The sequence below is a fragment of the Massilia sp. BAP21 genome (assembly GCF_057801335.1).
In genome coordinates, this window is record NZ_CM173596.1 from 114,677 (window position 1) to 172,067 (window position 57,391).

A 57,391-nucleotide genomic window follows, 5' to 3' on the forward strand; every position below is an offset into this window, starting at 1 on the left:
TCCCGACGCCGATGGCCAGGGTTACTACAGCGCCAAGTTCAGCTGCTTCGGGCCGCAGGTCGACGTCTGCGCACCAGGGGTGGCGATCGTCTCGTCGGTGCCGCCGAATAACTTCGCGGCCTGGGACGGCACCTCGATGGCGGCGCCGTACATCACCGGGCTGGCGGCCCTGATCCTGGCGCACCGGCCCGAGTTCCAGGGCCTGGGCGGTGCGCGCTCGCCGGACCGGGTCGACCGGCTGTTCCAGATCATCCGCCTCAGCGCACGCCGGGTCAGCCTGGCCGACCAGTCGCGCATCGGCCACGGCATGCCCGACGCGCTGGTGGCGCTGGGCCTGCCCTTGCACCCGGGGCAGCAGCCGGGCATGTGGCCTGGACTGCTCGGCAATGTCGCGCTCGCTAACATCCCTGGGCTGGCCGGCATCGGTGCGCCTGGAGCGAACGCCGCACTTGGTGGCGTTGGCGGACTGGGCGGAAACGGGAATGGTGGCTTGGTGGGCGGCTTCGCGCCCGGACAGCAGTTCTTCGGCCAGTCGCCGCTGGCCTTGCAGATGCTGCAGTATGGATATTCGCTGAACGGCTTGCCGCCGCGCTGGTGAAGAGAACCAGGCGGATTTCCGCGCCTGGAAAAGCAAAAAGCCGCTCAAGGCGGCTTTTTGCACTATTTGGCGTCCCCACGGGGATTCGAACCCCGGTACTCACCGTGAAAGGGTGATGTCCTAGGCCTCTAGACGATGGGGACCTAAAACTGTTCCGATACTACTTTACTGCCTTGCAGCTTGACTGCTGCCAAATTCTTGGCGTCCCCACGGGGATTCGAACCCCGGTACTCACCGTGAAAGGGTGATGTCCTAGGCCTCTAGACGATGGGGACCCTGGACTGCTATAACGTGTTTTCCGACGTGGTGGAGGTAAGCGGGATCGAACCGCTGACCTCTTGCATGCCATGCAAGCGCTCTCCCAGCTGAGCTATACCCCCTACGGGAAAACAACACTATAACATACTGCTTTTACTTCTACTACTGCTGCCGCTGGCGCAGCTTCTTTACTACCAGTTGCCAATCGCTTGGCGTCCCCACGGGGATTCGAACCCCGGTACTCACCGTGAAAGGGTGATGTCCTAGGCCTCTAGACGATGGGGACCCTGGAACTACACACTACAAACTACACTTCAGAGTGGTGGAGGTAAGCGGGATCGAACCGCTGACCTCTTGCATGCCATGCAAGCGCTCTCCCAGCTGAGCTATACCCCCGTTTTCACTGTCTCACCTTGCTGCTGTGTTACCGTGTGCTGCTGAAGTGCGAGCATTATAGCGGGGGTTCTTGCATTTCGCAAATGCCGATTTGCGTGCGGACAAACCTTGTTCGAAAGCCTGTCCGCGACGCGCATGCGCCCCCGCCTTTCAAGACCGATTACAGGCCTTTGTTCACGCGCGCCAGCACGGTCTCGCGGCCGAACAATTCCAGCACCGCGTCGATGGCCGGCGTCTGCAACTGGCCGGTCACGAGCAGGCGCAGCGGCATGGCGATCTGCGGCATCTTCAGGCCATGCGCAGCCAGCACTTCCTTCAGCATCGCGGCCAGGGCCGCCTTGTTCCACTCCACCGTCGCGCAACGCTCGGCAAACGTCGCCAGCGCCGGACGCACGGCATCGGTCAGGTGCTGGGTCAGCAGGGCCGCATCCGGCTGCGGCTGGCGGTAGAACAGCATCGCCGCGTCCGCCAGCTCATTGATCGTGTTGGTGCGTTCCTTCAGCAGGGCCAGCACGGTCGGCAGCGCCGGGGCGCCGTCGAATTGCGCGCCCTGCGCTTCCATCTTCGGACGGACCAGGCCTGCCAGGCGTTCGTTGTCGGCCAGCTTGATGTAGTGGTTGTTCAGCCAGGCCAGCTTTTCCGCGTTGAACTGGGCCGCCGAGGCGGTCAGGTGTTCCAGGTTGAACCACTCGGTGAACTGTTCCATCGAGAAGATCTCGTCGTCGCCGTGGCTCCAGCCCAGGCGCGCCAGGTAGTTCAGCATCGCTTCCGGCAGGAAGCCCTGCTCCGGGTATTGCATCACGCTCACCGCGCCATGGCGCTTCGACAGCTTCTGGCCGTCCGGACCCAGGATCATCGGCAGGTGGCCGTACTCCGGCAGCTCGGCGCCGAGTGCGCGCAGGATATTGATCTGGCGCGGGGTGTTGTTCACGTGGTCGTCGCCGCGCAGCACGTGGGTGATCTTCATGTCCCAGTCGTCGACCGAGACGCAGAAGTTATAGGTCGGGGTGCCGTCCGGACGCGCGATGATCAGGTCGTCGAGTTCCTTGTTGGCGATGGTGATCGGGCCCTTGACCACGTCGTTCCAGGTGACTTCGCCGTCGAGCGGATTCTTGAAGCGCACCACCGGCTTCACGCCTTCCGGTACGGCAGGCAGGGTCTTGCCCGGTTCCGGACGCCAGGTGCCGTCGTAGCGCGGCTTTTCCCCTAGAGCGCGCATGCGCTCGCGCATCGCTTCGACTTCGTCCGGCGAGCAATAGCACAGGTAGGCGGTGCCGGCTTCCAGCATGCCCTTCACCACCTCGCGGTAGCGGTCCATGCGCTGCATCTGGTAGAACGGGCCCTCGTCGTGCGACAGGCCCAGCCATTGCATGCCGTCCAGGATGGCCTGCACCGCTTCCGGCGTCGAGCGTTCGAGGTCGGTGTCCTCGATGCGCAGGATGAAGGTGCCGCCGAAGTGGCGGGCGTAGGCCCAGGAATACAGCGCGGTGCGCGCGCCGCCGAGGTGGAGATAGCCGGTCGGGCTGGGTGCGAAGCGTGTACGAACAGGGGTGCGGACGGTCATGGCAAAAAGCGAAATGGTAAAGCAGCTATTTTACCCCGCCACCGGCGGCGCGCGGCACCGGCCGTCGCGGGCGCGCCACCTTTGCCGCATGCGCCCGGCCCCGGCCCGCGGCGGCCCGCCTCCTTTGCCCTACCCGCGCGTCATGCCTCGCGCCGTTCGCCCCGCTGCTCATCGATGTACGCCGCCAGCGCGCGTACCGTCGGGTAATCGTAGAGCAGCTCGGCGCCCACCCTCACCCCGCTGGCCGCCTCGATCTCGAGCGCCAGCGGCACCGAGGCCAGCGAATCGATGCCGAGGTCGCCGAACGCGGCGTCGATGCCGACCTCGATCTGCGGCTGGCGCGGCGTGCCGGTCGACAGCTGCACCGCGCTACCATCGAACGGTTCGGCAGCGCTCTCGCGCAGCCATTTCAGCAGGCATGCGCGCACCAGTTCGACCGAGGACGCCGATCCGGGCTGGATCACCGGCGCAGACGCGGGTGCGGACGCGTGTGGGGGCGCCAATGCGGCTCCCTGCCCAGCAGGATCGACAGCAGCAGCGGTGGCAGCAGCAGCGGGGACAGCGGCAGCGGCAGCGGTCGCCCGCCCCGTCTCGGGCGCCTCGCGGCCCAGCAGCGGATCGAGCGCATATGCTGCGCCGGGCAGCGTCTGCTCGACGTCGCCGATCGCCAGCGCATAAGCCTGCACGCGCGCCAGCAGCGCCGCCGGGGATGGGCAGGCGCCGGCGGCCAGCCGCTCGGCCGCAATCGCGTCGCGCAGGGCGTCGAGCCTGCGCGCCGCCCAGGCCGCCGCCTCGCCGCGGGCGGCCGCGGCCAACAGGGTCCAGGCCGCGAACTCGCCGTTGCGCCAGTCCTGCCACTGGCCCTGCCCGGCCGCCGGCAGGCGCGCCAGGCTGTCGGCCAGGGCCGGCGCGCCGAATAGTCCGGAAATGATGCGCGCCAGCGGATTGCCGGGCGTGCGCACCAGCGCGCCCAGGTGGGCATACAGCGCTTCGCTCGGCCCTTCGAGAATGCGCAGCACGCGCGCATCGCGCAGCAGGCGCGCGGCGATGTTGTTTTCCAGGTAGCCGCGTCCGCCCAGCAGCTGCATCAGGCTGTCGGCGGCGCTCCACAGCAGTTCGGACAGGACGCACTTGCAGGCGCTGCAGGCATCCTGGAGCGCCGCATTGCCCCCCGTCGCCCCGCCGTCCGCACCGTCCGCCGCGTCCACCGCGTGCGCCAGCGCCTGCACCAGCGCCCCGGCGGCGCCGATCGCGCAATCGAGTTCGTGCAGGCGCAAGGCGGTGACCGGGTTGTCGAGCAGCCGCCCGCCGGCAACGTCGCGCCGCGCCGCATAGCGCGCCATCAGCTGGGCGCAGCGCTGCATCGCGCCCACGCACAGGGCGCCAATGCCGAGCCGGGCAAAGGCCATCGCGTCCTGCGCCACCTCCATGCCGGCGCCGGGCACGCCCAGCACCTGCTCGTCGGGCACGAACACGTCGTCGAAGCGCAGCGCGTTCTGCACCATGGCGCGCATGCCCATGGTCAGCGCTTCCGGCCCCTGCACCAGCCCCGGCGCGTCTTCCGGCACCAGCAGCGCCACCGTGCCGAGCGCCCTGCCCGCCGGATCGAAGGCGCGTGCGAATACGCTCAGCACGCCGGACCAGGCGGCCAGGCCGATCAGGTGCTTGTCGCCGCTCAGGCGCCAGCCGCCGTCCACGCGCAGGGCGCGGGCGCCGATCGCACGCGGATTCGAGCCGGCCTGCGGCTCGCTCATGGCGAACGCGGCCAGCTGGCGGCCGGCGGCCAGGGCCGGCAGCCAGCGGCTGCGCAGCGGCGCGCCGGCAAAGCGCAGCAGCGGACGCAGGCCCAGGCCATTGTGCACGCCGACCACGGTCGCCAGGGTCAGGTCGATGGCGGCCAGCTGCGCCATCACCCGCACCAGGTCGGCGCTGGCCAGCGCCTGGCCGCCAGCTTCGAGCGGCGCCTGCAGGCCGAACAGGCCGTGGTTGCCGAGGTCGAGCAGCAGGTGCGGCGCCATGGCGCGGCGCTCGTCGTCGATCGCCGAATTGATGCGCCGCGCCGCATACTGGCGCAGCCAGGCGATGATCGTGTCGGCACGCGCCGCGCTGCCCGTGTCCGCCATCATTATCGCCACCCCCTCCTTCCCTGCCCTGTCCTGCGCGCGCGGCTGCACGGGCGCCAGCGCGCCGGCCGCCAATAAAGCCTTGCAGCGCGCGCGCTGGACCTTGCCGCTGGTCGTGCGCGGAAAGGCGCCCGGCGCCACGAATGCCAGCGTATGCAGCCCGATACCCAGCCCGGCCGTCACCGCGCTGCGGATGCGCCGGCCCAGCGCTTCGACGTCGCCGCTGCGCGCCAGCGCACGGCTGGCCTCGACCACCACCGCCAGGCGTTCGCCGGCGCCGTCGTCGATGCCAAAGGCGGCGCAGCAGTTCGGCGCCGCCATCCCGGCCGCGCGCTCGACCAGTTCCTCGACATCCTGGGCATACAGGTTGCGGCCATTCACGATGATGAGGTCCTTGCGCCGTCCGGTGACGAACAGTTCGCCTTCGTGCAGGAAGCCGAGGTCGCCGCTGGGCAGCACGGCGCCGGGCGCCGCCTGCGCTGTCGCCACGCTCACGTGCCCATGGTAGCCGCGCGACACGCCCGGCCCGCCGATCCGGATTTCGCCCACCAGGCCGGCGCCAACCGCGGCCCCGCTGTCAGGATCGGCGATCGCCACCGTGACGCCCGGCGCGAGCGGGCCGCAGCTGACCACGGCCCGCCCCATCGCCTCGCCCGCCGCCGCGTGCACCTGGCCGCGTTCGAGCGCGGCGGCGTCCAGCACCAGGACGCGCGGCCCGCGCCCGAGCGGCCCGCCGGCCACCAGCAGCGTCGCCTCGGCCATGCCATAGCAGGGAAACAGCGCGCCGCGGCGCAGGCCGCAGGGCCCGAACGCGGCCATGAAACGCTCCAGCGTTGCCGCGCGCACCGGTTCGGCGCCGTTGTACAGCACCTCCAGGCACGACAGGTCGAACTGCGCCGCGGCCTCGGGCGCGATGCGGCGCACGCACAGGTCCCAGGCGAAGTTCGGGGCGCCGCTGCAGGTGGCGCGGTAGCGCGTCACCGTTTCCAGCCACAGCGCGGGCCGGCGCAGGAAGGCGCCGGGCGACATCAACACCGAGCGGAAGCCCAGCGCCAGCGGCGCGGCGATGCTGCCGACCAGGCCCATGTCGTGGAAGGGCGGCAGCCAGCTGACCATCACCGTCCGCGGCCCGAAGCCGAAGGCCTGGCCGATGGCGGCGACGTTGGCGGCCAGGTTCGCATGCGTGATCTCCACGCCCTTCGGCTGCGCCGTCGAGCCGGAGGTATATTGGAGAAAGGCGAGCGCGCCGGCGTCCGGCAGCATCGGCTGCGCCGCATCGCCCGCGGCGGCTGCCGCATCCACGACAGAAGCCCCTGCCTCCCCCACGTCCACGCACAGCAGCGGCGCCGTGCAGCCGGCGCCCGCCAGCGCCGCGCGCGTGGCTTCCTCGGCATCGAGGGCGCCGAGCACGATGGCCGGCGCGGCGTCGGCCAGCAGCGCCGCCAGCCGTTCGGCGTCGCGCCGGCGGTGCGCAGGCGCGGCCGGCACCGCCACCACGCCGGCCGCCAGGCAGGCGAAAAACGCGACCACGAAGCCGCAGCCCGGCGGATACAGCAGCAGCGCGCGGGCGCCCGGCGCCACCCGGCGCGCCAGCAGCGCGGCCAGGGTGGCCACGCGCGCGGCCAGCTGGCGGTAGGAGACATCGGCGGCCTCGCCGTTCTCGTGCAGGAAGGTATAGGCGACGCGCTCGGGCGTGCGCGCCGCGTGCTGTGCGAGTCGATGGAGCAGCGTGGCGCCGCCGGGGTCGGCGGCTTCAGCCACGGCTGCGCTCCCGGCGCCAGGGGCCGCGTTCGGGCTCCACGCCGAGCGCGGCGCCGGCGCCGTTGACGGCGGCGCCGACCAGGCGTGCACCGTGGCGCAGCTGTTCGCTCTCGTGCGCGGCCATCACCTGCAGGCGCAGGCGCGCCGCGCCCAGCGGCACGCCCGGGAATTCGACCGCGTTCACGTGCACGTTGGCGCGCGCCAGCGTGCGTCCGGCCAGGCGCGCCACCGGTTCGCTGCCGATCCACACCGGCACGATGGCCGATGGCAGGCCGAGGCAGCGCAGGCCGGTTTCCGCCAGCGCGGCGCGCAGGGCGACGGCATTGCGCAGCAGGCCGGCGCGCAAGCCATCGCCTTCGCTGCCGCCGGCGATGCGCAGCGCTTCCAGCACCGTGGCCGCCTGCACCGGCGAGAGCGCGTTCGAGAACAGGTGCGGCCCGGCGAACAGCTGCAGCTGGCGCTTCACGGCGCGCGAGGCGCAGGCGACGAAGCCGCCGTTCGAGGCAAAGGTCTTGGAAAAGGCGCCCATCACGATGTCGATCTTGCCCAGCATGCCCTGCTCGCCGATGCTGCCGCCCCCGCCCGGCCCCAGCGCGCCCAGGTCGTGGGCCACGTCGACCAGCAGGGTGGCGCCGTATTCGCGGCACAGGTGCTGCATCAGCGGCAGGTCGGGCACGTCGCTGTCCATGCTGAACAGGCCTTCGGTGACGACCAGGATGCCGTTCTCCGGGTCGCGCAAGCGGATCGCCGCCAGCAGTTCGCGCACGTGGCCGGTGTCGAGGTGGCGGTGCAGCGCGACGTTGCGCGTGGCAGCGCTGGCGCCCTGGCGCAGCGAGGCATGGGCCAGGGCGTCGACCACCACGTAGTCGCGCGGCCCGACCAGCGCCGTGACCAGGCCGTAGGCGGCGCCCCAGCCGGTCGGGAACAGGGTCACGTGCTCGCAGCGCAGCAGCGCGCCCAGGGCCTGTTCGAGCGCCAGCGAGGCGCTGCTGTTGCCGAGCAGGACGGCCGAGCCGGCACTGTGCGGGCCGGACTCCAGCAGGGCGCGGCGCGCCGCCTCGCGCACCGCCGGATGCGAGGCCAGCGACAGGTAATCCTGGGAGGCGAAGTTAAGGCCGGGCGCCGCTTCGGCAAAGGCGGCCGCGCCCTCCTCGCGCACCCGCGCCGCGGGACCGGGCGCGCCGTCCACCGCGCGCGCATATTGCCAGAGGCCGTGCGCGGCGCGCAGCGCGCACCAGGCGTCGAGCGCCTCGGTGCGGCGGATCAGGTCGGGGCCGCGCGGCTGCGCGAACTGGGCCACGTTGCCGCGCAGGGCGCCGCAGGCGGTCAGCCCGGCGATGTCGTCGGCCCGCCCGAAGTCAAGCGTTTCTTCATGCACGATGTGCTCCTGGAAGGTGATTGGTAGAGTCGGGGAAGATCAGGCCAGGGCCGGCAGGGCGGCCGGGCTGCCATGCAGGCCCTGCTGCGCCAGCAGCGCCGCCACCTGCTCGGGTGGCAGCGGGCGTGCGAACAGGTAGCCCTGGGCTTCGTCGCAGCCCATGGCGTCGAGGTCGGCCAACTGCTCGTTCGTCTCGACCGCTTCGGCGATCACCTTCAGGTCGAGGCTGTGGGCCATGCCGACGATGGCGTCGGCGATCGCGTACGGACGCGCGCGCGGGTCTTGCCCGAGGCGGCGCACGAACAGGCCATCCATCTTGAGGATGTCCACGGGCAGTTCGGACAGGTAGTTCAGGCTCGAGTAGCCGGTGCCGAAGTCGTCGATCGAGACCAGCACCCCGGCCGCGCGCAGCGCGCTCATGACGCGCCGGTTGCCGTCGAGGTCGTCGATCAGCACGCCCTCGGTGATCTCCAGTTCCAGGCTGCCGCGCGCCAGGCCGCTGGCGGCCACGATCTCGAGCACGCGCGCGGCGATGTCGGGGTGGCGCAGCTGGCGCGCCGATAAGTTCACCGCCGTCTTCACGCCTGGGAGGCCGGCGTCGCGCCAGGCGCGGTTCTGGGCGCAGGCGGTGCGCAGCACCCAGTCGCCGATCGGCACGATCATGCCGGTTTCCTCGGCCAGCGGGATGAAGCGGCCCGGGTCGATGCGCCCGTAGACCGGATGCTGCCAGCGCAGCAGCGCCTCGACGCCGACGATGCGGCGCGTGGCCAGGTCCCATTGCGGCTGGTATTCGAGGACCAGCTGGCCGCGCGTGAGGGCGTCGCGCAGGCCGTTCTTCAGGGCCAGGCGCTCGCTCTGCGGCGCGGTGGCGGCGCTCGAATACAGCTGCACGCTGTTCTCGCCCCAGGCGCGGGCGCTGCGCATGGCGATGTCGGCGCGTTTCAGCAGCGCGTCGAGGTCGCAGTCCTCGGCCGGATACAGGGCCACGCCCACCGACAGCGTGATGAAGCATTCGCGCCCGCTGGCCGCCAGCGGCAGGCCGAAGCGGTCGAGGATCTTCTCGGCCACCTGGCGCGCATCCATCTCGGAACCCAGGTCTTCGAGCAGCGCCACGAACTCGTCGCCGCTCCAGCGCGCCACCGTGTCGCAGTCGCGCAGGCAGCCGCGCAGGATGCCGCCGGCCTGCACCAGCAGGGCGTCGCCGGCCTCGTAGCCGAGGGCGTCGTTAACCTCCTTGAACTTGTTGATGTTCAGGAGCAGCAGCGCCACCAGGCGCCGGTTGCGGTCGGCGCGGTCCATGGCGTGGCGCAGGCGGTCGCGCAGCAGGCGCCGGTTCAGCAGGCCGGTGAGCTGGTCGCAGTGCATGCCGTCGAGCATGCGGCCGATGCTGGCGCCGAGGTCGCGCGCGGGGGAGCCATCGGCGCCGGCGTCCTGGCGCACGCCCTCCTCCGCCAGGCCATCCACACCGTCGAGGTCCTGGCCGTGGCAGACCACCCGGTTGCGCCCGCTCGACTTGGCCAGGTACAGGGCCTCGTCGGCGCGGCCGATGGCCTGGGTGATGGTCTCGCCCATGCGGTATTCGGCCAGGCCGATCGAGACGGTGAGCGCGATCTCGCTCGGGCCGTCGCTGCAGCGCAGCCTGTCGATCGCGGCGCGCACGCGCTCGGCCAGCACCCGGGCGTCGACGGCCGGGGTCTCGGGCAGCATCAGCAGGAATTCCTCGCCGCCGTAGCGCCCGAAGCAATCGCTGCCGCGCACCAGGGCCTGCACGGTCTGGGCAAAGGCGCGCAGCACGGTGTCGCCGGCGCTGTGGCCATAGGTGTCGTTGATGCGCTTGAAAAAATCGATGTCGAGCAGGCACAGGCAGAAGGCGCGGCTGCTCCTGTCGCTCCTCTCCTTTTCGCGCTCGATCAGGCTCATCAGGTAGCGGCGGTTGTGCACGCCGGTCAGTTCGTCGCGGATGGCCAGTTCGTTGATGGTGCGCACGGCCTGCTCCAGCTTCACGAAACCCTGGGTCTTGGTCAGCTCGAACAGCAGGGCAAAGGCCAGCACCACCACGAACAGGCCGAGGTGGCAGACCAGGTAGAGCATGGCCATGTCGCTCACCGCCTGCACCGGCAGCGCGTGGCCGGCGGCGGCCAGCAGGTAGATCAGGGCGGCGGCCGCGCAGCTCATCGCCAGCCAGAACAGCGCGCTCCAGATCCCGCCGAGGAAGGTGGCGACCAGCGGGCCGGTGATCAGCCAGCTGGCGGTGGGGGCGCTGATGCCGCCCAGGTTATAGCTGAGCCAGGTGAAATTGAAGAACAGCGCGCACAGGAACAGTTCGCGCGCGGCGCCGATGCTGCCGGTCACGCGCAGCAGCAGCGGCGAGGCCAGCATGACGGCGCAGCACAGCAGGATCTCGGTGGCGGCGCCGTCGAAGCCCAGCAGGTAATAGGCCAGCGCGTAGAAGGGGCCGGCGGTGGCGGCCAGCAGCGCCGCGCTGATCACGTTCTCGGCGCGCGTGAGGACCGCCGCTTCCTGCTGCAGGGCGGCGGGGATGAACCAGTGGGTAGCGGCCAGGTAGCGGCCGCTCCAACGCGCGCTGGTAGGGTTCATGGAGGTGGGCGGCGCAGGGCCGCTTGGAGAGTGAGTCCAATCGGCAGTTTATGCAGGAAATTTCCTACCGGACTTATTCTGGCGCAAAGCGGCCTCCGTCTGCCCTCACCTGCGGTGCATACGCGACAGGCCTGCCTCCTGCCCCTGGGAGCGGTGCGCCGCGACCGTTCCCGCGGTGCTAGCCGTCGACCTCGCCCAGCTCCAGCACGCGGGCCAGGCTGGTCTTGTTCTTGACGTTCAGCTTGCGGTACACGCTGCTGAGTTGGTTGCGCACGGTGCTCGGCGACACCAGCAGGCGCCCGGCGATCTCCTTGTATTGCAGGCCCTGGGCCGCCAGCACCGCGCAGCGCCGCTCGGCCGCCGTCAGGCCGTGCGCGCTTTCGCTGCGGCGGGTGACCGACAGGGTCAGCACCGCCCCCTCGAGCCTGGCGCGGACATGCAGGCGCTGCCCGGCATACTCCATGCCCGGATGGCTCCTGAGTGCAGCCAACAGGGCCGCCGGCAGGAAGGGCGGCGACCACTGCGGCCATTCTTCCTGCATCAGGGCGATCGCTTCCTCGACGGCGAAATACAGCCGCCCATGCGTAGAGCTGAGCAGCGTCACCGTGGCATGGCGCTGCAGGCGCGCGGCGTTCAGGCGCACATTGATCTGGCGCGCCTGGATCAGATGCGGCAAGACCAGGTTGGCAAGCTGCTCGGCGTTGCCGAGGAAGGCCTGGCGGCGCTGCGCGCGCCAGAAGGAAATCGCCGTGATCCTGTCCTGCACCAGGCGGTCGGAGACCCAGGTCAGCGAATGCGCGGTTTCGTACTTGCGGCAGTAGGCCAGGATGTCCGGATCGACAGTGGTGCGCGCGATATCGGTGGCGATGCTCTTGCCGCGCCGGCGAAACGAGGCAGCCAGCGCCGGATCGCTGGTCTTGATCGTGCCGTTGACGAGGATCAGTTCCTCGCCCATCGTGCTTTGCCGGGCACTGATGCGTTCCGCCGGCATGTTGTGCAAGTGGGCGCCAGTCGGGACCAGGCGATCGCCGAAGACGCCCAGGTCGCCGATCAGCGCCGACTCGAAAGACAGGTCTTGCCGGAAGCGGCGCAGTATCTCGCCGTTGCATGCGGCAGCCGCGCTTCCCTGGGCGATGTCGTAGATATCGAGGATGAGCTTGCTTGAATTGTCCATCGTGGCGGGGCGTGAGAGGCGGAATCCACAGAGCGTTATCCTGAGGTCAACATTGATTGTATTCTAGATAAGTTTCCACGGCAACTTTTGGTTTGTCCATAGGCCAGATGTACTATGGATATTGCATGGATGACATTGAATAATGTTCGGGACGAATCACCAACTCTTCCCACTATCCATGACCTCGATCCGACTTTCGACCTTCGCCCTCGCCGCCCTGCTGCTTACCCTCGCCGCCTGCGGTAAAAAAGACAATGCCGACAACGCGGCGCCTGCCGCGCAGGGCAGCGAACAGACCGACCGCAAACTCACCAGCAATGGCATCGAAATCGAGGAAGGCGGCGGCCTCCTGCTGCCGCGCCAGCCGCTGCTGCCGTTCGAGCGCTATACCGTGCTCGACCAGTCCAGGAACTTCCGCACGAAGGACCAGGCGGAAACGACGCAAGTCGAAAAGCTGTACCGGAACGTATTCTGGGCCGGCGCCGTGCGCGACGACGACCTGCTGGCCTACGACTTCCTGCCCGAGGTCCGCGCCGAAAAGGACGCGTTCAAGCGCGCCGACATCGTCAAGGCAAAACGCGCCGAGCTCGACACCGCCTATGCCGAAGCCAGGAAACAGAAGCACTACGCGCTGTACCTCGACCGCGACTTCCTGATGAGCATCGGCCCCTACGACGCCCAGAAGAAGGGTTTTCCGGTAAGCACCGGTATTCGCGGCGACATGGCCTATGGCTGGTCGAAACCGAAGGAACATGCGCACAACGAACACGCGAGCTGGATGATCGAATTCGCCGGCTCCGACCTGCCCGAGAACCTGGGCTGGTACATCCCCAGGGATGAAGCCGAAGCCCGCCAGCTCGAAGCCAGCCTCAGCAAGCTGCGCAGCAATCCCTCGAGCACGGTCGATTTGCCGGGCTATTACTTCGGACACATCGCCGACCTCGCTTCACGGCCGCAAAAGCAGCAGTACAACGCGCTGCTGGTGGTCGACGGCATCGCCGTCACCGACCCGGCCACCCGCCAGCCCCTGCTGACGATGGACTTCCACGCGCTGCAGCCGAAGGCCGTCGTGCACGAGTCCAGCATCAAGGAGGCCCTGCAGCCTGAGCCGAAGCCGGCGTCCTGAGCCGGAAAGCCAAGGATGCTCAACCTGACTTTCCCTGCCCGCCCTGTGGCGGCGGCGTGCCTGGCCCTGGCCCTGGCCGGCTGCGTGGCGCCCGGCATACCTGGCCAGGCCGGCACGGCCGCCGCGATCGGCGCGCCCGCTGCCGGTTCCTCGGTGCCCGCCGTCTTCACCGTCGGCGGCAACGTCACGCTGCGCCGCGCTGCCGCGGCACGCCACCCGCGCTACCCTGACCTGCCGGCCATCGAGTCGGCCGCCGAGTGGCAAGCCCTGGACAACCTGGTGCGCACCCTGTTTGCCCGTGCGCGCCAGGGCCTGGTCAAGAACGATGCCGATGCCTTCTGGGCCCAGTACGATGCCGGGCAACGCCTGGCTGCCTATGCCGTCGACATCACCCTGGCCTCGAACCAGGTCTTGCAGGGCATGCGCGACAGTGGCAGCGGCAAGATCGTGTCCACCCTGCCGGCCGACAGCATGGCACTGCTGCCGATCAGCCCGGCGGTCGGCGCCCTGCCCCTGGGCCTGCCGCCCGCCAGCCTCGGCGCGCAGGCGGCGCCGGAACCCGTTACCATCAACAGGCTGCTCGGCATCGTACCGCGCCAGCCCGGACAGCAGCCGATCACCCAGACCGTCAACGGCCTGCCTTCGCTGCGCGAACTGCCCGAGGACCAGCCGGTCGCGCTGCCGAACGGCGTGCTCGCCACCCGCAAGGGCGAGCTGCTGGTGCTGGTCAACCCCACGCGCCAGGCGCAGCCGCTGCCGCTGTCGGACATCGGCTATGTCTTGCCAGCCGGCGCCGAGGTCACGGTACAGGACTGGGCCCGCATCGCGCTGGCCATTTCCCAGAACAAGACCAACTATTTCTGGGACAAGGTCGCACGCAGCGGCGGTGCCCAGACCACCTTCCGCTGCGACATGGCCCGCCCCGGCGCCCTGCAATGCACGGACGGCGACCTGAAATGGTTCCGGCCCGACGGCGGCTGGGCCATGACCCAGGCCGACGCCGACGCCACGGCGCACGCCCATGCCCAGCCCGGCAGCGCCTGGCGCCGCGCCCTGGACCAGGTGGTGCGCGGCGGCGCCGGCTACGAACCCTTCCACCAGCGCTGCACCAGCAACCTGGGCGCGGGCCAGGCGTATGCCGACCTCGACGAACTGTCGGGCGCCGGCGCCGACTTCGTCACGTTCAGCTGCTGGCGCGCGGACCGCAGCACGGGCGCGGCGCCGCAGTTCTACCTGCTGCATTCCCAGCAATACCGCCTGGCCGAGAACGGCACCCGCCTGCAAACCGAGGCCAGCCTGCTGAACGATGCGCGCGTACGCGAGCGGCTGTACCGCTGGCAGCGCGAAAAGGAGTTGATGCAATCGATCAGCGCCCTGGTCCCGGTGGCCGGCCAGCTCGACGCCCTGGCGCGTTGCGCTCAGAATCCGGATTTCGCGCCGACCGCCTTCCTGGCCGATTATCTGCAGCGCCGCAAGAAAAGCCTCACCGCACGCGACTTGCAGGCGGCCAGCCTGGTCGGCTACCAAACGCCGACGAACGGTGTCGGCGGCACCATCGCCGATTGCGGCGGCGTGCTGTTGCCGATGCTCTCCGGCGCCATGAAGGGCCGCAATGCCGCAGGGAACGCCAAGTCCATGCTCGAGAACTGGCCCAGGGTGCGCGCCGCCATCGAGGGCGCCAGGCGGCAAACCAGCGCTGCCCTCGCCTCGGACGCCACGGCGCTGCAAGCCATCCAATGGGTTGGCAAGGACGGGCTGTTGCTTAGTTTCAAAACCGGGAAGATGTTCGGCTACCTGGACTGGTATGCCGGGGAGGCGCGTGCCGGGCGGGCGCGTCAAACCGGTCCTTACCAGACCGTGCTGAAGGATCTTGAGCAATGAGCACGCTGCCGTGCCACGGAGCCGCGCCTGCCCTGCCTTTCATCGTGCGACAACCATGATCAAGTTCCTGCTCCAGCTGGCCGTCGCTGCCGGCCTTGGCTACTACGCCGGCACCTATGCCGAGATGCATGCGCTGTACGACGGGCCGCCGCGCGACATCGTCGCGGCCTTCGTTCTTCCCTTCCTGCTTTACCGTGCCGTGGCGCACTTTGCCGGGCCGGTCGTCGGCCGCCTGGCCGTGCTGGCCCTCCTGGTGGTCGCCCTGCGCCTGGCCGGACTGGCCTTCGTCGGCGACGTGCTGTACTTCAGCGACTTCGAATGGCTGGGCCTTGGCATCCTTGCCTTGCTGGCATTTGTGTTGCCCGGTAAATCGAGCTACGGCAAACTGCAGACCGGGGCCAGCAAGACGGCGATCGCCAGTGGTGAGGAATGGGCCTGGGAGGGCAGGCGTTTCGCGCTGCACATCAATTTCAAGGCGGCGACGGTGCGCGTGATTGCGCGCAAGCCGCTGCGCTACTGGCGTAGCGGCGGCGACCCGAAGGCGCCATGGCGAACGGCGCGCCGCTTCGACGACACCTGGCCGCTGCACCAGTTCGAGCTTGGCGAAATTTTCCAGCGCATGAAGTCCAGCTTTACGCCCAACACGGCAAGCACTTGGGTGAATGGCCAATTGATCAGTGTAAGCCTGCCTGGCGGCACATCAAACTCCTACCCGTCCGGTGTGACCGACATCACGCTCAAGCACCGCGGCGCCCACGAAGCACCCTGCGATCGTGCGGGACTGAAGGTCGCGGACGGCGGGCCAGAGAAGGTCACGCTCTGCATCGAGGGTGTCAGGAATCACGAGATCGAGCAGTTCAAGGCGCAGTGGAAGAGCATTGCCGCGCGCGTGGAGGCAGCCCGTTCTGCCTTCAATGGCGAGATCGAGGCGCGTGCCCAGGCCGCGCGCCAACAGGAGCGCGAGCGGAAGGCGGCCCTGGCGGCACAGGCCGAGGCGGCGGAAAAGGAACGCCTGGCCGCGCTGCATAGTCAGGTGGAAGCACACATCACGGCCTTGCTGGACGAAGCGGGCATGCGCGGCGACTTTCGCGCCGGCACCCACAAGGAAGGCCGCCTCAACTGGCTAGTTGCCGCCGACCGCGACGGGCGCGGCCTGGTCATCGGCGACGCCGGCAACTGGCAAGGCAGTTTCGCTGGCGCAGGCGCCAGGATCGTCGCCGGCAAGGAGCGCTGCCTGGAAATCGAACTGCAAGACAGCACCTACGAGCGCGAGCATCTGAAGAAACACCGGCTGCGCGTCATGCAGGGTGCGGGCGAAGACACCCTCCAGGAATGGTGCGACCGCGTCACGATCCTGGGCAAGGGGACAGCGGCAAGCTGACGTCCTCCAGATATGCAAAGGCGCCATGAATGGCGCCTTTATTTATTGCAGGATTTTAATGAATCAGTCGTTCCGCACCACGATGCTCGGGAACTTGCTGCTCATGTCCTTCGCACGTTCGGCCACCTTCACCGCCACCTTGCGCGCGATTTCCTTGTAGACCTTGGCAACCGGACCGTCCGGATCGGCCACCACGGTCGGGCGGCCGGAATCGGTCTGCTCGCGGATCGACATGGTCAATGGCAGTGCGCCCAGGAAGTCGACGCCGAAGTCCTTGCACATCTTTTCGCCGCCGCCATGGCCGAAGATCGCTTCGTTGTGGCCGCAGTTCGAGCAGATGTGGGTGCTCATGTTTTCCACGACACCGATGATCGGGATGCCGACCTTCTCGAACATCTTGAGGCCCTTGCGCGCGTCGAGCAGGGCGATGTCCTGCGGCGTGGTGACGATCACGGCGCCGGTGACCGGCACTTTCTGCGACAGGGTCAGCTGGATGTCGCCAGTGCCTGGCGGCATGTCGACGATCAGGTAATCGAGTTCGCGCCAGTTGGTCTGCTCCAGCAATTGCTGCAGCGCCTGCGTGACCATCGGGCCGCGCCAGACCATCGGCTCGTCGGGGTCGATCATGAAGCCGATCGAGGACACCTGCACGCCGTGGTTTTCCAGCGGTTCCATCGACTTGCCGTCCAGGCTTTCCGGACGGCCGTTGATGCCCAACATCATCGGCTGCGACGGGCCGTAGATGTCGGCGTCCAGCACGCCGACGCTGGCGCCCTCGGCGGCCAGGGCCAGGGCCAGGTTGACGGCGGTGGTCGACTTGCCGACGCCGCCCTTGCCCGATGCCACGGCAATGATGTTCTTCACGTTCGGCATGACCTTCAGCCCGCGCTGCACGGCGTGCGACAGGATCTTGGTCTGTACGCTGACGCTGACGTTGCCGACGCCCGGGATCGCCTTGACGGCGTTCACCACGGCAGCGCGCAGCGAGGCGACCTGGCTCTTCGCCGGATAGCCGAGTTCGAGGTCGAAAGCGACATCGGCGCCCTCGATCTGGATATTCTTGACCGATTTCGAGGACACGAAGTCTTTGCCCGTATTAGGATCGACCAGCTTTGACAAGGCGGTCTTGACGTCGTCTGCAGTGATGCTCATGTATTTCTCCAATGTGATGGGCGCAGTGTAGCAAAAAACGGCCTCGCGCCTCGGGTCCCACCCTCAAATCCTGCCAAAACCGGGCAACACCCCGGAATACCCCCTGAGCGTTTGGGGCCATCCGCTGGTAAAATGCTCTCTTTCATCCATTCCTTAGCGTTTCGACCATGACCCGCAAGCTGTTCGTCACCACTGCCCTGCCCTACGCCAACGCCGCCTTCCATATTGGCCACATGATGGAATACATCCAGGCCGACATCTGGGTCCGTTACCAGCGAATGCAGCGCGATAGCGGCCAGCCGCGCCAGGTGCACTTCGTCTGCGCCGACGACACCCACGGCACCCCGATCATGATCGCCGCCGAAAAGGAAGGCATCACCCCGCAGGAATTCGTGGCGAAGATCGCCGCCGGCCGCCCGCAATACCTGGACGGCTTCCATATCGCCTTCGATAACTGGTATTCCACCGATTCGCCGGAAAACGTCGAACTGTCCCAGGGCATCTACCGCAAGCTGCGCGACGCCGGCCTGATCGTGACGAAAACCGTCGACCGTTTCTACGATCCGGTCAAAGGCATGTTCCTGGCCGACCGCAACATCAAGGGCGAGTGCCCGACCTGCCACGCCAAGGACCAGTATGGCGACAACTGCGAAGTCTGCGGCGCCGCCTACCAGCCGACCGAACTGATCAACCCGTTCTCGGTGTTCACCGGCTCCACGCCTGTCCTGAAGCCGTCGGAACAGTATTTCTTCAAGCTGTCCGATCCGCGCTGCTTCACCTTCCTGAAGGAATGGCTGAACACCCCGGGCCGCCTGCAACCGGAAATGGTGAACAAGGTGTCGGAATGGCTGGGCGAAGCCGGCGAGAAGCTGGCCGACTGGGATATTTCGCGCGATGCGCCCTACTTCGGCATCCCGATTCCCGATGCACCGGGCAAGTTCTTTTACGTATGGCTGGACGCGCCGGTCGGCTACCTGGCCTCCCTGAAGAATTACTTCGACAAGAACGGTCTCGACTTCGACGCCTTCCTGAACGACCCGAATGCCGAGCAGGTGCACTTCATCGGCAAGGACATCGTGTCCTTCCACCTGCTGTTCTGGCCGGCGATGCTGAATTTCTCGGGCCACCCGATCATCGACAAGCTGAAGGTTGCCGTCCACGGCCACCTGACCGTGAACAACGAAAAGATGTCGAAGTCGCGCGGCACCGGCATTTCGCCGCTGCGCTACCTGGAACTGGGCATGAACCCGGAATGGCTGCGCTATTACCTGGCCTTCAAGTTGAACGCGAAAGTCGAAGACCTGGACTTCAACGGCGACGATTTCGTGGCGCGCGTGAACAGCGATTTGATCGGCAAGTACGTGAACATCGCCAGCCGCTGCGCCGGCTTCATCGCCAAGAAATTCGACGGCAAGCTGGCGCCGGAACTGTCGGACAACGCAAAAGGCTGGATCGCCAAGGCCTTGACCGCGGATGGCGCCGAGCGCCAGGTGTCGATCGCCGCCGCCTTCGAAGCCCGCGAATACGGCCGCGCCCTGCGCGAGATCATGGAAATCGCCGACGTCACGAACCAGTTCGTCGACGAGAACAAGCCATGGCTGCTGGCCAAGGACGAGACCAAGGTCACGGAGCTGCACGACGTCTGCACCACCGCCCTGATCCTGTTCCGCCAGCTGACCGTGATGCTGTCGCCGGTGCTGCCGCAGGTGGCCGCGCGCGTGGCCGAGTTCCTGGGCGACGCCGGCTACACCTGGGCTGACACCGAAGGCGACGCCGTCTACAGCAGCATGCTCGGCCGCAGCATCGGCGCCTATAACCACCTGATGCAGCGTGTCGACGCCAAGATGATCGAGAACCTGTTCGAGCGTCCGGGCGTCGCCACGCCGGCACCGAACCCGGCATCGGATGCCATGCCGGAACCGGCGGCCGCCGCCGTTGTCGAGGCAGCCCCGGCAGGCAACGATATCGAGGAACTGGCCCCGGAAATCAGCATCGACGACTTCCTGAAGATCGACCTGCGCGTGGCGAAAATCGTCAACTGCGAACACGTGGAAGGCGCCGGCAAGCTGCTGCGCCTGACCCTGGACGTAGGCGAAGGCCGCCACCGCAACGTGTTCTCGGGCATCAAGTCGGCCTATAAACCGGAAGACCTGGTCGGCAAGCTGACCGTGATGGTGGCAAACCTGGCGCCACGCAAGATGAAGTTCGGCGTATCGGAAGGCATGGTGCTGTGCGCATCCGCCGCCGACGAAAAGGCGAACCCGGGCCTCTACCTGCTCGATCCGATGCCGGGCGCGACGCCAGGCATGCGCATCCGCTAAGGCTCGACACCCGACAACAAGAACCGGCCCGATCCGCGCTATAACAGGGCCGCTCGCACACTCCTCGGCCCCTGGGAAAGCAGTTTCCATGGGCCGAGGCGGCGTTATAATGCCGTGTTTTTATTCAGAAACTTCGCGCCTGAGACGCCCCTACAAACTCTTTTGATAGGCAGATAATAAAATGACCGAATTGAATCCCCTCCGCCATATCCCCGAAGCCAACGTGTTCCGCAAGGGCGACGTCTTCGTTCTGTTCGGCGAACTGTTCGGCCGCGGTTATGTGAACGGCCTGATCGATGAGGCGCGCGCGGCTGGCATGACCATCGTCGGCATTACCGTCGGCCGCCGCGACGACAGCGGCGCCCTGCGCGCCCTCACGGTCGAGGAACACGCCGAAGCCGAGGAAAAACTGGGCGGGCGCATCATCAACGTGCCGCTGATGGCCGGCTTCGACATGGACGCCCCGGCCGGCGAGCAGAACCCGACCGAAATGCTCTCTGGCATCACCCTGAAGAGCTGGCAGGAAGACAAGCTGGACTGGGAAAAGATCGAGCGCTGCCGCGAAGCCGGCGTGCGCCGCTTCACCGAGTCGGCCGCTGAAGTCATGGCCCAGATCGACAAGCTGGTGCCGGAAGGCGCGAACGTCTTCTTCGCCCACACCATGGCTGGCGGCATTCCGCGCATCAAGGCCTTCCTGGCCATTGCCAACCGCATCTACAAGGGCCGCGGCGAGCGCTTCATGTCCTCGCGCGCCCTGCTTGACAGCGACCTGGGCAAGCTGATCCTGATGAACTTCGACGAAGTCAGCGCCAACACGCTCAAGTACCTGATCGATGCCTCGGCCCCGATCCGCGAGCGCGTGACGAAGGCCGGCGGCGAAGTGCGCTACACGGCCTACGGCTACCACGGCACCGAGATCCTGATCGGCGGCGAATACCAGTGGCAGACCTACACCAACTACACCCAGGGCTACGCCAAGATGCGCCTGGAAAGCATCGCCGAAGCTGCCTGGAAGTCGGGCGTGACGGCCACCGTGTTCAACTGCCCGGAAATCCGCACCAACTCGTCGGACATCTTCGTTGGCGTGGAACTGTCGCTGTTCCCGCTGCTCACCGCATTGAAGAAAGAAGGCGGCGGAGCATGGGCCGAGCAGCAATGGCAGATCTGCCAGGACCTGCTGGGCGAAGGCACCTCGCTGCAATCGCTGCTCGACACCATCGAGCAATACAACCAGGACGCCACCAGCGCCCAGTTCCGTAACTTCGAAGCCTGGCCGATGGACAACACCCCGGCCCTGGCCGAGGTCATGATCGGTACGTCGGAAGCCATCACCAACCTGCACAAGGACAAGAAGGCCCTGATCACCGATCACCTGTCCAGCCTGGTGCTGGAAGGCGCCGGCCCGCTGATGTTCCACGGCGCGTCGGAAAAGATTGCACCGGTGCTGTGGCTGAACCACGACATCATCGCCCGCCAGCTCAACGCGCTGCATCCATAAACCTTGACGCCGGGATCGCTGGGCAGAACAATCTGCCTCGCCGTCCCGGCTTTCTTTTTATAGAGCAAGACAATGCCTAAATTCACCGGTTACGTTTCCGATCACACCAAGTTCATCGAAGAACTGAAGTCCAAGACCCCTGGCATGGAACAGCGCCAGCAAGAAGGCCGCAACCTGCTGTGGGACAAGCTGCCGATCTCGCTGGACGAACAGGCGCGCGTCGAAGAATCGCGCCTGCGCCAGCAGGCCTACCCCTACCAGACCAAGTTCTAAGGCCAAAGGTCCAGGGGACATGACAGCGCACGCGGCCGGCCAGGACGCACCAGCCGAGGCAGTGCCGGACGCGGCGCCGGATAGCGCACCGGCGACCGAAGCCGCGCTCGACGATGCCGCCGCGGCCGCCATTGCGCGGCTGTACGGCGAGCCGCTGCTGCGCATGCCCAACGACCTGTACATCCCGCCCGACGCCCTCGAAATCTTCCTCGACGCCTTCGAAGGCCCGCTCGACCTGCTGCTCTACCTGATCCGCAAGCAGAACTTCAACATCCTCGATATCCCGATGGCGCAGGTGACCCTGCAGTACCTGGACTACGTCGAGCAGATCCGCAAGAGCAACCTGGAACTGGCCGCCGAGTATTTGCTCATGGCGGCGATGCTGATCGAGATCAAGTCGCGCATGCTGCTGCCGAAGCGCCAGGACGATCTGGTCGAAGACGCCGGCGACCCGCGCGCCGAACTGGTGCGCCGCCTGCTGGAGTACGAGCAGATCAAGCTGGCTGCCGTGCGGCTGGGCACGATCCCGCAGGAAGGGCGCGATTTCCAGCGACCTTCCCTGCCGGTCGAGCAAGGCCTGGCCGTGGTGCTGCCGAAGGTCGAGCCGCACGACCTGCAGCGCGCCTGGCTCGACGTGCTGCGGCGGGCGAAACTCACCCAGCACCACCGCATCGGGCGCCAGGAACTGTCGGTGCGCGAGCACATGTCGGCCATCCTGCGTACACTGCAAGCGCAACGCTTCGTCGAATTCGGCGAACTGTTCGCGGGCCAGGAATCGGTGCCGATCGTGGTCGTGCACTTCGTCGCCCTGCTCGAGCTGGCCAAGGAAACCCTGGTCGAGATTACCCAGGCCGAACCGTTCGCGCCGATCTACGTGCGCCTGGCGTATTCGCCGGCCTGATGCACCACCACTTACGCATTCACACACCATGAAAATCATTTCCACCATTGACGAACTGCGCGACCAGCTGCGCGGCCAACTGCGCACCGCCTTCGTGCCGACGATGGGCAATCTGCATGAAGGCCATCTGTCGCTGATGCGCCTGGCGCGCAAGCACGGCGACCCGGTGGTCGCCTCGATCTTCGTCAACCGCCTCCAGTTCGGCCCGAACGAAGACTTCGACAAATACCCGCGTACCTTCCAGGCCGACGTCGAGAAGCTGGAAAAGGAAGGCGTGTATGTTTTGTTCGCGCCGACCGAGAAAGACCTGTACCCGGAACCGCAGGAATACCGCGTCCAGCCGCCGGACATGCTGGGCAATACGCTGGAAGGCGAATTCCGCCCCGGCTTCTTCAATGGCGTGTGCACGGTGGTGACCAAGCTGTTCTCCTGCGTGCAGCCGCGCGTGGCCGTGTTCGGCAAGAAGGATTACCAGCAGCTGATGATCGTGCGTAACATGGCGCGCCAGTTCGCCCTGCCGACCGAGATCATCGGCGCCGAGACCTTCCGCGCCGAAGACGGCCTGGCCCTGTCCTCGCGCAACATGTATCTGTCGCCCGAAGAGCGCGCCGAAGCGCCGGCCCTGTACCGGGCCCTGAACTTTGTCGCCGGCGAAATGCGCGCCGGCCACCTCGACATCTTCTCGGTCGAGCGCGACGCCATGGCCCAGCTGGCGCAACGCGGCTGGAAGCCCGACTACATCTCGATCCGCAAGCGCATCGATCTGCAGCCGCCCTCGGCCGGCGACCTGGCGCAAGGCACGCCGCTGGTGGTGCTGGCGGCGGCCAAGCTGGGCACCACGCGCCTGATCGACAACCTCGAGATCTGAGCGGCACCCGCTGTGCGACTTCGCCACCGGCGGCATCGGCATGCACGCCCCGCCGGACACGGCGCGCCGGCTGCATGTGAGGCAGAAACTTAAGAACGTGCGCCTGCAACCGGGGCCGGCACTGGCGATCGTGGCCGGCCTCGAGGTGCGCATGCCGCGGCCCTTCCGCAGCTATCTGCTGGGTGAACAGGTGCAAGTGGGATGCCGTTACGGCCGGATCGGGATGGAGATGCGGTAGGGTGAATGTTGACGTTGTCGCCGACGTTGCGGTTGTTGTAGTTGTAGTTGTAGGGTGGGCACCTGTGCCCACGCGGTTTCACCGCTTGCGTACACGCGGATGACGCACAACATGGTATGCATGCGCATTGCGTCTGGAAATGTGGCCTCTGCGGTCCCGCTGTACCGCGTGGGCTCAAGAGCCCACCCTACGAAACCCCGGCAATTAGGCAGTAACAGCCTGCGCCCAGGCCAGCGCACACAGATGCGCCTTGTTCACTTCCAGCGGGCTCAGGTTCAGCCCGGCCGCCAGCGACCCCACCAGGTTCGAGCTCAGCTCGCAGGCTTCGGCCAGGGCCAGGTAAGGCCCGTACATCCCCTCGCGCGCCAGCAGTGCCTTGACCACTTCCGCCGGCAGCGGAATCGTGTCCAGCACTTCCTTCATCGGCAAGCCCAGCAGCCGGTCCAGCAGCGAGAACATCCCCGCCACGAACAGGTTTTCGCCCTCGGCCTTCGGCAGCGCGTGCAGGCCCAGCAGTTCGGTCAGGCGCCCGCGCACCACGGCTGTTTCCATCAGCACCGGCGAGTAGCCGCTGCTGCTGGCGCCCGCCAGCAGCAGGGTCAGCCAGCGATACAGCGGCGCATAGCCCATCAGGGCAATCGCCTGGCGGATCGACTGCACCTCGCGCCCGGCGCCGAAACCGGCCGAGTTGATGTTGCGCAGCAGCTTATAGGTGAGCGCCGGGTCGCGCTTGAGCACGCCTTCGAGCCTGGGGATGTCCTCGTTGTTCTGCACCATCTGCATCAGCTGCAGGATGATGGCCTGGGTCGGGTTCAGCCCTTTGACCCGGTTGCCCGGGCGCGGGGTCAGGTGCAGCTTGCCGACAAAGGCGTCCAGGCCGAGGGTGGCGCAGGCGTCGTAGTCGATCCAGTTGCTGACCGGGCGCCCGACCATGCGCAGGCTGGCGCCCTTGGCGGCGGCATAGGTGCGCGCCTGCTCGGCCACGTTGATGCCGGCAAAGCGCATCTCGACGTGCGAGGCGTAGGGCGCGAGCGCCCTGGTGATGTGGCCGACTTCCAGGCCGCGGATCGAGATGCCGATGCCGCCGGCGCGCACGGCCTGCACGGCGGCGCGGGTGTCCGGGTCCATCAGGGTGCGCGCCTGCAGGCTCAGCACGGTGCGCTCGGGCGGCAGCGCGAACAGCGCGTCGGTCGAGAGCATGGCCGGCACGGCATCGAGGAAGAGGAGCTTGTCGCGCAGCAGCCAGCCGTGTTCTTCGTCCTGGACATGCTCGGCCACGAAGCCGACCAGTTGCTCGAGATCGGCATCGAGGACGGGCTGGCCGCCCTTTTGCTGCCAGAGCAGTTCGTAGCCGATAACGCGCTGGGCGGCATCGAGCAGCGGTTCGCGAACAATGTAGTTTTTGTGGTGCATGGAATCGGTCGCGATGTAAAACGTATGCTAAAAGCAAGCGTCCGGGTGGTGCGTGCGTGCGTTCGTCGAACGCGTGGACGGAGAATCCGTCCACCCTACTAGAACCCGAGGCTGTCGAGCAGGTCGTCGACCTGGCCCTGGTTGGCCACGATTTCCGTGTTGCCTTCGGGCTTGATCTGCGGGCCGTTCAGCAGGCCGGTGTCGAGCTCGCGCTTGATTTCGCTCGGGGCAAAATCGATCAGCACCTGCACCAGCTGCTTTTCCAGGTCTTGCGCAATCGAGGTGATCTTGCCGATCACCTGGCCGGTCAGGTCCTGGAAGTCCTGGGCCATCATGATGTCCATCAATTGGCCACGCGTGGCGACGGCCGCCGCCTCGGACTCGGCCAGCGCGGCCATCGTGCGTTCGGCCAGCGCGCGCCAGTCGGTGTCGCCGGCGCCGCCCTTGTCCAGCAGTGCCTGCCATTCGCCGCGCAGCGCGCTGCTGCGGTTTTCGATGCCGTCCTGCAAAGGACCAGCTGCATCGGTGGCATCGAGCACACGCTTCGCGGATTGCTCCGAGAGGCGCGCAACGTAATCGAGGCGATCGCGCGCATCCGGGATGTCGCTGGCGGCCTTTTCGATCAGTTTATCCAGGCCCAGGCCGCGCAGGCTGTCGTGCAGCGCGCGCGTCATGTGGCCGATGCGGCTCAGGACCTCTTCGTTCGAAGCTGCCGCGTCCAGCGGGTGCTCTGCCATGTCAGGCCTTTACCATCTTCTCGAAGATCTTGTTCAGCTTCTCGTCGAGCGTGGCGGCCGTGAACGGCTTGACCACGTAGCCGCTGGCGCCAGCCTGGGCGGCGGCGATGATGTTTTCCTTCTTCGCTTCCGCGGTCACCATCAGCACCGGCAGTTTGCTCAGCGCCGGGTCGGCACGGATGTGCTGCAGCATGGTCAGCCCGTCCATGTTGGGCATGTTCCAGTCCGAAACGACGAAGTCGAACTGCTCGCTGCGCAGCTTGGTCAGCGCCTCGGCGCCATCTTCCGCTTCGTCGACGTTGGCGTAACCCAGTTCTTTCAACAGGTTCCGGACGATGCGGCGCATCGTCGAGAAATCGTCAACAACCAGGAAACGCATCTTTGGGTCAGCCATGAATTACTCCGTTGATTCTTTTACTATGGTTAGTGTGGCTTGAGGCGCTCCAACAAGCAACCTCAAGGATAGCATTTTTGTTGCCGTACGGCGACAAAACCGGCGGAAAAGCGGAGAAAGCGAATCAAACCCGCAACGCCCGTCCACCTTGCGCCGCCAACTGCCCGAGCACCAGGCCGGGCAAGGCCTGCAGGGGCGCCACATCGTGTACCGCACCGATGGCAATCGCTTCGCGCGGCATGCCGAACACCACGCAGGAAGCCTCGTCCTGGGCGAAATTGTGCGCGCCTGCGTTTTTCATATCAAGCATACCAGCAGCGCCGTCTTTTCCCATGCCCGTCAGGATCACGCCGACCGCGTTCTTGCCGGCCGCCACGGCTGCCGAGCGGAACAGCACGTCCACCGAGGGCCGGTGCCGGTTCACCGGGTCGGTCTGCTCGATCCTGGTCATGTAGTTGGCGCCCGAGCGCGTGAGCAGCAGGTGCGAGTGGCCCGGTGCGATGTAGGCATGGCCCGGCAGGATACGCTCGTTGCCGGCCGCTTCCGAGACGCTGATCCGGCACAGCGAGTCGAGCCGGCGCGCAAACGAGGTCGTGAAGCCTTCCGGCATGTGCTGGGCGATCAGGATGCCCGGGCAGTCCGAGGGCATCTGCATCAGGAATTCGCGGATCGCTTCGGTGCCGCCGGTCGAGGCGCCGATGATGATCAGCTTTTCCGAGGAAATCAAGGGGCTGCGCAAGGCTTGCAGGGCGGAAGGCGTGGCTTGTTGGTGCACGGTACGGGCTTTCACGCGCGCACGTGCGGCGGCGCGGATCTTGTCGGTAATCAGCTCGGTGTACTCGCGCATACCGGTCTGGATCGAGATCTTGGGCTTGGTGACGAAGTCGACCGCGCCCAGTTCCAGCGCGCGCATCGTGATTTCCGAGCCGCGCTCGGTCAGCGACGACACCATCAATACCGGCATCGGGCGCAGGCGCATCAGTTTTTCCAGGAAATCGAGGCCATCCATCTTGGGCATCTCGACGTCCAGGGTCAGCACGTCGGGGTTGTGTTTCTTGATCAGTTCGCGCGCGACCAGCGGATCGGGCGCGGTCGCCACGACTTCCATGTCGGCCTGCGAATTCACGATCTCGCTCATCACGCTGCGGATCAGTGCCGAGTCGTCGACGATCAGTACCTTGATTGTCATCGTCTTTCCTTTCGGGGTCAGAACAGGTCGATTTCGCCGCCAACGGGCTCGACCTTGAGACGCTTGGCGTAGTCGAGCTCGCGCTTGGCCAGCGTATCGTTCTGGGTTTGCATCAATTTCTTTACTAACACCTTGCCCGTCTTCGGGAAGAAATACACCTTGCGCGGGTAGATGTCGTTCAGGTCCTCGGCCAGCACCGGAATGCGTTCCGTCTTCAGGAACTGCATCACGAAGGCGGCATTGCGTTCGCCCACGTTCATGGCCGTGAAGCCGCGCAGCACGGCGCCGCCGCCGAAGACCTTGGCTTCCAGGTGCTCGCGCCGCGCCCCGGCCTTCAGCAAGTCGTTGATCAGGACTTCCATGGCAAAGGTGCCGTAGCGCATCGAAGCCGAGACCGGGCTGCCGCTGTCGCCGCCGCCATCGGGCAGCATGAAGTGGTTCATGCCGCCCAGGCCGCTCACACGGTCGCGGATGCAGGCCGACACGCAGGACCCGAGCACGGTCACGATCAGCATGTTCTTGCCGGTGTAGTAATACTCGCCCGGCAAGATCTTGGCCGCCTCGACGTCGAAGGTGCGGTCATAGTAGACGTTGGTGGCGAAATGGCTATTCGAAGGCATGGGGTTTCCGAGGGTGCGCGCGCATCAGGCGCGGCGGTCGTTGAGTTCGTAGACAGTCTTGCCGCGCAGGCGCAGCGCGTCGGAAACGTAGAGGAAGTTTTCGGAGTGCCCGGCAAACAGCAGCGCATGCGGCTTCATCAGCGGCACGAAGCGCGCCAGAATCTTGCGCTGGGTCTCCTTATCAAAATAAATCATGACATTCCGGCAAAAGATGGCGTCGAACTGCCCGCTCACCGGCCAATGATCCGCCAGCAGGTTGAGCTGACGGAAGCTTACCAGCTGGCGCAATTCGGGGCGCACGCGCACCATGCCTTCGTGGCGGCCCTTGCCGCGCAAGAAGAAACGCTTCAGTCGCTCGGGCGCCATCTTTTCCACGCGGTCGTCGCCGTACACGCCTTCGCTGGCCGTGGCCAGCACGTTGGTGTCGATGTCGGTGGCGATGATCTGCACCGGCGGCGTGAGCGAGTTGAAGGCTTCGCACAGGGTCATGGCGATCGAATACGGCTCTTCGCCGGTCGAGCTGGCCGAGCACCAGATCGTCAACGGCTCGCCGGGCCGGCCGCGCAGGCGCGCCACGTGCTCGGCCAGCAGCGGGAAGTGGTGGGCTTCGCGGAAGAACGAGGTCAGGTTGGTGGTGAGCGCATTCGTGAACGACTCCCATTCATCGCTCATGCGCCCCGCTTCCAGGTCGTCCAGGTATTTCGCGAACGACTGGATGCCGGTCGCGCGCAGGCGCCGCGCCAGGCGGCTATACACCATTTCCTGCTTGGAATCGGCCAGCGAGATGCCAGCCTGGCGGTAGATCAGGGCGCGCACGCGCTCGAAGTCGCCGCGCGTGAAGTCGAATTCCTTGACCGTGTCGGATTTGTGTAACGGCACTTGCCTTACCTTCTAATTGGTTGCAGGCACGCAGCCCGCGTCATGCGCTGCCCGGTGCCGTTTCGGAATTTACGCCGCCAGCTTGTCGATCAGGCCCATTTCCGGCGACGACATCAAACGATCGATGTCGACCAGGATCAGCATGCGCTCGTCCACCGTGCCCAGGCCGATCAGGTAATCGGTGCTGAAGGCGCTGCCCATGTCCGGCGCCGGCTTGATCTGGTCCGGGCTCAGGGTGGTCACGTCGGAGACGCTGTCGACCACCATGCCCATCACGCGGCCACCGATGTTCAGGATAATGACGACGGTGAACTGGTCGTAGGTCGGCTCGCCGAGCTTGAACTTGATGCGCATGTCGACCACCGGGATGATGATCCCGCGCAGGTTGATCACGCCCTTGATGAATTCCGGCGCATTCGCGATGCGGGTCACGGCTTCGTAGCCGCGGATTTCCTGCACCTTCAGGATATCGATGCCGTATTCTTCCGAACCCAGGGTAAAGGCCAAGTATTCGAGACCGGCGTCGTTGCCCTGGGATTGGACGGCTTGGGTAATGGACATATTGTTTCCTTGTTATTTGGTTGTATCAGGAGGCCAGCGCCTCGTCGGCCACCTGGCGCGAGGAACGCACCAGGGCGGCCACGTCGAGGATCAGCGACACGCCGCCGTCGCCCAGGATGGTGGCGCCGGAAATGCCGCTGACCTTGCGGTAGTTCGCTTCCAGGTTCTTCACCACCACGTGCTGCTGGCCCACCAGGTCGTCGATCAGCAGCGCGGCGCGCTTGCCTTCGGATTCCAGGATCACCACGATGCCGTCGGCCGGGTCGCCGGACCTCGGTTCGATATCGAACACGGCGTGCAGCGCGATCAGCGGCAGATATTCGCCACGCACCTTCAGCACTTGGCCGCGGCCGGCGATCTCGCGGATGTCTTCGCGGCGCGGCTGCAGCGATTCAACGACGTAGCCCAGTGGAAGGATATAGATTTCTTCGCCGCAGCGGATGGTCATGCCGTCCAGGATGGCCAGGGTCAATGGCAGCGAGATCGAAATCGTGGTGCCGAAGCCACGCGCGGAGCGGATATCGACCGAACCGCCCATGGCCGTGATGTTACGTTTGACAACATCCATGCCGACGCCGCGGCCCGAGACATCGGTGACGATCTCGGCCGTGGAGAAGCCCGGCGCGAAGATCAGTTGCCAGACTTCGCTGTCGCTCATCGTGTCCGATACGGCCAGGCCGTTCTGCGCCGCCTTGGCCAGGATGCGCTCGCGGTTCAGGCCGGCGCCATCGTCGGCCACTTCGATGACGATATTGCCGCCCTGGTGGCCGGCCGACAGGAACAGGCGCCCCGCTTCGGATTTGCCGGCGGCGGCGCGTGCCTCGGGCATCTCGATGCCATGGTCGATGCTGTTCCTCACCAGGTGAGTCAGCGGATCGACGATGCGCTCGATCAGGCCCTTGTCGAGCTCGGTCGCGGCGCCGTGGGTAATGAAATCGACTTTCTTGCCGAGCTTGCCGGCCAGGTCGCGCACCATGCGCGGGAAGCGCGAGAACACGAAGTCCATCGGCATCATGCGGATCGACATCACCGCTTCCTGCAGCTCGCGCGTGTTGCGGGTCAGCTGGCTGACAGAAGACAGCAGGCGCTCGTGCATCATCGGGTCCAGCCCGCCGCTGCGCTGCTCGATCATGGCCTGGGTGATCACCAGTTCGCCGATCAGGTTGATCAGCTGGTCGACCTTTTCCACCGAGACCCGGATCGAGGACGATTCCCCGGCTTTTGATTCCGCGTCCTTCTTCGCCGCTTTCTTGTCGGCCTCGTGATCGACCACGGCCACCGCCACGGCAGGCTTGGCAGCCGGCGCATCGATGCCGGCCAGCGCGCGGATCTGCTCGATCGGCTGGAAGAAGCCATAGCCGCGCTCGTCGTCGGACTGCTCGTCCGAGACCGCCGGCACCTCGTCGGCCGGGTCGAAGAAGCCATAGCCCTGCTCTTCCTCGATGCGGGCGCGCTCGGCGGCCTCGATGGCGCGCTGCTCGAGCGTCAGCGGCGGCGCCTCGAAGATTTTCAGGTCATTCGGGTCGAGCACGAACGAGCAGATGGCGACGACGTCGTCCAGGCTCTCGTGGGTGGTGATGACCAGGGCGCTGCGTCCCCCCTCGATCGGCGTCACCGAGACCCGGCCCATCAGGCCGAGCTCGTCGACCAGGGCGTTGACGTCGCGCTGGGCGACGCTCGGCAGCTCGATCTTGTAGCGGTGCGCGCCTTCGCCGGTCTGCGCCTTGGTTTCGGCATGCAGGAAGGACGGGGCGATGATCGAGGCCGCCGGCACCAGGCCTTCGGACAGGTCGTGCAGCATCATGCGCACGTTGGCCACCGTGTCCTGGTCGACGGCGGCGCCGTTGCGGTGGCCGTCGAGCTGCATCTTGAGGGTATCTTTCGCGGCCAAGAAGGCGTCCACGTGCTGGCTGGTGAGCGCCATTTCTCCCTTGCGGATGCGGTCGAGCAGGGATTCGAGCACGTGCGTGACTTCGCTCATGTCGGTGATGCCGAAGGTCGAGGCGCCGCCCTTTACCGAGTGGGCGGTGCGGAAGATGGCGTTCAGGTCTTCGGCGTCGGGCGCGGCCACGTCGACCGCCAGCAGCAGCCGTTCCATTTCGGCGAGCAGCTCTTCGGCCTCGTCGAAAAAGACCTGGTAAAACTGGCTGATGTCGATCGTCATGACAAATTCCGTTGCGGTGGGCGATGCATGCGCATCAACCGATCACTTTTTTGACGACCTCGATCAGGCGCTGCGGGTCGAACGGCTTGACCAGCCAGCCGTTGGCGCCGGCCGCACGGCCTTTCGACTTCATTTCGTCCGAGGATTCGGTGGTCAGCATCAGGATCGGCACCTTCTGGTACTCGGGCAGGCCGCGCAGCTGCTTGATCAGCGACAGGCCATCCATGCGCGGCATGTTCTGGTCGGTCAGGACCAGGTCGACGACCTGCTGGCGCGCCTTGTCCAGGCCATCCTGGCCATCCACCGCTTCCACCACCTGGTAACCGGCCGCCTTCAGGCTGAACGCCACCATCTGGCGCAGCGAGCTCGAATCGTCGACCGCGAGAATTGTTTTAGCCATGTTTTGCTCCTGCTGTTTTATACGCCCGGGGCATGCCGGGAGATGGTTATATTGGAAACGAACTGTCAGAACAGCTCGATGTCCCCGCTTTCGAGATGCTTTTGTTCGACCGACTTGCGCAAGACGCTGCGCAGTTCGAGCGACTGGATTGCCAGCGCCATGCTGACCTTGCCCAGGCGATCGACGATTTCCTCGCTGCCCGTTTCCGGGTGGATATCGGAACCGTGTTCGTCGAGCGTGCCGAGGAAGTCGCGCAGGCCGGTCACGCGCTTCAGGGTGCGCTCGATCAGCTGGCTGGTCATGTCCTGGAACTGCATGCTGGTCACCGCCGTGTTGACGTGGCTGCCGATTTCGTTCGACATCGCGGCCAGGGCGGCAATGTCTTCCTTGCTCGGTTCGCCGCCGGCCAGCAGGCGGTCGATCGCGGCCTGCCGTTCGCCGACCGCGCTATGGATGGCCAGGAAGCTGCTGGTCAGCTTCTCGATGGCTTCTTCAAGCAGCAATTCGGTCTGCAGCAGGTCGGTCTCGACCTCGCTGAGGTGGCGCCGCCCATGGGCCGACACGCCGGAGAGCAGCCGCTTCACGTGCGAGCCGAGTATCTTTTTTCTTGTCATTATGGTCCTCCTGTCCTGTCGCGGGCGGCTTATTTGGCGGCTGCGCCGGTGGCCGCAGTGACCACCTGCGCAGCGGCCTTGCCATCTCCGGCCGGCACGTCGAGCGTGGCGGCGTCGCGCATCACGGCGTCCTCGGTACGCTTGTTCATCACGATGATGCTGATGCGGCGGTTGATCGGGTTGAACGGATCGGCACGGTCGAGCGGCGCGGCCGCGGCCAGCCCCACCACGCGCAGGATCTTGTCGTCGGCCAGGCCGCCCTGCACCAGCGCGCGGCGCGAGGCGTTGGCGCGGTCGGCCGAGAGTTCCCAGTTGCTGTAGCCGGCGTCGCTGTAGTACGGGGTCGAATCGGTGTGGCCGGACAGGCCGATGCGGTTCGGCACGTCGTTCAGCACCATGCCCAGCACGTGCAGGATATCGTCGGTGTATGGCTGCAGCGTGGCCTTGGCCAGCGCGAACATCGGGCGGTTCTGCTCGTCCACGATCTGGATGCGCAGGCCTTCGCTGGTGATGTCGAGCAGCAGCTGGTTCTTGTATTTCTTCAGCGTTTCGTTGGCGTCGATGATCGACTCCAGCCTGGCCTTCAGGCCGCGCAGGCGCTCGCCCTCGGCGCGCTCGACCTGGGCCTTGGCGGCGTTCAGGTCATAGGTCTTGTGTTCCGGCGGGGTGTCGCCCTTCTTGACCTGGCCATTGCGGCGCGTCAAATCGGTGCCGCCGCCCTGGATCACCGACGAGCTGTCGCCCGAGCCCGAGCCGCCCGACATCGCCACCTTCAAGGGGGTCTTGAAGAATTCCGAGATGCCATCGAGGTCGCCCTTGGCCGTCGAGCCAAGCAGCCACATCAGCAGGAAGAAGGCCATCATCGCCGTCACGAAGTCGGCGTAGGCAATCTTCCAGGCGCCGCCGTGATGTCCGCCAGCGGATTTCTTGATCCGCTTGACGATAATCGGGCGCATTCCTTCATCGGCCATGGGTATTCGCTTGGTTCAGGTTAAAGGGTGGAGGGGACCTGCCCGGTCCCGCTGGATTGGAGTCTTACTTGCCCTTGGACTTCTTGATGTGCTCTTCGAGCTCGGCAAAGGTCGGGCGCTCGGTCGAGTACAGCACCTTGCGGCCGAATTCCACGGCCAGGGCCGGGGCGTAGCCGTTCAGGCTGGCCAGCAGGGTCACCTTCACGGTCTGGAACATCTTGGTCGATTCTTCCAGCTTCTGTTCGAGTACGCTGCCCAATGGGCTGACGAAACCGTAGGCCAGCAAAATACCAAGGAAGGTACCGACCAGCGCCTTGGCGATCAGGATACCGAGTTCCGCCGGCGGAATGCCGACCGACTCCATGGTGTGCACCACGCCCATCACCGCCGCCACGATACCGAAGGCCGGCAGGCCGTCGCCGAGTTTCGCGATCACGTGGGCCGGCACGTGGCCTTCCTGGTGGTGGGTCTCGATCTCGTTGTCCATCAGGTTTTCGATCTGGAAGGCGTCCATGTTGCCCGACACCATCAATCGCAGGTAGTCGGCCATGAATTCGACGATGTGGTGGTCGGCCAGCACCAGCGGGTACTTCGAGAACAGCGGGCTCGCTTCCGGCGATTCGATGTCGCCTTCGATCGACATCAGACCCTCCTTGCGCACTTTCGACAGCACGTCGAACAGCAGCGACATCAGTTCCATGTACATTTCCTTGGTGTACGCGGAACCCTTGAACACGGTCGGCAAGGCCTTCATGGTCGCCTTCAGCGCCTTGCCGTTGTTACCGACAAACATCGAACCTGCCGCCGCACCGCCGATCATCAGCAGTTCCAGCGGCTGGAACAGTGCCGCCATGTGACCGCCGCTCATGACGAAGCCGCCGAACACACACGCGCAGATAACGACGTAACCGATAATGACTAACAAGACACTGCTCCAGAAAGCGCCCGGGCGGGCTTGACGATCCACGCATTCCGAGACTTTGTATCTCAGAAAAAATATTTACGCAGGGAACTACAACAGCTGGAACAATAGCGGGAGAATGGCCTACGGGCAAGGAAAACAGCGGCGATTGTCGCCTAAAAGTGCCATATGTAGAGAGTTCGACTAGTGTTCGGTAGATAGACAGATAAGGTCGGTGTTGATTCGCTAATAGCGAACTCGTAACTCATCAACATACTGCCGGGCCGCATTTCCTTTTTGGCCTTGCGCCAGAGGGCGGTCATGGCGGCCGGCGACAGATAGGCGAAGACGGCGTCGTAGTGCGCGAAGTCGAGGCGCTCGTAGTCGCCGCGCAGAAAAACGGCGCGACTGTTGGTCAACCGGGCGCGCAGCCAGCTGGCGAGCCAGGGCAGCGGCGCCAGCTCGATTCCCGTTGCCTGAACGTCGGCGCGCCGGCTTGCCAGGTCCATTACCAGGCCGCCGAGGCCGCTGCCGATGTCGATGAAGGAAACCGGCCTATCCTGGGGCAAGTGTTCGGCCACGGCATCCCAGGCCGCCTTCCCTGACGGGTAGTACGGCACCTGGGTGCGGAAGGTCGACCAGTACAGCACCAGCATGAACAGGAAGATCACCAGGAACAGCCAGGGCGGAATGGCGAACTGGCTGGCGCCGAGCAGGGCCAGCGGGAACACGAAGCCGATCGCCAGCCACCAGCACGCCAGGCGCCGCCAGGCGGTCAGGGCGGCGGCAAACAGGCCCTGGGCAAGCGCGACAATGAAATACGAGGGAGAGGCGCCGGCGCGCGCCAGCAGGAAAACGGCCAGCAAGGTCAGGGGAAAGGCGGCAAGCTGGCACAGCAGCGCCTGCACGGCGGGTGCGAGCAGGACGCGTGGCGCGCTCACCGCCCGCCTCCGGCCTTGGGTTCGATACGGGAAGACACCCGCTCAGGCGTCGGATTCGCTGCCGGCCTGCTCGGCATCGAGGGCGGCCTGCTGGGCGGCGTCCTTGGCCTTGCGCGTCTTGCCGGCGCGCGAAGGCATGTGGCACAGGCCGCACAGGTAGCCGCTGTTCAGGTCGAGCGTGTTCACCACGAACTTGCCCTTGCACTTTTCGCAAGGCGCGAGCTTGAGCATGCCGCTGCCGAAGAAGCGCACCAGGGTCCAGGCACGGGTGAGCGACAGCAGGGGCTCTTCGCCGGGCGAGGCCGGCATTTGCTCGAGGTAGAGCTGGTAGGCTTTCATCACCGCCTGGATGCCGCTGGCGCCGGCATTATCGACCAGGAAGTTATGGATGTTCAGGAACAGCGAGGAATGGATGTTCGGCTGCCAGGTCAGGAACCAGTCGGTAGAGAACGGCAGCATGCCTTTCGGCGGCGATACGCCCTTCAGTTCCTTGTACAGCTTGATGAGGCGCTCGCGCGACAGCGATACCTCGGTTTCCAGCAGTTGGAGCCGCGCTCCCAACCCGATCAGCTCGATGGCGAGCTGGATTTCTTGCGCTTCCGATACGACGCTTTTTTTGGTCATCCTACAGCTCCGGCAACAGTCCCGGCTATCCTACACCATAGGACCGGCGCGGAGTAGCGCATCAGGCGATTTCTTCGGCCGGCTGGCCGGCCATCAGGATGGCGGCGTGCGACTGGGCCAGGGCGCGGTCCTTGGTATGGCTGGTCAGCATCGAGAGGATCGCGGTGTCGTCGAAGCGGAAGCGGGCCAGCATCATGTTGCCGCCGGCGAGCTTCAGGATCTGCGCGTTGCTCATGCCTTCGATCAGGTCGGCGATGTCGGCCGAGATGCCGAGGCGGAAAATCGCGGTGACCTTGTCGGCGCGGATCATCTGCTGCGCGAGCATCAGGTAGCTCAGGTTCGCGTCGCGGATTTCAGCCATCATGTCGTTTGCAGTCATTTTCCACTCTCCGTTGTCTAGTTCTGGCAGCAGTGTGTGTTGCCAGTGAGATAGATTCTGACTGTAGAGAAACATTTGCGGAATCAGAGGGACACTGTATTTTGTGTCCTCCAAAGACGACAGCATCCGTAGGAGTTTGTCTGACAAACCCTGGCGAATGGGAGATGCGCTCCTATGAAAAGGAGGCTTTCGGATTGTTGTGCGGCATGCTGTGTCGCAACGTTTTCGTGTCGCAACTATTTTTGCTTCCGTTGCGCTTTCGCAGCGCTCTGACTCCTTAACGGCAGCGTTTTCGAGAACTTTAGGGTTGCCGGCAAATATTTTTGAAATATTTTTGGCCATCTTTTTCGGCGCTCTGACTCCTTTACGGCAGGGCCTGGCAGAACTTTAGGGTTCGAAGCAAAAAAATTTGAAATATTTTTCCCGGGGTTCTTGCTACACTGCCCGCCGAACAGCCATCTGCCTATACAACCGACACTTCATTACCATGAGCGAACCTACCCTCACCCGCAGCGACTGCCTGGCGCGCGACGCGCAAGACCCGCTGGCGCCGCTGCGCGAGCGCTTCGACCTGCCTGCCGGCGTCATCTATTTGGACGGCAACTCCCTCGGCGCCCGTCCGCGTGCGGCCCTGGCCCGCGCCCAGGACGTGGTGGCACGCGAGTGGGGGCAAGACCTGATCAAGAGCTGGAACACGGCCGGCTGGTTCGACCTGCCGAAACGCCTGGGCGACCGCCTGGCCCCGCTGATCGGCGCGCAGGCCAGTGAAGTCGTGGTCACCGACACCACCTCGCTGAACCTGTTCAAGGCCCTGGCCGCCGCCGTGCGCATCCAGGCTGAAGGAGCGAGCGCCGCGCGCCGCGTCATCGTTACCGAGCGCAGTAACTTCCCGACCGATATCTATATGGCAGAAGGATTGACGTCCTGGCTCGAACGCGGCTACAGCGTGCGCCTGGTCGAATCGGTGGAGGAACTGCCGGCCGCCATCGACGCCGACTGCGCCGTCGTCATGCTGACCCACGTGAACTACCGCACCGGCTACCAGCACGACATGGCCGCCCTCACCCGCCACGCGCACCAGAACGGCGCCCTGATCGTCTGGGACCTGGCCCACTCGGCCGGCGCGGTGCCGCTCGACCTGAACGGCGCCGAAGCCGACTTCGCGGTCGGCTGCACGTATAAATACCTGAACGGCGGACCGGGCGCCCCGGCCTTTATCTGGGTGCCGCAGCGCCACCAGGCCCGCTTCCAGCATCCGCTGTCGGGCTGGTGGAGCCATGCCCGGCCGTTCGCCATGGCGCACGGCTTCGAAGCCTGCGACGGCATCGGCCGCGCCCTGTGCGGCACCCAGCCGGTGGTCTCGCTGGCCATGGTCGAGTGCGGATTGGAGATTTTCGAGGAAACGGGTATGGCGGCGATCCGCGCCAAGTCGCTGGCCCTGACCGATCTCTTCATTCAACTGGTCGAAGCGCGCTGCGCCGCTCACCCGCTGGGGCTGGTAACGCCGCGCGAGCATGCGCGCCGCGGCAGCCAGGTCAGCTTTACCCATCCGCACGGCTACGCGGTGATGCAGGCGCTGATCGCGCGCGGTGTGATCGGCGACTACCGCGAGCCGGAGATCATGCGCTTCGGCTTTACGCCTTTATATACCTCGTATGCGGACGTATGGGACGCCGTCGAGATCCTGAAGGATATACTCGACCGCGAAGATTACGATGTCAGCGCCGAACGCGGCGCAGTGACCTGAGGCGGCTTGAGCATGAGCGACATGAAAGACAAGCCGGCCGCGTGGCACGGCGCCAAGATGGACTTCAAGGAGTCGATGAGCTACGGCGACTACCTGGGCCTGGAGCAGATCCTGTCGGCCCAGCACCCGCTCTCGCCCAACCACAACGAGATGCTGTTCATCATCCAGCACCAGACCAGCGAGCTCTGGGTCAAGCTGATGCTGCACGAGATGCAGGCCGTGCGCGTGGGGCTGCGCGCTGGCGAGCTGCCGCCCGCCTTCAAGATGCTGGCGCGGGTGGCGCGCATCATGGACCAACTGGTCCATGCCTGGGACGTGCTGGCCACCATGACGCCCTCGGAATACACGGCGATCCGGCCCTATCTCGGCGCCTCGTCCGGCTTCCAGTCGCACCAGTACCGCGAGCTCGAATTCATCCTCGGGAACAAGAACGCGAATTTGCTGGCCGTGCACGAGAAGAACCCGCCGGCGCACGCCATCCTCGACCGTGAACTGCGCCTGCCTTCGGTCTACGACGAAGCGGTGATGCTGTTGGCGCGCGGCGGTTTTGCCATCGCGCCGGAGCGCTTGAGCCGCGACTGGACGCTGCCGACCGAACACGACGACTCGGTGAAGGCGGCCTGGCTGGCGGTCTACCAGGACCCGGAGCAACACTGGGCGCTGTACGAACTGGCCGAAAAGCTGGTCGACCTGGAAACCGCCTTCCGCTTCTGGCGCTTCCGCCACGTGACCACGGTGGAGCGCATCATCGGCTTCAAGACCGGCACCGGCGGCACGGCGGGCGTGAGCTACCTGCGCAAGATGCTCGACGTGGTGCTGTTCCCGGAGCTGTTTGCCCTGCGCACCGCGCTCTGATCCGACGCCTCTCGTAACAGACGCGTAGAATGGTCTGAACGACAAGCAGCGGAGGCGACATGGATTGCGACGTTCTGACCCTGGCGGGCCTGTGGAATTCGGGTCCGCAGCACTGGCAAACCCTGTGGGAAGCGCGCCACCCGCAACTGCGGCGCGTCGAGCACCGCGACTGGAACAACCCCGGACGCGACGAATGGGTGGCCGAACTCGATGCCGCTGTCGGCGCCAGCAGCGGCGCGCCGATCCTGGTGGCGCACAGCCTGGGCTGCATCCTGGCGGCGCACTGGGCGCATTCCGGTTCGCCCCTGCGGGCGGCCGGCGCCATGCTGGTGGCGCCGAGCGACGTCGAGGCAGCGTCCTATCCGATCGACGCCAACGGCTTCGCGCCGGTGCCGATGACCAGGCTCCCCTTCCCCTGCATCGTGGTGGCCAGCAGCGACGACCCCTTCGTCACGCGCGAACGGGCGCGCGCCTTTGCCGATGCCTGGGGCGCGCGCTTCATCGAGATCGGCGCCGCCGGCCACGTGAACGCCGACAGCGGCCATGGCGACTGGCCCGAGGGCGAACGCATCCTGCTCGACTTCTGCGCCGAATTACGCAGCTGAGTGCGCGCCTGAGTCTGCCGCGCCCCTGACTGCCCAACAGGCGCCCCGATGGCCACCCACCGCGCACCCCTCGACCGTCCGCTGTCGCTCTACCTCGACTGCTGCCGCTTGCTGGCGGCGGTGCTGGTCGTGGCCAGCCACTACGGGCCGTACGGCGTGATCACGCGCAGCGCCGGCGGCTGGGTACCAAACCTGGGGCGCGAGGCGGTGATCGTGTTCTTCGTGCTGTCCGGCTTCGTCATCGCCTACACCACCGAGCAGAAGAACCCCTCGCTGCGTGCGTATGCCATCGCGCGCTGTACCCGCATCTATTCGGTGGCGCTGCCGCTCTTGCTGTTCGCGTTCGCCGCGGCCACGGCCCTGGCCTGGTCCGGGCGGGTGCCGGCGCGCCAGCTGTACGAGGTGGCCAAGCCCTGGCTGTACCTGCCGCTGCACCTGCTGTTCATGGGCGAGCTGTGGACGATTTCCGAGCCACCGCCGCTGCTCGGGCCGTACTGGTCGCTGGGGTACGAGGTCTGGTATTACGTGTTGTTCGGGGCTGCGTTCTACTTGCGCGGCGCCGGGCGGGCGGTGGCGCTGGGTTCGCTGCTGCTGTTCGTGGGGCCGAAGCTGTGGCTGCTGCTGCCGGTGTGGGCCAGCGGGGTGTGGCTGTATCACTGGCAGAAGTCGCATGTCATCGGGCGGCGCGCGGCGCTGGCGGGGTGGGTGGCCAGCTTTGTTCTGCTGGCGCTGTTCAAGCTGAGCGGGAGCGACGTCTTCCTGCGCATGTGGGCGCGCGAGGCCTGGCCGTTTCCGGCGCTGCCGCTCAGGAGCGCGGACCGGTTCCTGGCGGACTATGTGGTGTGCGTGCTGGTGCTGGCGAATTTCTGGTGTGCGCGCTGCGTGGGGTTTGCGGGCTTGTTGCGTTTCGAGCGGGGGATACGGGGGCTGTCGTCGTACACCTTTACGCTGTATCTGGTGCATGCCCTGGTGATGAGTTTGTGGCTGGCGCTGGTCCGGCATGATCGGAACAGTGCGGTCGATATCGCGGCGTTGACCGTCTTGATCGTTGCGGTGACCTGGATGGTGGGGCAGTTGACGGAGCGGCGCAAGCATTGGTTCCAGGTGGGGTTCGAGCGCTTGGCGGCGTTTGTGCGGCCGGTGCGCGCCGGGGCGCGGTTGTAAGACCGGCGTTCAGCGGTTCGTGGCGCTGTTGCGTGGACCGTTATTGGTGTGTTAAATCCGCGTGGGCACGGAGTGCCCACCCTACGGTCACCGCTAACGGCGAGATCATACGAAACCCGGATACGCAGCGTGTCCCGTAGGGTGGGCCGGGCCGCGCTAGGCACTCGTGCCCACGCGGATCGAACTCACCAATACCGTCACAGGCAACAGCCCCATTACCCGCCGATCACACCGCCGTATAAACGAAAAAAGCCGGGCACGCAGCCCGGCTTTCACTTCACACCACCGCGCGAATCACTTCGCCAGCAGCATCTCATTCAAACGCTTCACGAACGACGCCGGGTCCGCCAGGCTGCCGCCCTCGGCCAGCATCGCCTGGTCGAACAGGATATGCGACCAGTCGCCGAAGCGCGCACCTTCCGCATCCTCGTACTTCAAGCGCGTCACCAGCGGGTGGTTCGGATTGATCTCGAGAATCGGCTTCGACTCCGGCGCATTCTGGCCCGCGGCCTTCAGCATGCGCACCAGGTTCGCCGACAGCTCGTGCTCGTCCGCCACCAGGCAGGCCGGCGAATCGGTCAGGCGGAAGGTCACGCGCACGTCCTTGGCTTTGTCGGCCAGCGCGGTCTTCATCTTCTCGACCAGTTCCTTGTACTGGGTCTCGGTCTCTTCGTGTTCCTTCTTCTCGGCTTCGTCTTCCAGCTTGCCGAGATCCAGCCCACCCTTGGCCACCGACACCAGTTCCTTGCCCTCGAACTCGGTCAGGAAGGACAGCATCCACTCGTCCACGCGGTCGGCCATCAAGAGCACTTCGACACCCTTCTTGCGGAAGATTTCCAGGTGCGGGCTGTTCTTGGCGGCGCTGTAGCTGTCGGCGGTGACGTAATAGATCTTGTCCTGGCCTTCCTTCATGCGGCCCACGTAGTCCTCGAACGACACGCTCTGCTCGCCCGACTCGTCATGGGTCGAGGCAAAGCGCAGCAGCTTGGCGATGCGGTCCTTGTTGGTCGCGTCCTCGCCGATGCCTTCCTTCAGCACCTGGCCGAATTCCTTCCAGAAGGTGACGTACTTGTCCTTGCCTTCCTGCTCTTCCGAGTTCGCCATTTCTTCCAGCATGCCCAGCACGCGCTTGGTCGAACCCTCGCGGATCACGCGCACGTCGCGCGACTCCTGCAGGATTTCGCGCGAGACGTTCAGCGGCAGGTCGGCCGAGTCGATCACGCCCTTCACGAAGCGCAGGTAGGTCGGCATCAGCTGCTCGGCGTCGTCCATGATGAAGACGCGCTTCACGTACAGCTTGATGCCGCCGCGCTTGTTGCGATCCCACAGGTCGAACGGCGCGTGGCTCGGCACGTACAGCAGCTGGGTGTATTCGCTGCGGCCTTCGACGCGGTTGTGGGTGTAGGCCAGCGGCTCCTGGAAGTCGTGCGAGACGTGTTTATAGAACTCGTCGTACTGTTCCTTCGTGATGTCCGACTTCGAACGGGCCCACAGCGCGCTGGCCTGGTTCACGGTCTCGAACTCGTCCTTCAGGACGGTCGCTTTCGCTTCCTCGTCCCACTCTTCCTTCTGCATCAGGATCGGCAGCGAGATGTGGTCCGAGTACTTGCGGATGATGCCTTTCAGCTTCCAGTTCGACAGCAGCTCGTCCTCGCCTTCGCGCAGGTGCAGGATGACGTCGGTGCCGCGCCCGGTTTTCGCGATGGTCTCGACGCTGTACTCGCCCTCGCCGCCCGATTCCCAGCGCACGCCTTCACTGGCGTCGGCGCCGGCGCGGCGGGTTTCGACGGTGATCTTGTCGGCGACGATGAAGCCCGAATAGAAGCCCACGCCGAACTGGCCGATCAGGGCGGCGTCGGCCTTCTGGTCGCCCGAGAGCTTGCTGAAGAATTCCTTGGTGCCCGACTTGGCGATCGTGCCCAGGTGCGAGATGACCTCGTCGCGGCTCATGCCGATGCCGTTGTCCGAGATCGTGATGGTCTTCGCGTCCTTGTTGAAGGCGACGCGGATCTTCAGCTCGTGGTCGTTGCCGTACAGGGCATCGTTGTTGATCGCTTCGAAGCGCAGCTTGTCGGCGGCGTCGGAAGCGTTCGAAATCAGTTCGCGCAGGAAGATTTCCTTGTTCGAGTACAAGGAGTGGATCATCAGTTGCAGCAGCTGCTTTACTTCGGCTTGAAAGCCAAGGGTCTCTTTTTCGGCGACAGCCATCTTATTCCTCTTGGAAATACAGGTTGAACGGATTGCTGCGATATGGGGATGGCAACATGCATTTCAAGAGGCGTTTGCAAACGGATATCGGGAAGGCTCAGCTGCGCGCCGCCGAAGGTGTGGCCACGGCCGGCGCCGCCAGCATGCGCCGCGCCGCCACGTGCACCACCAGTGCGCAGCCCAGCGCCAGGCCGAAGGCGGCGCCCAGCCCGCTCTGGCGCAGCTGCATCGCCAGCGTCACGCAGAACACGGAAAAGCCGAAGAAGCCGCAGACCATCCCGCGCAGCAGCGCCACCGCGCTCGCCCGGCCGCTGCCGGCATGGGCAAAGCCGACCAGCACCGATCCCATCACCGGGAACATGGCGAAAAAACCGGACAGGCGTGCGCCCATGTGCGCCGCGCCTGCCGTCACCAGCAGCACCAGGGCCGCTGCGGCCAGCATGCGCCAGGGCAGGTCGTTGCGCCGCGCGCCGGCGGCCGACGGCGCCACGGCCGGGAACAGGCGCAGCGCCAGCAGCAGGGCACACCAGACCAGCACGAAGGCCACGCCTAGCGGCAGGCGCAGGGTCTGCAGCACGGCCACGGCCAGGCCCCAGGCCGACAAGGCCAGCAGCATCGACCCGGCCACCTGCAGGCGGCTCGCCGCCCAGGCGTACACCACGCAAAACACGAGGATGGCGACCACCGACAGCAAGGTGCCCTCGGCGGCGCTGGCCGCAAACGGCACGCCCTGCTCCAGCGCCAGCGTCAGCAGGATCGGACCTGCGACGATCGGAAAGGCCGACAGCCAGCCGGCCACCGACGGCCCCCAGCGCCGCCCGGCCAGCGTGACCAAGTAGATCAGCAGCGGCACCAGGGCGAGTTTGAGCGCGAGCACTGCTGTCATGTCCTGTCCCTCATCTGGCACGCCGGTCATCGGCAATCCGTTATGATAACACCAAGAAATATTCTCCGGGCCTGGCAAGGTGCACGCTTGAATCCGCGCTTTCGCGCGACCACCGAACACCGTGTCGTCAGCGACAGCCATGCTTATCCGGACTACCACGGGAGTGCGGGCCGCCGCGTGATCGTCGCTCTCAAGCCCATGCGCGACTCCGCTTCTGGATAAAAAACACTCCGATTCCGCAATGAAGACCCATCCATCCGTACCGCATGCGACAGGCGAAATGGTGTCTTTCACAGCTGGCAAGTCGTACAATACCGGTCTCATTCACCGCAACAGGAACACCCATGTCCGTCTACGACAAACTCAAGGAACTGAACATCACCCTGCAATCGGCCCCTGCCCCGGCCGCCGCCTACGTCATGTTCGTCCAGACCGGCAACCTGGTCTTCATCTCGGGCCACATCGCCAAGAACGCCGACGGTTCGGTCAACGCCGGCCAGCTGGGCAAGAACAAGACCCTGGAAGAAGGCCAGGCCGCCGCGCGCGCCATCGCCATCGACCTGATGGGCACCCTGCAGGATGCCTGCGGCGGCGACCTGACCCGCGTGAAGCGCATCGTCAAGCTGATGAGCCTGGTGAATTCGACCCCGGACTTCACCGACCAGCACCTGGTGACCAACGGCGCCTCGGAACTGTTCGGCGAAGTCTTCGGCGACGCCGGCAAGCACGCCCGCTCGGCCTTTGGCGTGGCGCAGATCCCGCGCGGTGCCTGCGTCGAAATCGAAATGATCGTCGAAGTGGCCTGATCGGCCAGCGTTTCACGGCCCGGCCCACCCGGCCGGGTCTTCACCGCAGCCTACCCGGCGCGCGCCTTTCAACAACCGCGAGACCAGCATGAAAATCGAGAATCCGAATCCCATCCAGTGGCAGTTTTCCGAGCGCGCGCAGGGGCTGCAAAGCTCCTTCATCCGCGAAATCCTGAAGATCACCCAGCGTCCGGAGATCATCTCCTTCGCCGGCGGCCTGCCCTCGCCGGCCACCTTCCCGGTCGAGCGCATGAAACAAGCCTACGACCGCGTGCTGACCGAAACCGGCAAGGTGGCCCTGCAATACGGCCCGACCGACGGCTACGGCCCGCTGAAGGAATGGATCGCGCATTCGCTCTCGACCGAAGGCACGAAGATCCTGCCCGAGCAGATCCTGATGGTCTCGGGCTCGCAGCAGGCGCTCGACTTGATCGGCAAGGTCCTGATCGACGAAGGCAGCCGCGTGCTGGTGGAAACCCCGAGCTACCTGGGTGCGCTGCAGGCCTTCTCGGTCTACCGCCCGGAATTCGGCTCGGTGGCGACCGACGACCACGGCCTGGTGCCGTCCTCGGTAAAGAGCGTTGCCAAGGGTGCGCGCCTGCTGTACTCGCTGCCGAACTTCCAGAACCCCACCGGCCGCTCGCTTTCGCTCGAGCGCCGCCGCGAACTGGTGGAAACCTGCGCCCGCCTCGGCCTGCCGCTGATTGAGGACGACCCCTACGGCGCGCTGTCGTACAAGGGCGAGCCCATGCCGAAGATGGTCGCCATGAACCCGGAAGGCGTGATCTACATGGGCTCCTTCTCGAAGGTGCTGACGCCCGGCATCCGCCTCGGCTACGTGTGCGCGCCGCTGCCGCTGGTGCGCCGCCTCGAACTGGCCAAGCAGGCGGCCGACCTGCACACCGCCCAATTGACGCAAATGGTGGTCTACGACGTGGTCAAGGACGGCTTCCTCGACCAGCACATCCCGACCATCCGCACCCTGTACGGCAACCAGTGCCAGGCCATGCTCGACGCGATGGACCAGCACTTCCCGAAGGAAGTCACATGGACCCGCCCGGAAGGCGGCATGTTCATCTGGGTGACCCTGCCGAAACGGATCGATGCCATGAAGCTGCTCGACCAGGCGATTGCCGCGCGCGTCGCCTTTGTGCCGGGCGCGCCCTTCTACGCCACCGATCCGGAAACGAACACCCTGCGCCTGTCGTTCGTGACGGTGCCGCCGGAGCGCATCCGCGAAGGCATCGCGATCCTCGGCCAGCTGATCGCCGCGGCCTTGTAAAAGGTTGCAACTTCGCCACGAAATGGACGCCATGTGCGTCCATTTTTTTCGTTGGAAGCTATTCAAAAGCATGAACAATCCAGCAGAACACTCTACACGGACAGAAAATCTATCCTATCGGCAACAAAATTTACCGCTTTCGCCGAGTTCGGCGTAGAATTTGAACAACATCAAAACTGGCCCACCTGCACGTCCATGCCCACCCTCGCCCAGGTCTCCGCCGCCGCTCCACGCCAGGCCGCCGTCCTCGTCGTCGATGACGCCCCCGCGCACCTGGGGGCGCTGCGTTCCATGATGTTGCAGCAGGGTTACCAGACCTTTGTCGCCAATTCCGGCGAACGCGCGCTCGGCATCGCCCAGCGCGCCCTGCCCGACCTGGTCCTGCTCGACATCAACCTGCCCGGCATGGACGGCATGGAAGTCTGCCGCCGCCTGAAGGCCCATCCGGTCACCTGCAACATCCCGGTGATTTTCATGAGCGCGCGCACCGAGACCGAGGACATCGTCGCCGCCTTCGACATCGGCGCCGCTGACTACATTCCCAAGCCGCTGCGCCTGGCGGAAGTGTGCGCCCGCGTGCGTGCCCAGCTGCAGTTCCGCCGCACCAGTTTGTCGCAGCAGGAACAGGCCGAGCGCCTGCGCCTGATCGTCAACAGCATCGACGAAGGCCTGATGATCATCGAGGCCAGCGGCCGCATCCAGTATGCGAATCCGGCCTGCGACCGCTACCTCGGCTACGGCCCCGGCGAGCTGGCGGGCGTTCGCCTCGACAGCCTGCTGGCGCCCTCGGTGGCCCAGGAATACCTCGACATCTTCAGCCGCAGCCTGGCCGGCGCCGCCAGCCCGCCGTTTGCGCGCGACTGCCGCGGCGCGCGCGAAGTGCTGATCCGCCAGCGCGACGGCATCTTGCGCGCGATGGACTTCACGCTCACGCCGATGCTGGCCGACCAGCCGCTGTTCGTCGCCCTGCTGCACGACATCACCCACCACAAGCAGTCCGAGACGGCCCTGCAGCGCGCGGCCCTGGCCGACCCGCTGACCAAGATCCCGAACCGGCGCCACTTCGACACCTTCCTGGAAAAGGAATGGCAGCGCGCGGTGCGCAGCAGCCAGCCGCTGTCGCTGATCGTGCTCGACGTCGACCACTTCAAGGGCTACAACGACAGCCTGGGCCACGCCGCCGGCGACGCCTGCCTGCAGCAGGTGGCGATGGCACTGCAGTCGCACGCGCTGCGCGCCACCGACATCGCGGCGCGCTACGGCGGCGAGGAATTCGTACTGCTGTTCGCCGAAACCGGCTTCGAGGCCGCCGCCACGCTCGGCGAAACCATCCGCGCCCACATCGAGTCGCTGCACATCCCGAACCCGGGCTCGACCACTTCGGAATGGGTCACCGCCAGCCTGGGCGTGGCCACCATCGTGCCGACCCAGCTCGACGATTTGAAGAGCTTTTTTATTGCCGCAGACCGCGCCATGTACGCGGTCAAGGATGCGGGGCGCAATGGGGTGCGCGCGGTGCGCACCGGGAGCGCGCACCTGGAGCCGGCGCTGTCCTGATCAAAGCTGCCGCGGATAACCGGTAATGTCGGCGATCCGCTTGTACAGCGGCTGCAAATTCCGGTACATCTTCCTGTAGACCTCCCTGTAGAGCCGGTCGTAGACGGCGCGATTGCCTTCGATCGGCTCGAACACCCGCCCCACCCGCGTCATGCCCGCCACCGCGCTGGCGAAATCAGGATACAGCCCGAGCCCGACGGCGGCGTCGATGGCCGCGCCCAGGCCCGAGGTTTCGTACACGTGCGGACGCGCGGTCGGCAAGCCGAAGATGTCGGCCGTGAGCTGCATCGCCGCGTCGCTTTGCGAGCCGCCGCCGGATACGCGCAGCGCGGTGATCGGCACGCCGCTGCGCCGCTCGATGCGCTCCTTCCCTTCGCGCAGCGCATACGCCAGCCCTTCCAGGATCGCGCGGTACACGTGGGCGCGCGTGTGCACGTCGCCGAAGCCGATGATCGCGCCCTTCGCTTCGCGCCCCGGCACGCGGATGCCGGGCGTCCAGTAAGGCTGCAGCATCAGGCCCATGGAACCGGGCGGCACCGAGTCGGCCAGTTCGTCGAACAGGGCCTCGGGCGCCACGTCTTCCAGCAGCGCGCGGCTTTGTTCCATGTGGCCGAACTGCTCCTTGAACCAGTTGACCATCCAGTAGCCGCGAAATACCTGCACCTCGGTGCTGTAGGCGCCGGGGATCGCGGCCGGATACGGCGGCACGAAGGGCGTGACCTCGACGTACTTGCGGCTGGTGGTGTTCACGGTGGCCGTGGTGCCGTAGCTCAGGCAGCCGACGTGCGGTTCGCTGCAGCCGGCGCCCAATACCTCGCAGGCCTTGTCGGCGGCGGCCGCGAACAGCGGCGTGCCTTCGGGGATGCCGGTAGCCCGGGACGCATCCGCATCGACCGCGCCCAGCCGGGTGCCGGGCGGCGCCAGCGCGGGCAGCATGCGCGCTTCGATCGCCAGCGCCTGCCACTTCCAGTCGCGGCTCGACGCCCAGCGGTGGCGCCGGTAGTCGAATGGCAGGTAACCGACCTGCGCGCCGCTGGAGTCGATGAAGCGTCCGCACAGGCGCCAGTTCAGGTAGCCCGACAGCAGCAGGAACTTGTCGGTGGCGTTCCACACGTCCGGCTGGTGGGCGCGGATCCAGTTGATCTCGGCCTCGCCGCGGAAGTAGTCGATCGTGTTCGACACCCGCGCCAGGCGGAAGGCGCCGCGCCAGAACGGGCCGATCGGCGGCACGGTATCGGTGCGGCGCTGGTCGAGCCAGGTGATGGCCGGGCGCAGCGGCCGGCCGTCGCGGCCGAGGTTGACCACGGTGCCGCGCTGGGTGGTGACCGCCACCGCGCGCACGGCAGCGCGCTCGGCGCCGGGCTGGGTCCACAGGCCCTGGCAGGCGCGGCACACGGCCTGCCAGTAATCGTCCGGCTCGTGCTCGGCCCAGCCGGGCTGCTGCGAAAAATAGGCTTGCAGCGGCACCTGGCACTTGGCGACGATATCGCCGCGCAGGTCGAACAGCAAGGCGCGTACGCTCTGGGTGCCGTTGTCGATGGCGAGGATCAGGGGCTCGCGCGTCATGCCGGCTCACTCTCTTGAGTGGCGCCCGGCAAACTGTAGTGGCGGGCCCAGAGCGCGGCGTAGGCCGCCTGCTCCCTCTCCCAGCGCGCATCGTTCCAGGCCAGCTCCGCCTGGCAGATGGCGCGGATGCGCTCCATGTGGCCGGCCCCGCCGCCGCGCAGCAGCAGGCCGATGCGGGTGCGGCGCAGCAGCAGGTCGTCCAGGTGCTCCACGGCCTCGGCGCGCGCGGCCCAGCGCAGCTCGGCCCACAGCGTGTCGGTGCCGGGAATCTGTTCGAGTTCGCCGTCCTGCGCCGCATCGACCAGGGCCTGGGCGTGCGGACCGTGGCGCCCGGCCAGGCGGCGCAGCAATGGCGCCGGCATGCGCCGCGGCGCGGTTGGCAGGGCGACGGGTGCGTAGATCGTGCAAGGCGCCAGCGCATCGTCCCAGCCGGGCAGCTGGCGCCGCGCCTGGCGCAGCACGTCGAGGGCGATCGCGCGGAAGGTGGTCAGCTTGCCGCCGGTGACGCCCACCAGGCCCTTGCCGCACCAGACCGCGTGTTCGCGGCCCAGCGTCGACGGCGCATCGCCTGTGCCGCTGTCGACCACGGGCCGCACGCCGGCATAGGTGGCAATCACGTCTTCTTCGCCCAGGCCAAGTTCCGGGAACTGCGCCTGCAGGGCGTGCAGCAGGTAGTCGAGTTCCGGGCGCGTGATCGCGGCTTCAAGCGCCAGGCCGTCGCGATGGTCGACGTCGGTGGTGCCGACCAGGGTCGCGCCTTCCCAGGGAAAGGCGAACACGGGACGGCCGTCGCTTGGGTGCATCAGGCTGATCGCCTGCGCCAGCGGCAGGCGCCAGGCCGGCAGCAGCAGGTGGCTGCCGCGCAGCGGACGCAGGCGCGGGCCGCCCGTGGCAAGCTGGCCGGCCCAGGCGCCGCCGGCGTCGATCACCAGGCGCGCACGCAGCTCGAACAAGCCGGCGCCGCCGGCCTCGTCGCGCAGCACGGCGCCCGTTACCTTGTCGCCCTCTTTCAGCAGCGAACGCACGGCCAGGTAGTTGACGGCGGCGCCGCCGTGGCGGCGTGCTTCCAGCAGCGTGCGCAGCACCAGGCGCGCATCGTCGGTCTTGGCATCAAGGTACACGATGCCGCCGGCCAGCCCTGCGCGCGCCACGTTCGGCGCCAGCAAGGCAAACTCGCCCGCGTTTTGCCAGTGCCGCTCGCGCCGTCCGGCAAACAAATCGTACAGCGCCAGGCCGGCCAGCATGGTGCGGCGCTTGCGGCGGCTGGCGCCGTAGTCGGGAAAGGCGAAGCGCTGCGGCTCGACCAGGCCCGGCGCATCGCGCAGCAGGGCTTCGCGCTCGCGCACCGCTTCGCGCGTGAGTTTCACGTGGCCCTGGGCCAGGTAGCGCAGGCCGCCGTGCACCAGCTTCGAGGAGCGGCTCGAGGTGCCCCAGGCGAAGTCGCATTGCTCGACCAGCAGCGCGCGCAGGCCGCGCCGTGATGCTTCGAGCAGGATGCCGGCGCCGGTGATGCCGCCGCCGACCACCAACACATCCCACTCGCGCGCCAGGAGTTCGGGCAGCGCGGTGCGCCAGCCTGCCGGCCAGGCCGCGCTCATGGCAGCACCAGCTTGCCGGGGTTCATGCGCCCTTCCGGGTCGCATTCGCGGAACAGGGCGCGCATCGCCGCCAGCCCCAGTTCGCCCTTTTCCGCCGCCAGCCAGGGCGCGTGGTCCGCGCCCACGCCGTGCTGGTGGCTGATGGTGCCGCCGCTGGCGACGATGGCGTTCGATACGGCCCGCTTCAGGTCGCGCCAGCGCGCCAGGTCGGTCTCGAAGTCGCCCGCCAGGCGGTACACGAAGGTCGAGTACACGCTGGCGCCTTGCGGGTAGATGTGCGACAGGTGGGAGTAGGCGTGCACGCGCTCGCCGTGGGCGGCAAACGCTTCGGCCGCCGCGGCTTCGACCGCATGCATGGCGCGCGTCACGCCCGGCCAGTCGACGGCCGTTTCCACCGTGTCGATGGCATAGCCGCGGGCCCAGGCCGTGTTGCGCAGGTAGACGTTGCGGAAGCGCCCGTGGCGCCAGCGCTCGCCCAGCGCGCGGCCGATGTGCACGCCGCCGGCCAGTTTCAGGGCCGCGCGCAGGGCCGCCCTGCTTTGTGTCCGATCGCCGGTCGCGCCGATCATGAGCATGCATTTGTCCGGCCCGCAGCCGCGCCAGCGCAGGTAGCGTTCCAGCAGGCCGACCTGTTTGGCGTGGCCGGCCAGCGCCAGCATGGTCGTGGTCTCCACCGCATTCGACAGGCGCAGCATCGACAGCGGCAAGCGCGCCTGCGACAGTGCGCGCACGGCCCGTTCGGCGCGCTCCCAATCCGGGAAAAACACGGCGTGGAAGGCTTCGTACCCGGGCAGGCGCGAGACGCGCACCGTGGCCTCGGTGAGGATGCCGAGGCGCCCTTCGGAGCCGAGCACCATTTCGCGCAAGTCGATGCCGGCGGCCGAGGCCGGGAAGGTCGGGATCTCCAGCGTGCCGTTCGGCGTCTCCACCCGCCCGCCGGCGAACAGGCCCTCGATGCGGCCATAGCGCAGCGACTGCTGGCCGGACGAGCGCGTGACCACCCAGCCGCCCAGGGTCGAGTATTCGAAGGATTGCGGGAAGTGGCCGAGCGTGTAGCCATGCGCGCGCAATTGCGCTTCCAGGTCGGGGCCGGTGACGCCGGCGCCGAAGGTGGCCAGCTGCGCCTCGCGGTCCAGCGCAATCAGGCTGCGCATGCGCCGCATGTCGATGCACAGCGTCGGCTGCGCAGCATCGTGCACATTCACGTGGCCGGCCACGCTGGTGCCGCCGCCGTAGGGAATCACGGCCGCGCCGCACTGCCTGGCGTGCAGCAGCAACGCGCGCACCTGCCCGGCGCCGTCGGGAAAGGCGACGCCGTCCGGCACCGCGCCCAGGCAGCCGTGGCGCAGGCGCAGCCAGTCGGGCAGGCTCTGGCCGAGCGCGTGCAGGGCGCGCGTGGCAGGCGTGTCGTCGACTAGCGGATGCGGCGCCAGGCGCCCAGGACCGATCGATGCGCACGCCTGGTCGAAGCCGGCATCGATCGGCGCCCTACCGCTGCCGATGCGTGTTTGCAGGAAGGCCAGCGCCTCCGCGTTCAGCGCCACGTCGACCGTGTCGTCGCCCCAGCCATTCCACCGTTTCATGCAGGTTTACCTTTATACTCTTTCAACATCCGCAAAGCGTAAGCGAGAAGCCAGCCGCCGTATTGCTCCTTTATGACAAAGCCTTGTTCGATTGCGCCAGTCGCCGCCAACCCGTCGCAGCGGGTGACCGGGTCCTACCTGCAGCCGCTGCTCGACGCCGCCGCCGCACGCGGCGTTGTGCCTGCAGACCTGGCACGCGCCGCCGGACTGGCGCCCGAACGCCTGGCGCCCCTGCCCGACTCGTTGTCCGCACCCGACTACATCCGCCTGCTCGACGCCGGCGCGGACCTCGCCGGCGATCCGCACTTCGGCCTGCACGTGGGCGAATGCGTCAAGCTCGGCAGCTACAGCGTGTACGGCCTGGTGCTGCTGGCCTGCCGCGACATCGGCCAGGCGCTGGAACAGACCATGCGCTACGAGGCGCTGGCCCATGACCTCGGGCGCTCGCAGGTGACGGTGAGCCGGGCAACGGCGCGCTACGAATGGATCAGCCACTACCCGCACGCGAGCCGCCACCTGGTGGAAAGCGTCTTTGCCGGCATCCAGACCTTCGGCCGCTGGCTGGCGGGCGGCGTGCTGCCGGTGGCGCAGGTCACCTTTGCGCACGCGGGCGATGCCGGCATGGACGAGTACGAGCGCGTGTTCGGCAGCCGTCCCGTATTCGATGCGCCGGCCAACAGCGGCGCGTTCGATGCCGCCCTGCTGGCGCTGCCGGTGCCGAACGCCGACGTCAACCTGTATCCGGTGCTGCAGCAGCATGCCGAGCGCCTGCTGGGCCAGCGCAAACCGGGCGCGCCGGCGATCGTGGCCCAGGTGCGCGCCGCCATCATCCGCAACCTGGCGCACGACCGGGTGCGGCTGGCCAGCATCGCCCAGGAACTCGATTTGTCACCGCGCACCCTGCAGCGCAAGCTGGGCGTGGCCGGCGCCAGCTTCCAGGGGCTGCTGGACGGCGCCCGTTATGCCCTGGCCCAGGACTACCTGCGCCAGCCGGGGCTATCGCTGGCCGACATCGCCTTCCTGCTCGGCTACCAGGAGCAGAGCGCCTTCACCCACGCGTTCAAGGAGTGGTCGGGCACGAATCCGGGCGCGTGGAGAGAGCGGCTCTTGTAACAGGACACCGGCCGCAGCGCCTTTTTTATCGGCGCTATAATGGTTCTTTTCGCATTGCCCCCCGGGACCGCCGTGAATCCACATCTCGACAAACTCCACCCCTACCCTTTTGAGAAGCTGCGCGAGCTGTTTGCCGGCATCACCCCGCATGCCGACTACGCGCCGATCAGCCTCGGCATCGGCGAGCCCAAGCACCCGACGCCCGCCTTTATCGAAAAAGCCCTGACCCACGCGATTGCCGGCCTGGCCAACTACCCGAGCACGATCGGCAGCGAGCCGCTGCGCGCGGCGATAGCCCACTGGCTGGAGCGCCGCTATGCGATTCCCGCGCTCGACCCGGCCACCATGGTGCTGCCGGTGAACGGCTCGCGCGAGGCGCTGTTCGGCATCGCCCACGCCGTGATCGATGCCAGCCGCCCCGACCCGCTGGTGCTCAGCCCGAACCCCTTCTACCAGATCTACGAGGGTGCAGCCTACCTGGCCGGCGCCTCGCCCTGGTTCGTGAACTCGGACCCGGCGCGCAACTTCGCGCCCGACTTCAGTACCGTACCGGACGATGTGTGGACGCGCGTGCAGCTGCTGTATATCTGCTCGCCGGGCAACCCGACCGGCGCCGTGCTGTCGCTCGACGACTGGCGCGAACTGTTCGATTTAAGCGACCGCCATGGCTTCGTGATCGCGGCCGACGAGTGCTATTCCGAGATCTACTGCGGCTCCACGCCGCCGCTGGGCGCGCTGGAAGCGGCGCACGCGCTGGGGCGCAGTTCGGGCGAGCGTCCGTACGCGAACCTGATCGTGTTCTCCAGCCTGTCGAAGCGCTCGAACGTGCCGGGCATGCGCTCGGGCTTCGTGGCCGGCGACCCGGCCGTGGTGAAGAAGTTCCTGCTGTACCGCACCTACTGCGGCGGCGCCATGTCGCCGCCGGTGCAGGCAGCGTCGATCGCGGCCTGGAACGACGAGACCCACGTGCAGGACAACCGCACGCTGTACAAGGAAAAGTTCAACCTGATCACCCCCATGCTGCGCCAGGTGATGGACGTCGAACTGCCCGACGCCGGCTTTTACCTGTGGGCCGATGTGCGCAGGACCGGGCTTTCCGACACCGACTTCGCACGCCGTCTCTACGCCGAATATAATGTGACGGTTCTGCCCGGCAGTTATCTCGCGCGCGACGCGCACGGGACCAATCCGGGCCGCAACCGTATCCGCATGGCGCTGGTGGCAGGCGTGGACGAAGGGCTGGAAGCAGCCACGCGCATCGTCCAGTTCTGCCAGAACTTGCGCACTGCATCCTGAAACAGAGAGCATTCAATCATGACCCAACAACTCCAGAACATCATCGACACCGCGTGGGAACAGCGCGCGGACTTCAGCCCATCGACCGCCCCTGCCGACGTGCGCGATGCCGTCGCCCAGGTCCTGGCTGGCCTGGATGCCGGCACCCTGCGCGTGGCCCAGAAAGAAGGCGGCGAGTGGATCGTCAACCAGTGGATCAAGAAGGCCGTGCTGCTGTCGTTCCGCCTCGAGAATAACGTGCCCGTGTCTGGTGGCGGCGGCATGCAGTTCTACGACAAGGTCCCGACCAAGTTCGCCGACTACAGCGCCGACGACTTCGCCAAGGGCGGCTTCCGCGTGGTGCCGCCGGCCGTCGCACGCCGCGGCTCCTTCATCGGCAAGAACGTGGTGCTAATGCCGTCGTACGTCAACATCGGCGCCTACGTCGACGAAGGCACCATGGTCGACACCTGGGCCACCGTGGGTTCGTGCGCCCAGATCGGCAAGAACGTCCACCTGTCGGGCGGCGTCGGCATCGGCGGCGTGCTCGAACCGATGCAGGCCAATCCGACCATCATCGAAGACAACTGCTTCATCGGCGCCCGTTCGGAAATCGTCGAAGGCGTGATCGTCGAAGAGAACTCGGTGATCTCGATGGGCGTGTACATCGGCCAGTCGACCAAGATCTACAACCGCGAAACCGGCGAAGTCACCTACGGCCGCGTGCCGTCGGGTTCGGTGGTGGTGTCGGGTTCGCTGCCGTCGGCCGACGGCAAGTACAGCCTGTACTGCGCCGTGATCGTCAAGCGCGTGGATGCGCAGACGCGTTCGAAGACCGGCATCAACGAGCTGCTGCGCGGGATTTGATTCTCGCTTCGCGGCTGAGTTAAGGCTGGCTGGACGCGTGGACGGGGAACCCGTCCACCCTACGTAGGGTGGACCGGGCCACGAGAGGCGGCTCTGCCGTCCACGCGTTCAACCGCCATCTGATCATTCGCACCACCACACTGCACCACTGGGGGAAAACCACCATGGCCATGGACCGCCTGTTCCAACTCATGAAGGAAAAAAACGCGTCGGACATGTTCTTCGCGGTGAACTCCCCGGTCCACATCAAGATCAACGGGAACCTCATCCCGATCAACCAGAACAAGCTCGACCCGAGCAACATCCTCTCCCTGCTGTCGGAAGTCACCACGCCCGAGCAGCGCGAGGAACTCGAGCGCAACAACGAACTCAACATGGGCATCTCGGTGCCCAACCTGGGCCGCTTCCGCCTGTCGGCCTTCCGCCAGCGCGGCAGCATCTCGGCCGTGTTCCGCTTCGTGCCGGCCACGATCCCGCCCTTGAACGAACTCGGCCTGCCGCCGGTGCTGTCGGAACTGATCATGGAAAAGCGCGGGCTATTGCTGGTGGTCGGCGCCACCGGCTCCGGCAAGTCGACCACCATCGCCGCCATGCTCGACTACCGCAACGAGCACCGCACCGGCCACATCCTCACGCTCGAAGACCCGATCGAATACCTTTTCAAGAACAAGAAATCGATCGTCAACCAGCGCGAGATCGGCAGCGACGCCCACGATTTCAACATGGCCCTGCGCAACTCGCTGCGCCAGGCGCCCGACGTGATCCTGATCGGTGAAATCCGCGACCGCGAGACCATGACCGCGGCGCTGGCCTATGCCCAGTCCGGTCACCTGGTCGTGGCCACCCTGCACGCGAACAACAGCTACAACGCGCTGAACCGCATCATCAGCTTCTACCCGATCGAAAACCGCGCCGCCCTGCTGCAGGATTTGGCCTCGGCGACCAAGGCGATCGTCTCGCAGCGCCTGGTGCGCGCAGCAGCCGGCGGCACGCGCCAGCCAGCGGTCGAGATCATGCTGAATACCCGCTACATCGCCGACCTGATCGAAAAGGGTGAGCTTTCCGGGATCAAGGAAGCGATGGACAAGAGCCTGTCGCCGGGTTCGCAGTCCTTCGAGGCGGCGCTGCTGGCGCTGGTGCAGGCGAATCTCGTGACGCAGGAAGAAGCGCTGGCGAATGCGGACTCGGCCACCAACCTGCTCTGGCTGATGAACAATGGCCCGGCCAAGGATGCGAACGAGCCGGGCAAGAAGGACGAGCCGGAATCGCCGACGTTTACCGAGTTCACGCTGAATAGTTAAGCGGGATCGACGGCTGCTAATCCAGGAACGTAGGGTGGACCGGGCCACCCTACGCCTGGGGCCTGAACTACCGGCTGCCCCCCCGCATTTCCCGGCGATATCAACCTAACAGGCTGCCCTCGCCTGTGCTATCCTCGCCGCTTCCCGATTTCCGCCACACCGCAAGCCTGCCTTGCCTCGCACGATTACGCCCATGACCATCACCCTCTACGGTATCCCCAACTGCGACACCGTCAAGAAAGCCCGTACCTGGCTGCTCCAGAACGGCCACGACTTCAGCTTCCACGACTTCAAGAAGGCAGGCCTGCCGCGCGAACTCGCGGCGCGCTGGCTCGAACAGCTGGACTGGGAAGTCCTCGTCAACCGCAAGGGCATGACCTGGCGTAACCTCTCCGACGAGCGCAAGGCCGCCATCACCGACAAGGCTGCCGCCCTGGAACTGATGCTGGAAAACCCCTCCGTCATCAAGCGCCCGGTGCTGGAAGGCGCCGGGCCACTGTCGGTGGGCTTCTCCGCCGACCAATACACCCGCATCTTCGCGGAGGCCGCATGATCGCCAAGCCTTCGCGCACCCTCGACCTGGCCCAGGAACTGATCGCGCTCGACTCGATCACGCCGAACGACAAGGGCTGCCAGCAGCGCCTGGCCGAGCTGCTGCTGCCGCTGGGCTTTGTTTGCGAGACGGTCGAATCGAACGGCGTC

At 66.3% G+C, this 57,391-nt stretch carries 49 protein-coding genes and 5 tRNA genes (2 of these 54 cut by a window edge); 23 read left to right on the forward strand and 31 right to left on the reverse strand.

Translation table 11 applies throughout. The features are described 5' to 3' along the window. Positions 1–598, forward strand: the 3' end of a protein-coding gene (locus ACWYRN_RS00510) for a S8 family serine peptidase (RefSeq protein WP_488690611.1). 1,352 nt of this gene lie to the left of the window's left edge; the window shows 598 of its 1,950 coding nt (coding positions 1,353–1,950); its start codon lies off the left edge, out of view; its stop codon occupies positions 596–598. A gap of 67 nt (positions 599–665) precedes the next feature. On the opposite strand, the gene ACWYRN_RS00515 is transcribed toward ACWYRN_RS00510, so the two are convergent. The 10 genes from ACWYRN_RS00515 to ACWYRN_RS00560 form a co-directional block, all read right to left on the reverse strand. Further along, positions 666–741, reverse strand: a tRNA-Glu gene (locus tag ACWYRN_RS00515). A gap of 56 nt (positions 742–797) precedes the next feature. Then, a tRNA-Glu gene (locus tag ACWYRN_RS00520) sits at positions 798–873 on the reverse strand. 29 nt (positions 874–902) lie between these two features. Further along, a tRNA-Ala gene (locus tag ACWYRN_RS00525) sits at positions 903–978 on the reverse strand. 88 nt (positions 979–1,066) lie between these two features. Beyond that, a tRNA-Glu gene (locus tag ACWYRN_RS00530) sits at positions 1,067–1,142 on the reverse strand. Between the two features lie 34 nt (positions 1,143–1,176). Then, positions 1,177–1,252 (reverse strand) — tRNA-Ala (locus tag ACWYRN_RS00535). 160 nt (positions 1,253–1,412) lie between these two features. Further along, positions 1,413–2,816 (reverse strand): glutamate--tRNA ligase, encoded by a 1,404-nt coding sequence (gene gltX, locus ACWYRN_RS00540; RefSeq protein ID WP_488690612.1) that lies wholly within the window; start codon positions 2,814–2,816, stop codon positions 1,413–1,415. Positions 2,817–2,956: 140 nt separating this feature from the next. Further along, entirely contained in the window at positions 2,957–6,700 is a 3,744-nt protein-coding gene (locus tag ACWYRN_RS00545) for an AMP-binding protein (RefSeq protein ID WP_488690613.1), read from the reverse strand. After that, on the reverse strand, positions 6,693–8,078 hold the full coding sequence (locus ACWYRN_RS00550) for an aminotransferase class I/II-fold pyridoxal phosphate-dependent enzyme (protein WP_488690614.1): 1,386 nt from the start codon (positions 8,076–8,078) through the stop codon (positions 6,693–6,695). The genes ACWYRN_RS00545 and ACWYRN_RS00550 overlap by 8 nt, the downstream gene beginning before the upstream one ends. Before the next feature lie 39 nt (positions 8,079–8,117). Continuing rightward, positions 8,118–10,676: a bifunctional diguanylate cyclase/phosphodiesterase gene (locus ACWYRN_RS00555; protein ID WP_488690615.1), complete on the reverse strand. Its 2,559-nt coding sequence runs from the start codon at positions 10,674–10,676 to the stop codon at positions 8,118–8,120. Positions 10,677–10,854: 178 nt separating this feature from the next. Then, positions 10,855–11,850, reverse strand: coding sequence for a helix-turn-helix transcriptional regulator (locus ACWYRN_RS00560; protein WP_488690616.1), 996 nt, complete (start codon positions 11,848–11,850; stop codon positions 10,855–10,857). A gap of 178 nt (positions 11,851–12,028) precedes the next feature. Between ACWYRN_RS00560 and ACWYRN_RS00565 the strand changes: the two genes are divergently transcribed. The 3 genes from ACWYRN_RS00565 to ACWYRN_RS00575 are packed head-to-tail and all read left to right on the forward strand — an operon-like array spanning position 12,029 to position 16,238. Continuing rightward, the gene (locus tag ACWYRN_RS00565) at positions 12,029–12,976 is read left to right on the forward strand and encodes a hypothetical protein (protein ID WP_488690617.1); all 948 of its coding nucleotides are present in this window, start codon (positions 12,029–12,031) and stop codon (positions 12,974–12,976) included. Between the two features lie 15 nt (positions 12,977–12,991). Then, positions 12,992–14,857 carry a hypothetical protein gene (locus ACWYRN_RS00570; protein WP_488690618.1) on the forward strand — a complete coding sequence of 622 codons (1,866 nt, stop codon included), beginning with the start codon at positions 12,992–12,994 and terminating at the stop codon, positions 14,855–14,857. A 55-nt stretch (positions 14,858–14,912) separates the two neighbouring features. After that, positions 14,913–16,238: a hypothetical protein gene (locus ACWYRN_RS00575; RefSeq protein ID WP_488690619.1), complete on the forward strand. Its 1,326-nt coding sequence runs from the start codon at positions 14,913–14,915 to the stop codon at positions 16,236–16,238. 63 nt (positions 16,239–16,301) lie between these two features. Here ACWYRN_RS00575 and apbC read toward each other — a convergent pair whose 3' ends face one another. Further along, positions 16,302–17,390 (reverse strand): iron-sulfur cluster carrier protein ApbC, encoded by a 1,089-nt coding sequence (apbC, locus tag ACWYRN_RS00580; protein ID WP_488690620.1) that lies wholly within the window; start codon positions 17,388–17,390, stop codon positions 16,302–16,304. Positions 17,391–17,557: 167 nt separating this feature from the next. Between apbC and metG the strand changes: the two genes are divergently transcribed. The 6 genes from metG (at position 17,558) to ACWYRN_RS00610 (ending at position 23,489) form a co-directional block, all read left to right on the forward strand. Next, complete coding sequence (gene metG / locus ACWYRN_RS00585; RefSeq protein ID WP_488690621.1) at positions 17,558–19,711, forward strand: methionine--tRNA ligase; 2,154 nt, start codon at positions 17,558–17,560, stop codon at positions 19,709–19,711. Positions 19,712–19,892: 181 nt separating this feature from the next. Next, on the forward strand, positions 19,893–21,209 hold the full coding sequence (locus ACWYRN_RS00590) for an enoyl ACP reductase FabMG family protein (protein WP_488690622.1): 1,317 nt from the start codon (positions 19,893–19,895) through the stop codon (positions 21,207–21,209). 72 nt (positions 21,210–21,281) lie between these two features. Beyond that, positions 21,282–21,482, forward strand: a complete 201-nt coding sequence (locus tag ACWYRN_RS00595; protein ID WP_290422563.1) for a DUF3460 family protein — start codon at positions 21,282–21,284, stop codon at positions 21,480–21,482. Positions 21,483–21,501: 19 nt separating this feature from the next. Further along, a complete protein-coding gene (locus ACWYRN_RS00600) occupies positions 21,502–22,383 on the forward strand; it encodes a segregation and condensation protein A (protein ID WP_488690623.1) in 882 nt (293 codons plus the stop codon). A gap of 28 nt (positions 22,384–22,411) precedes the next feature. Next, positions 22,412–23,251, forward strand: coding sequence for a pantoate--beta-alanine ligase (gene panC, locus ACWYRN_RS00605; RefSeq protein WP_229437042.1), 840 nt, complete (start codon positions 22,412–22,414; stop codon positions 23,249–23,251). A gap of 40 nt (positions 23,252–23,291) precedes the next feature. Further along, positions 23,292–23,489 carry a hypothetical protein gene (locus tag ACWYRN_RS00610; RefSeq protein WP_488690624.1) on the forward strand — a complete coding sequence of 66 codons (198 nt, stop codon included), beginning with the start codon at positions 23,292–23,294 and terminating at the stop codon, positions 23,487–23,489. A gap of 204 nt (positions 23,490–23,693) precedes the next feature. Here ACWYRN_RS00610 and ACWYRN_RS00615 read toward each other — a convergent pair whose 3' ends face one another. From ACWYRN_RS00615 to flhD, 15 genes are all read right to left on the reverse strand, one after another. Continuing rightward, positions 23,694–24,902, reverse strand: coding sequence for an EAL and HDOD domain-containing protein (locus ACWYRN_RS00615; protein WP_488690625.1), 1,209 nt, complete (start codon positions 24,900–24,902; stop codon positions 23,694–23,696). Positions 24,903–25,000: 98 nt separating this feature from the next. Then, positions 25,001–25,639: a protein phosphatase CheZ gene (cheZ, locus tag ACWYRN_RS00620; protein ID WP_488690626.1), complete on the reverse strand. Its 639-nt coding sequence runs from the start codon at positions 25,637–25,639 to the stop codon at positions 25,001–25,003. Position 25,640: 1 nt separating this feature from the next. Next, positions 25,641–26,033, reverse strand: coding sequence for a chemotaxis response regulator CheY (cheY, locus tag ACWYRN_RS00625; RefSeq protein ID WP_488690627.1), 393 nt, complete (start codon positions 26,031–26,033; stop codon positions 25,641–25,643). 124 nt (positions 26,034–26,157) lie between these two features. Further along, positions 26,158–27,222, reverse strand: a complete 1,065-nt coding sequence (locus tag ACWYRN_RS00630; RefSeq protein ID WP_488690628.1) for a protein-glutamate methylesterase/protein-glutamine glutaminase — start codon at positions 27,220–27,222, stop codon at positions 26,158–26,160. 17 nt (positions 27,223–27,239) lie between these two features. Continuing rightward, positions 27,240–27,842: a chemoreceptor glutamine deamidase CheD gene (gene cheD, locus ACWYRN_RS00635; RefSeq protein WP_313175697.1), complete on the reverse strand. Its 603-nt coding sequence runs from the start codon at positions 27,840–27,842 to the stop codon at positions 27,240–27,242. 24 nt (positions 27,843–27,866) lie between these two features. After that, a complete protein-coding gene (locus tag ACWYRN_RS00640) occupies positions 27,867–28,721 on the reverse strand; it encodes a CheR family methyltransferase (protein ID WP_488690629.1) in 855 nt (284 codons plus the stop codon). A 69-nt stretch (positions 28,722–28,790) separates the two neighbouring features. Next, positions 28,791–29,282, reverse strand: a complete 492-nt coding sequence (locus ACWYRN_RS00645) for a chemotaxis protein CheW (RefSeq protein ID WP_488690630.1) — start codon at positions 29,280–29,282, stop codon at positions 28,791–28,793. A gap of 25 nt (positions 29,283–29,307) precedes the next feature. Further along, the gene (gene cheA, locus ACWYRN_RS00650) at positions 29,308–31,446 is read right to left on the reverse strand and encodes a chemotaxis protein CheA (RefSeq protein ID WP_488690631.1); all 2,139 of its coding nucleotides are present in this window, start codon (positions 31,444–31,446) and stop codon (positions 29,308–29,310) included. A 34-nt stretch (positions 31,447–31,480) separates the two neighbouring features. Then, positions 31,481–31,846 carry a response regulator gene (locus ACWYRN_RS00655; protein WP_229437058.1) on the reverse strand — a complete coding sequence of 122 codons (366 nt, stop codon included), beginning with the start codon at positions 31,844–31,846 and terminating at the stop codon, positions 31,481–31,483. A 65-nt stretch (positions 31,847–31,911) separates the two neighbouring features. After that, on the reverse strand, positions 31,912–32,460 hold the full coding sequence (locus ACWYRN_RS00660) for a chemotaxis protein (protein ID WP_488690632.1): 549 nt from the start codon (positions 32,458–32,460) through the stop codon (positions 31,912–31,914). 29 nt (positions 32,461–32,489) lie between these two features. Next, a complete protein-coding gene (gene motB, locus ACWYRN_RS00665) occupies positions 32,490–33,431 on the reverse strand; it encodes a flagellar motor protein MotB (protein ID WP_488690633.1) in 942 nt (313 codons plus the stop codon). A gap of 64 nt (positions 33,432–33,495) precedes the next feature. Continuing rightward, the gene (gene motA, locus ACWYRN_RS00670) at positions 33,496–34,356 is read right to left on the reverse strand and encodes a flagellar motor stator protein MotA (protein WP_290422577.1); all 861 of its coding nucleotides are present in this window, start codon (positions 34,354–34,356) and stop codon (positions 33,496–33,498) included. A gap of 152 nt (positions 34,357–34,508) precedes the next feature. Then, positions 34,509–35,273, reverse strand: coding sequence for a class I SAM-dependent methyltransferase (locus ACWYRN_RS00675; protein ID WP_488690635.1), 765 nt, complete (start codon positions 35,271–35,273; stop codon positions 34,509–34,511). A gap of 42 nt (positions 35,274–35,315) precedes the next feature. Next, on the reverse strand, positions 35,316–35,897 hold the full coding sequence (gene flhC, locus ACWYRN_RS00680; protein WP_488690636.1) for a flagellar transcriptional regulator FlhC: 582 nt from the start codon (positions 35,895–35,897) through the stop codon (positions 35,316–35,318). Positions 35,898–35,958: 61 nt separating this feature from the next. Next, positions 35,959–36,276, reverse strand: a complete 318-nt coding sequence (gene flhD / locus ACWYRN_RS00685) for a flagellar transcriptional regulator FlhD (protein WP_229437064.1) — start codon at positions 36,274–36,276, stop codon at positions 35,959–35,961. A 487-nt stretch (positions 36,277–36,763) separates the two neighbouring features. On the opposite strand from flhD, the gene kynU reads away from it, so the two are divergent. The 4 genes from kynU to ACWYRN_RS00705 are packed head-to-tail and all read left to right on the forward strand — an operon-like array spanning position 36,764 to position 40,647. Continuing rightward, positions 36,764–38,023 (forward strand): kynureninase, encoded by a 1,260-nt coding sequence (gene kynU, locus ACWYRN_RS00690; protein ID WP_488690637.1) that lies wholly within the window; start codon positions 36,764–36,766, stop codon positions 38,021–38,023. A 12-nt stretch (positions 38,024–38,035) separates the two neighbouring features. Continuing rightward, positions 38,036–38,878 carry a tryptophan 2,3-dioxygenase gene (gene kynA, locus ACWYRN_RS00695; protein WP_488690638.1) on the forward strand — a complete coding sequence of 281 codons (843 nt, stop codon included), beginning with the start codon at positions 38,036–38,038 and terminating at the stop codon, positions 38,876–38,878. A 59-nt stretch (positions 38,879–38,937) separates the two neighbouring features. Continuing rightward, a complete protein-coding gene (locus ACWYRN_RS00700; RefSeq protein WP_488690639.1) occupies positions 38,938–39,483 on the forward strand; it encodes an RBBP9/YdeN family alpha/beta hydrolase in 546 nt (181 codons plus the stop codon). 48 nt (positions 39,484–39,531) lie between these two features. Then, complete coding sequence (locus ACWYRN_RS00705) at positions 39,532–40,647, forward strand: acyltransferase family protein (RefSeq protein ID WP_488690640.1); 1,116 nt, start codon at positions 39,532–39,534, stop codon at positions 40,645–40,647. Between the two features lie 294 nt (positions 40,648–40,941). On the opposite strand, the gene htpG is transcribed toward ACWYRN_RS00705, so the two are convergent. Together htpG and ACWYRN_RS00715 are read right to left on the reverse strand one after the other, a co-directional pair. Further along, positions 40,942–42,855, reverse strand: coding sequence for a molecular chaperone HtpG (gene htpG / locus ACWYRN_RS00710; RefSeq protein WP_488690641.1), 1,914 nt, complete (start codon positions 42,853–42,855; stop codon positions 40,942–40,944). A gap of 97 nt (positions 42,856–42,952) precedes the next feature. Beyond that, positions 42,953–43,741, reverse strand: a complete 789-nt coding sequence (locus tag ACWYRN_RS00715) for a hypothetical protein (protein ID WP_488690642.1) — start codon at positions 43,739–43,741, stop codon at positions 42,953–42,955. A gap of 344 nt (positions 43,742–44,085) precedes the next feature. Between ACWYRN_RS00715 and ACWYRN_RS00720 the strand changes: the two genes are divergently transcribed. The 3 genes from ACWYRN_RS00720 (at position 44,086) to ACWYRN_RS00730 (ending at position 47,386) form a co-directional block, all read left to right on the forward strand. After that, complete coding sequence (locus tag ACWYRN_RS00720) at positions 44,086–44,547, forward strand: RidA family protein (protein WP_488690643.1); 462 nt, start codon at positions 44,086–44,088, stop codon at positions 44,545–44,547. 88 nt (positions 44,548–44,635) lie between these two features. Further along, positions 44,636–45,829: an aminotransferase-like domain-containing protein gene (locus tag ACWYRN_RS00725; protein ID WP_488690644.1), complete on the forward strand. Its 1,194-nt coding sequence runs from the start codon at positions 44,636–44,638 to the stop codon at positions 45,827–45,829. A 195-nt stretch (positions 45,830–46,024) separates the two neighbouring features. Next, positions 46,025–47,386 carry a diguanylate cyclase gene (locus ACWYRN_RS00730; protein ID WP_488690645.1) on the forward strand — a complete coding sequence of 454 codons (1,362 nt, stop codon included), beginning with the start codon at positions 46,025–46,027 and terminating at the stop codon, positions 47,384–47,386. Here the strand turns inward: ACWYRN_RS00730 and ACWYRN_RS00735 are convergent, their stop codons facing one another. The 3 genes from ACWYRN_RS00735 to ACWYRN_RS00745 are packed head-to-tail and all read right to left on the reverse strand — an operon-like array spanning position 47,387 to position 52,133. Beyond that, positions 47,387–48,952, reverse strand: coding sequence for an FGGY-family carbohydrate kinase (locus tag ACWYRN_RS00735; protein ID WP_488690646.1), 1,566 nt, complete (start codon positions 48,950–48,952; stop codon positions 47,387–47,389). It lies immediately after the preceding gene. After that, positions 48,949–50,550: a glycerol-3-phosphate dehydrogenase/oxidase gene (locus ACWYRN_RS00740; protein WP_488690647.1), complete on the reverse strand. Its 1,602-nt coding sequence runs from the start codon at positions 50,548–50,550 to the stop codon at positions 48,949–48,951. The genes ACWYRN_RS00735 and ACWYRN_RS00740 overlap by 4 nt, the downstream gene beginning before the upstream one ends. Continuing rightward, positions 50,547–52,133: an FAD-binding oxidoreductase gene (locus ACWYRN_RS00745; protein WP_488690648.1), complete on the reverse strand. Its 1,587-nt coding sequence runs from the start codon at positions 52,131–52,133 to the stop codon at positions 50,547–50,549. Before ACWYRN_RS00745 ends, ACWYRN_RS00740 begins: the two co-directional genes overlap by 4 nt. Before the next feature lie 72 nt (positions 52,134–52,205). On the opposite strand from ACWYRN_RS00745, the gene ACWYRN_RS00750 reads away from it, so the two are divergent. From ACWYRN_RS00750 to dapE, 6 genes are all read left to right on the forward strand, one after another. Beyond that, positions 52,206–53,246, forward strand: a complete 1,041-nt coding sequence (locus ACWYRN_RS00750) for an AraC family transcriptional regulator (protein WP_488690649.1) — start codon at positions 52,206–52,208, stop codon at positions 53,244–53,246. A gap of 72 nt (positions 53,247–53,318) precedes the next feature. Then, positions 53,319–54,542, forward strand: a complete 1,224-nt coding sequence (gene dapC / locus ACWYRN_RS00755) for a succinyldiaminopimelate transaminase (RefSeq protein WP_488690650.1) — start codon at positions 53,319–53,321, stop codon at positions 54,540–54,542. 18 nt (positions 54,543–54,560) lie between these two features. After that, entirely contained in the window at positions 54,561–55,388 is an 828-nt protein-coding gene (gene dapD / locus ACWYRN_RS00760; protein ID WP_488690651.1) for a 2,3,4,5-tetrahydropyridine-2,6-dicarboxylate N-succinyltransferase, read from the forward strand. Positions 55,389–55,552: 164 nt separating this feature from the next. After that, positions 55,553–56,689: a PilT/PilU family type 4a pilus ATPase gene (locus ACWYRN_RS00765; protein WP_488690652.1), complete on the forward strand. Its 1,137-nt coding sequence runs from the start codon at positions 55,553–55,555 to the stop codon at positions 56,687–56,689. 193 nt (positions 56,690–56,882) lie between these two features. Then, the gene (locus ACWYRN_RS00770; RefSeq protein ID WP_488690654.1) at positions 56,883–57,242 is read left to right on the forward strand and encodes an ArsC family reductase; all 360 of its coding nucleotides are present in this window, start codon (positions 56,883–56,885) and stop codon (positions 57,240–57,242) included. After that, positions 57,239–57,391, forward strand: the 5' portion of a protein-coding gene (gene dapE, locus ACWYRN_RS00775) for a succinyl-diaminopimelate desuccinylase (protein WP_488690656.1). Its footprint extends 993 nt past the window's final position; the window shows 153 of its 1,146 coding nt (coding positions 1–153); the start codon lies at positions 57,239–57,241; its stop codon lies off the right edge, out of view. Before ACWYRN_RS00770 ends, dapE begins: the two co-directional genes overlap by 4 nt.

Bases quoted from the DNA above. Each gene is read 5' to 3' on its own strand.
- gltX (WP_488690612.1), bottom strand. From the start codon at position 2,816: ATGACCGTCCGCACCCCTGTTCGTACACGCTTCGCACCCAGCCCGACC.
- ACWYRN_RS00555 (WP_488690615.1), bottom strand. From the start codon at position 10,676: ATGAACCCTACCAGCGCGCGTTGGAGCGGCCGCTACCTGGCCGCTACC.
- ACWYRN_RS00560 (WP_488690616.1), bottom strand. From the start codon at position 11,850: ATGGACAATTCAAGCAAGCTCATCCTCGATATCTACGACATCGCCCAG.
- ACWYRN_RS00565 (WP_488690617.1), top strand. From the start codon at position 12,029: ATGACCTCGATCCGACTTTCGACCTTCGCCCTCGCCGCCCTGCTGCTT.
- ACWYRN_RS00570 (WP_488690618.1), top strand. From the start codon at position 12,992: ATGCTCAACCTGACTTTCCCTGCCCGCCCTGTGGCGGCGGCGTGCCTG.
- ACWYRN_RS00575 (WP_488690619.1), top strand. From the start codon at position 14,913: ATGATCAAGTTCCTGCTCCAGCTGGCCGTCGCTGCCGGCCTTGGCTAC.
- apbC (WP_488690620.1), bottom strand. From the start codon at position 17,390: ATGAGCATCACTGCAGACGACGTCAAGACCGCCTTGTCAAAGCTGGTC.
- metG (WP_488690621.1), top strand. From the start codon at position 17,558: ATGACCCGCAAGCTGTTCGTCACCACTGCCCTGCCCTACGCCAACGCC.
- ACWYRN_RS00590 (WP_488690622.1), top strand. From the start codon at position 19,893: ATGACCGAATTGAATCCCCTCCGCCATATCCCCGAAGCCAACGTGTTC.
- ACWYRN_RS00595 (WP_290422563.1), top strand. From the start codon at position 21,282: ATGCCTAAATTCACCGGTTACGTTTCCGATCACACCAAGTTCATCGAA.
- ACWYRN_RS00600 (WP_488690623.1), top strand. From the start codon at position 21,502: ATGACAGCGCACGCGGCCGGCCAGGACGCACCAGCCGAGGCAGTGCCG.
- panC (WP_229437042.1), top strand. From the start codon at position 22,412: ATGAAAATCATTTCCACCATTGACGAACTGCGCGACCAGCTGCGCGGC.
- ACWYRN_RS00610 (WP_488690624.1), top strand. From the start codon at position 23,292: ATGCACGCCCCGCCGGACACGGCGCGCCGGCTGCATGTGAGGCAGAAA.
- ACWYRN_RS00615 (WP_488690625.1), bottom strand. From the start codon at position 24,902: ATGCACCACAAAAACTACATTGTTCGCGAACCGCTGCTCGATGCCGCC.
- cheZ (WP_488690626.1), bottom strand. From the start codon at position 25,639: ATGGCAGAGCACCCGCTGGACGCGGCAGCTTCGAACGAAGAGGTCCTG.
- cheY (WP_488690627.1), bottom strand. From the start codon at position 26,033: ATGGCTGACCCAAAGATGCGTTTCCTGGTTGTTGACGATTTCTCGACG.
- ACWYRN_RS00630 (WP_488690628.1), bottom strand. From the start codon at position 27,222: ATGACAATCAAGGTACTGATCGTCGACGACTCGGCACTGATCCGCAGC.
- cheD (WP_313175697.1), bottom strand. From the start codon at position 27,842: ATGCCTTCGAATAGCCATTTCGCCACCAACGTCTACTATGACCGCACC.
- ACWYRN_RS00645 (WP_488690630.1), bottom strand. From the start codon at position 29,282: ATGTCCATTACCCAAGCCGTCCAATCCCAGGGCAACGACGCCGGTCTC.
- cheA (WP_488690631.1), bottom strand. From the start codon at position 31,446: ATGACGATCGACATCAGCCAGTTTTACCAGGTCTTTTTCGACGAGGCC.
- ACWYRN_RS00655 (WP_229437058.1), bottom strand. From the start codon at position 31,846: ATGGCTAAAACAATTCTCGCGGTCGACGATTCGAGCTCGCTGCGCCAG.
- ACWYRN_RS00660 (WP_488690632.1), bottom strand. From the start codon at position 32,460: ATGACAAGAAAAAAGATACTCGGCTCGCACGTGAAGCGGCTGCTCTCC.
- motB (WP_488690633.1), bottom strand. From the start codon at position 33,431: ATGGCCGATGAAGGAATGCGCCCGATTATCGTCAAGCGGATCAAGAAA.
- flhC (WP_488690636.1), bottom strand. From the start codon at position 35,897: ATGACCAAAAAAAGCGTCGTATCGGAAGCGCAAGAAATCCAGCTCGCC.
- flhD (WP_229437064.1), bottom strand. From the start codon at position 36,276: ATGACTGCAAACGACATGATGGCTGAAATCCGCGACGCGAACCTGAGC.
- kynU (WP_488690637.1), top strand. From the start codon at position 36,764: ATGAGCGAACCTACCCTCACCCGCAGCGACTGCCTGGCGCGCGACGCG.
- kynA (WP_488690638.1), top strand. From the start codon at position 38,036: ATGAGCGACATGAAAGACAAGCCGGCCGCGTGGCACGGCGCCAAGATG.
- ACWYRN_RS00700 (WP_488690639.1), top strand. From the start codon at position 38,938: ATGGATTGCGACGTTCTGACCCTGGCGGGCCTGTGGAATTCGGGTCCG.
- ACWYRN_RS00705 (WP_488690640.1), top strand. From the start codon at position 39,532: ATGGCCACCCACCGCGCACCCCTCGACCGTCCGCTGTCGCTCTACCTC.
- htpG (WP_488690641.1), bottom strand. From the start codon at position 42,855: ATGGCTGTCGCCGAAAAAGAGACCCTTGGCTTTCAAGCCGAAGTAAAG.
- ACWYRN_RS00715 (WP_488690642.1), bottom strand. From the start codon at position 43,741: ATGACAGCAGTGCTCGCGCTCAAACTCGCCCTGGTGCCGCTGCTGATC.
- ACWYRN_RS00720 (WP_488690643.1), top strand. From the start codon at position 44,086: ATGTCCGTCTACGACAAACTCAAGGAACTGAACATCACCCTGCAATCG.
- ACWYRN_RS00725 (WP_488690644.1), top strand. From the start codon at position 44,636: ATGAAAATCGAGAATCCGAATCCCATCCAGTGGCAGTTTTCCGAGCGC.
- ACWYRN_RS00730 (WP_488690645.1), top strand. From the start codon at position 46,025: ATGCCCACCCTCGCCCAGGTCTCCGCCGCCGCTCCACGCCAGGCCGCC.
- ACWYRN_RS00735 (WP_488690646.1), bottom strand. From the start codon at position 48,952: ATGACGCGCGAGCCCCTGATCCTCGCCATCGACAACGGCACCCAGAGC.
- ACWYRN_RS00740 (WP_488690647.1), bottom strand. From the start codon at position 50,550: ATGAGCGCGGCCTGGCCGGCAGGCTGGCGCACCGCGCTGCCCGAACTC.
- ACWYRN_RS00745 (WP_488690648.1), bottom strand. From the start codon at position 52,133: ATGAAACGGTGGAATGGCTGGGGCGACGACACGGTCGACGTGGCGCTG.
- ACWYRN_RS00750 (WP_488690649.1), top strand. From the start codon at position 52,206: ATGACAAAGCCTTGTTCGATTGCGCCAGTCGCCGCCAACCCGTCGCAG.
- dapD (WP_488690651.1), top strand. From the start codon at position 54,561: ATGACCCAACAACTCCAGAACATCATCGACACCGCGTGGGAACAGCGC.
- ACWYRN_RS00765 (WP_488690652.1), top strand. From the start codon at position 55,553: ATGGCCATGGACCGCCTGTTCCAACTCATGAAGGAAAAAAACGCGTCG.
- ACWYRN_RS00770 (WP_488690654.1), top strand. From the start codon at position 56,883: ATGACCATCACCCTCTACGGTATCCCCAACTGCGACACCGTCAAGAAA.